This is a genomic window from Paenibacillus endophyticus, from assembly GCF_014192395.1.
GTDB lineage: Bacteria > Bacillota > Bacilli > Paenibacillales > Paenibacillaceae > Pristimantibacillus > Pristimantibacillus endophyticus.
In genome coordinates this window covers 288,358-346,028 of sequence record NZ_JACHXW010000002.1, presented here as the reverse complement: position 1 = coordinate 346,028, position 57,671 = coordinate 288,358, and the positions used below count along the sequence as shown (strand labels likewise).

General features: G+C 51.2%; 44 protein-coding genes, 2 pseudogenes and 2 riboswitches (2 of these 48 only partly in view). Of the genes and pseudogenes, 42 read left to right on the top strand and 4 right to left on the bottom strand.

Translation table 11 applies throughout. From position 1 onward, the window contains the following. The 10 genes from hflC to FHS16_RS32210 form a co-directional block, all read left to right on the top strand. Positions 1-603, top strand: partial view of a protease modulator HflC gene (hflC, locus tag FHS16_RS04195; RefSeq protein ID WP_183559175.1) — the 3' portion only. It extends 264 nt beyond the left edge of the window; the window shows 603 of its 867 coding nt (coding positions 265-867); its start codon lies off the left edge, out of view; it ends in the stop codon at positions 601-603. A 170-nt stretch (positions 604-773) separates the two neighbouring features. After that, positions 774-3,848, top strand: coding sequence for a discoidin domain-containing protein (locus FHS16_RS04190; RefSeq protein ID WP_221226253.1), 3,075 nt, complete (start codon positions 774-776; stop codon positions 3,846-3,848). A 128-nt stretch (positions 3,849-3,976) separates the two neighbouring features. Then, a complete protein-coding gene (locus tag FHS16_RS04185; protein WP_183559173.1) occupies positions 3,977-5,767 on the top strand; it encodes a sensor histidine kinase in 1,791 nt (596 codons plus the stop codon). Further along, complete coding sequence (locus FHS16_RS04180) at positions 5,760-7,358, top strand: response regulator (protein WP_183559171.1); 1,599 nt, start codon at positions 5,760-5,762, stop codon at positions 7,356-7,358. The genes FHS16_RS04185 and FHS16_RS04180 overlap by 8 nt, the downstream gene beginning before the upstream one ends. Before the next feature lie 118 nt (positions 7,359-7,476). Then, complete coding sequence (locus tag FHS16_RS04175) at positions 7,477-8,811, top strand: ABC transporter substrate-binding protein (RefSeq protein WP_183559168.1); 1,335 nt, start codon at positions 7,477-7,479, stop codon at positions 8,809-8,811. Between the two features lie 72 nt (positions 8,812-8,883). Beyond that, positions 8,884-9,765 carry a carbohydrate ABC transporter permease gene (locus FHS16_RS04170; protein ID WP_183559166.1) on the top strand — a complete coding sequence of 294 codons (882 nt, stop codon included), beginning with the start codon at positions 8,884-8,886 and terminating at the stop codon, positions 9,763-9,765. Further along, a complete protein-coding gene (locus tag FHS16_RS04165; RefSeq protein WP_183559164.1) occupies positions 9,762-10,583 on the top strand; it encodes a carbohydrate ABC transporter permease in 822 nt (273 codons plus the stop codon). Before FHS16_RS04170 ends, FHS16_RS04165 begins: the two co-directional genes overlap by 4 nt. Before the next feature lie 26 nt (positions 10,584-10,609). Further along, complete coding sequence (locus FHS16_RS04160) at positions 10,610-12,733, top strand: alpha-galactosidase (RefSeq protein ID WP_376769648.1); 2,124 nt, start codon at positions 10,610-10,612, stop codon at positions 12,731-12,733. Between the two features lie 13 nt (positions 12,734-12,746). Then, positions 12,747-13,670, top strand: coding sequence for an aldose epimerase family protein (locus tag FHS16_RS04155; RefSeq protein WP_183559160.1), 924 nt, complete (start codon positions 12,747-12,749; stop codon positions 13,668-13,670). Then, positions 13,663-13,788, top strand: a complete 126-nt coding sequence (locus FHS16_RS32210) for a hypothetical protein (RefSeq protein ID WP_281378984.1) — start codon at positions 13,663-13,665, stop codon at positions 13,786-13,788. Before FHS16_RS04155 ends, FHS16_RS32210 begins: the two co-directional genes overlap by 8 nt. Positions 13,789-13,852: 64 nt before the next feature. Here the strand turns inward: FHS16_RS32210 and FHS16_RS04150 are convergent, their stop codons facing one another. After that, entirely contained in the window at positions 13,853-14,665 is an 813-nt protein-coding gene (locus FHS16_RS04150; RefSeq protein WP_221226252.1) for a helix-turn-helix domain-containing protein, read from the bottom strand. Between the two features lie 257 nt (positions 14,666-14,922). On the opposite strand from FHS16_RS04150, the gene FHS16_RS04145 reads away from it, so the two are divergent. The 18 genes and pseudogenes from FHS16_RS04145 (at position 14,923) to atzF (ending at position 40,469) form a co-directional block, all read left to right on the top strand. Continuing rightward, a complete protein-coding gene (locus FHS16_RS04145; RefSeq protein ID WP_246431585.1) occupies positions 14,923-18,261 on the top strand; it encodes a tetratricopeptide repeat protein in 3,339 nt (1,112 codons plus the stop codon). A 76-nt stretch (positions 18,262-18,337) separates the two neighbouring features. Continuing rightward, complete coding sequence (locus FHS16_RS04140) at positions 18,338-18,589, top strand: sugar-binding domain-containing protein (RefSeq protein ID WP_183559158.1); 252 nt, start codon at positions 18,338-18,340, stop codon at positions 18,587-18,589. A 179-nt stretch (positions 18,590-18,768) separates the two neighbouring features. After that, positions 18,769-19,029, top strand: a complete 261-nt coding sequence (locus FHS16_RS04135; protein WP_183559156.1) for a hypothetical protein — start codon at positions 18,769-18,771, stop codon at positions 19,027-19,029. Between the two features lie 185 nt (positions 19,030-19,214). Then, positions 19,215-21,530 carry a beta-galactosidase gene (locus FHS16_RS04130; protein WP_183559154.1) on the top strand — a complete coding sequence of 772 codons (2,316 nt, stop codon included), beginning with the start codon at positions 19,215-19,217 and terminating at the stop codon, positions 21,528-21,530. Positions 21,531-21,671: 141 nt separating this feature from the next. Next, positions 21,672-21,761 (top strand): annotated as a pseudogene (locus FHS16_RS31605) (sugar ABC transporter permease); the annotation flags it as partial. A gap of 80 nt (positions 21,762-21,841) precedes the next feature. Further along, positions 21,842-22,006, top strand: a pseudogene (locus FHS16_RS04125) (carbohydrate ABC transporter permease); the annotation flags it as partial. 783 nt (positions 22,007-22,789) lie between these two features. Then, positions 22,790-23,569, top strand: a complete 780-nt coding sequence (locus tag FHS16_RS04115; protein WP_183559149.1) for a YheC/YheD family protein — start codon at positions 22,790-22,792, stop codon at positions 23,567-23,569. A 277-nt stretch (positions 23,570-23,846) separates the two neighbouring features. Next, positions 23,847-24,803 carry an ABC transporter permease gene (locus FHS16_RS04110; RefSeq protein ID WP_183559147.1) on the top strand — a complete coding sequence of 319 codons (957 nt, stop codon included), beginning with the start codon at positions 23,847-23,849 and terminating at the stop codon, positions 24,801-24,803. A gap of 34 nt (positions 24,804-24,837) precedes the next feature. Then, positions 24,838-25,734, top strand: a complete 897-nt coding sequence (locus tag FHS16_RS04105) for a carbohydrate ABC transporter permease (protein WP_183559145.1) — start codon at positions 24,838-24,840, stop codon at positions 25,732-25,734. 84 nt (positions 25,735-25,818) lie between these two features. Beyond that, positions 25,819-27,483 carry an extracellular solute-binding protein gene (locus FHS16_RS04100; RefSeq protein ID WP_183559143.1) on the top strand — a complete coding sequence of 555 codons (1,665 nt, stop codon included), beginning with the start codon at positions 25,819-25,821 and terminating at the stop codon, positions 27,481-27,483. 120 nt (positions 27,484-27,603) lie between these two features. After that, positions 27,604-29,145: a response regulator gene (locus FHS16_RS04095; RefSeq protein ID WP_183559141.1), complete on the top strand. Its 1,542-nt coding sequence runs from the start codon at positions 27,604-27,606 to the stop codon at positions 29,143-29,145. Then, the gene (locus FHS16_RS04090; RefSeq protein ID WP_183559139.1) at positions 29,142-30,920 is read left to right on the top strand and encodes a sensor histidine kinase; all 1,779 of its coding nucleotides are present in this window, start codon (positions 29,142-29,144) and stop codon (positions 30,918-30,920) included. The genes FHS16_RS04095 and FHS16_RS04090 overlap by 4 nt, the downstream gene beginning before the upstream one ends. Positions 30,921-31,068: 148 nt before the next feature. Next, positions 31,069-31,195: riboswitch (guanidine-I (ykkC/yxkD leader) on the top strand. A gap of 271 nt (positions 31,196-31,466) precedes the next feature. Then, a complete protein-coding gene (locus FHS16_RS04085) occupies positions 31,467-32,480 on the top strand; it encodes an ABC transporter substrate-binding protein (RefSeq protein ID WP_183559137.1) in 1,014 nt (337 codons plus the stop codon). A gap of 6 nt (positions 32,481-32,486) precedes the next feature. Further along, positions 32,487-33,287 (top strand): ABC transporter permease, encoded by an 801-nt coding sequence (locus FHS16_RS04080; RefSeq protein WP_183559135.1) that lies wholly within the window; start codon positions 32,487-32,489, stop codon positions 33,285-33,287. A 62-nt stretch (positions 33,288-33,349) separates the two neighbouring features. Continuing rightward, positions 33,350-33,512: riboswitch (guanidine-I (ykkC/yxkD leader) on the top strand. A gap of 57 nt (positions 33,513-33,569) precedes the next feature. After that, the gene (locus tag FHS16_RS04075; RefSeq protein WP_183559133.1) at positions 33,570-34,289 is read left to right on the top strand and encodes an urea amidolyase associated protein UAAP1; all 720 of its coding nucleotides are present in this window, start codon (positions 33,570-33,572) and stop codon (positions 34,287-34,289) included. 33 nt (positions 34,290-34,322) lie between these two features. After that, positions 34,323-34,973: an urea amidolyase associated protein UAAP2 gene (locus FHS16_RS04070; RefSeq protein ID WP_183559131.1), complete on the top strand. Its 651-nt coding sequence runs from the start codon at positions 34,323-34,325 to the stop codon at positions 34,971-34,973. A gap of 55 nt (positions 34,974-35,028) precedes the next feature. After that, entirely contained in the window at positions 35,029-38,664 is a 3,636-nt protein-coding gene (uca, locus tag FHS16_RS04065) for an urea carboxylase (RefSeq protein WP_183559129.1), read from the top strand. Further along, entirely contained in the window at positions 38,661-40,469 is a 1,809-nt protein-coding gene (atzF, locus tag FHS16_RS04060) for an allophanate hydrolase (RefSeq protein WP_183559127.1), read from the top strand. Before uca ends, atzF begins: the two co-directional genes overlap by 4 nt. A 75-nt stretch (positions 40,470-40,544) precedes the next feature. Here the strand turns inward: atzF and FHS16_RS04055 are convergent, their stop codons facing one another. Continuing rightward, on the bottom strand, positions 40,545-41,432 hold the full coding sequence (locus tag FHS16_RS04055) for a LysR family transcriptional regulator (RefSeq protein ID WP_183559125.1): 888 nt from the start codon (positions 41,430-41,432) through the stop codon (positions 40,545-40,547). 110 nt (positions 41,433-41,542) lie between these two features. On the opposite strand from FHS16_RS04055, the gene FHS16_RS04050 reads away from it, so the two are divergent. Continuing rightward, the gene (locus FHS16_RS04050) at positions 41,543-42,823 is read left to right on the top strand and encodes an adenylosuccinate synthase (protein ID WP_183559123.1); all 1,281 of its coding nucleotides are present in this window, start codon (positions 41,543-41,545) and stop codon (positions 42,821-42,823) included. A gap of 35 nt (positions 42,824-42,858) precedes the next feature. Here FHS16_RS04050 and FHS16_RS04045 read toward each other — a convergent pair whose 3' ends face one another. Then, positions 42,859-43,401, bottom strand: a complete 543-nt coding sequence (locus FHS16_RS04045; RefSeq protein WP_183559121.1) for a hypothetical protein — start codon at positions 43,399-43,401, stop codon at positions 42,859-42,861. 79 nt (positions 43,402-43,480) lie between these two features. Here FHS16_RS04045 and rbsK point away from each other — a divergent pair, with 79 nt between their 5' ends. From rbsK to FHS16_RS04015, 6 genes are all read left to right on the top strand, one after another. After that, positions 43,481-44,407 carry a ribokinase gene (rbsK, locus tag FHS16_RS04040; protein WP_183559119.1) on the top strand — a complete coding sequence of 309 codons (927 nt, stop codon included), beginning with the start codon at positions 43,481-43,483 and terminating at the stop codon, positions 44,405-44,407. 76 nt (positions 44,408-44,483) lie between these two features. Next, positions 44,484-45,194 carry an MBL fold metallo-hydrolase gene (locus tag FHS16_RS04035; RefSeq protein WP_183559117.1) on the top strand — a complete coding sequence of 237 codons (711 nt, stop codon included), beginning with the start codon at positions 44,484-44,486 and terminating at the stop codon, positions 45,192-45,194. Positions 45,195-45,216: 22 nt separating this feature from the next. Beyond that, positions 45,217-45,780, top strand: coding sequence for a TetR/AcrR family transcriptional regulator (locus FHS16_RS04030; protein ID WP_183559114.1), 564 nt, complete (start codon positions 45,217-45,219; stop codon positions 45,778-45,780). A 108-nt stretch (positions 45,781-45,888) separates the two neighbouring features. Next, entirely contained in the window at positions 45,889-46,185 is a 297-nt protein-coding gene (locus tag FHS16_RS04025) for a helix-turn-helix domain-containing protein (RefSeq protein WP_183559112.1), read from the top strand. A gap of 109 nt (positions 46,186-46,294) precedes the next feature. Next, complete coding sequence (locus FHS16_RS04020; RefSeq protein WP_183559682.1) at positions 46,295-47,062, top strand: IS3 family transposase; 768 nt, start codon at positions 46,295-46,297, stop codon at positions 47,060-47,062. A 229-nt stretch (positions 47,063-47,291) separates the two neighbouring features. Further along, positions 47,292-47,801, top strand: coding sequence for a DinB family protein (locus FHS16_RS04015; RefSeq protein WP_183559110.1), 510 nt, complete (start codon positions 47,292-47,294; stop codon positions 47,799-47,801). A 300-nt stretch (positions 47,802-48,101) separates the two neighbouring features. Here FHS16_RS04015 and FHS16_RS04010 read toward each other — a convergent pair whose 3' ends face one another. Then, entirely contained in the window at positions 48,102-48,992 is an 891-nt protein-coding gene (locus tag FHS16_RS04010; protein ID WP_183559108.1) for an ROK family protein, read from the bottom strand. Positions 48,993-49,200: 208 nt separating this feature from the next. Here FHS16_RS04010 and FHS16_RS04005 point away from each other — a divergent pair, with 208 nt between their 5' ends. The 7 genes from FHS16_RS04005 to FHS16_RS03975 form a co-directional block, all read left to right on the top strand. Beyond that, the gene (locus FHS16_RS04005) at positions 49,201-50,487 is read left to right on the top strand and encodes an MFS transporter (RefSeq protein WP_312890768.1); all 1,287 of its coding nucleotides are present in this window, start codon (positions 49,201-49,203) and stop codon (positions 50,485-50,487) included. A 109-nt stretch (positions 50,488-50,596) separates the two neighbouring features. Continuing rightward, positions 50,597-51,247 carry a hypothetical protein gene (locus tag FHS16_RS04000; protein ID WP_183559106.1) on the top strand — a complete coding sequence of 217 codons (651 nt, stop codon included), beginning with the start codon at positions 50,597-50,599 and terminating at the stop codon, positions 51,245-51,247. A gap of 215 nt (positions 51,248-51,462) precedes the next feature. Next, positions 51,463-52,749, top strand: a complete 1,287-nt coding sequence (locus FHS16_RS03995) for an ABC transporter substrate-binding protein (protein ID WP_183559104.1) — start codon at positions 51,463-51,465, stop codon at positions 52,747-52,749. Between the two features lie 113 nt (positions 52,750-52,862). After that, on the top strand, positions 52,863-53,759 hold the full coding sequence (locus FHS16_RS03990) for a carbohydrate ABC transporter permease (protein ID WP_246431584.1): 897 nt from the start codon (positions 52,863-52,865) through the stop codon (positions 53,757-53,759). Next, positions 53,760-54,593 (top strand): carbohydrate ABC transporter permease, encoded by an 834-nt coding sequence (locus tag FHS16_RS03985; RefSeq protein ID WP_183559100.1) that lies wholly within the window; start codon positions 53,760-53,762, stop codon positions 54,591-54,593. 185 nt (positions 54,594-54,778) lie between these two features. Beyond that, the gene (locus FHS16_RS03980; RefSeq protein WP_246431583.1) at positions 54,779-56,452 is read left to right on the top strand and encodes a family 43 glycosylhydrolase; all 1,674 of its coding nucleotides are present in this window, start codon (positions 54,779-54,781) and stop codon (positions 56,450-56,452) included. 36 nt (positions 56,453-56,488) lie between these two features. After that, positions 56,489-57,671: the 5' portion of an ABC transporter substrate-binding protein gene (locus FHS16_RS03975; RefSeq protein WP_183559097.1), read on the top strand. It continues 122 nt past the right edge of the window; 1,183 of the gene's 1,305 nt are visible here — the first part of the coding sequence; it begins with the start codon at positions 56,489-56,491; the stop codon falls past the right edge of the window.

Here is a 57,671-nt window from a genome sequence, read left to right as displayed (position 1 = left end):
TATACCGTTTGGCGCATTACGAACGCATCGCAGTTTTTGAGAACGGTGCAATCGGTAAGCGGAGGCATTCAGCGAATCGACGAGGCCGTGTACAACTCGGTTAGACGGAAGCTGTCCGAGGTCAATTACGACAACATCATCAGTGAGAACACGGCGCGGGGCAACATCAATGACGAGATCACCAAAGATGTCGTGACGGCGTTGACCAGAGACAACTACGGCATCGAAGTCATTGACGTTCGCATCAAGCGTACGGACTTGCCGGAGGAGAACAAGCAGAGCGTATACAACCGCATGATCTCCGACCGCCAGTCCATTGCGGCAAGATACTTGTCCGAGGGTGATGAGGAGTCGCGCAAAATTACGTCCAAAGCGGACCGTACTGCGACTGAGCTGCTTGCACAGGCGCAGGCAGACGCCAAAAAAATCGTCGCGGAAGGCGAGCGCGAAGCTGCCGTCATCTATAACAAAGCATACGGCAGCGATCCGCAGTTCTACAATTTCTACCGGACGCTTGAGAGCTACACGACCACGCTTAAGAATGAGCCGGTCATTATGATTCCGATCGATTCTCCTTATGCCAAAATTTTATTAGGCCAATAACAAGCAATCCCCTTCGCCTTGGCGGAGGGGATTTGTTTTTGCGGCTATTACAAAATTTTAAACGGTGGATGCACAAAATATTGCATTGTTGGAAGCGCTCCCTAAAGGCAAGATAGAGGTAAGGACATATCGATTGTCCGTCTATCCATCCATGGGGAGGGAAATTAGGAATGAAGCAAGGAATAAGAAGAAGCTTGCAGGTCATGCTTGTGTTTATGCTGCTGGCGGCGGGAAGTATACCGTTCGGTGCGGCGGTCTCCGCAGCGGCGGTCGTCATTTCTCAGGCAGGCAGTGTTGTAACCGCTACCAACGGGGAGCTTGTCATTACGTACGATCTGTCGGATGGGCGAGGGGATTTCAAATCCGGCAGTACGGTCATCATGTCAGACTTCTATTCGAACTATGGGGTTGTAGGCAGCACAAGCCGCATCAGCTCTTATGATGCTGGAACCCGCTCAGCCAGCTGGGCGGCTATCGGCGCCGACGGATACGGCACTGGCGGCAAGCAGCTGACGATTACGAATACGCTCGTATCCGGCTCGACCATTATTCTGACGATCAAGATGTACGAGAACCGGTCATTCGTGCTTGCCGGCATGACGGTGAACAAATCTGTCAGCCAAGCGATAAACTTTATGGAGCCGATTGCATCCGCCAATTTGGATATTGGAGCGGGATCGGATAAACGCATTTATACGACGCCTTATACGAACAATTACGATTTCGGAGTGGCTCCTGTCAATGATTTCGGCAGCAGCCAGAACGGGAATGACCGGCCTTACGGAGCCGGAGAAACCTGGGGCGCATTTAACGGTACAAGCTACTGGGTCGCTTCCATGTTCGACAATACGAACAAGCACGGTTTTATTGCGGGCGCCGCGACGACCTTCAAGTGGAAAAGCATGCAATATTTGCGGCAGGCAAGCACGGCTAACGGCAGCTTAACCGGCTTCTCCGTTTATAATGCAGGAGGCCAGCAGAGCGGCACCTCGGTAGCCAGCGATCAATTTTTCTTGGGGTATTTCTCTGATTATCAAGCAGGGCTTGAGCAATTCGGCGAAATGTATGCCGTTGCCGAGCCGAAGCTGGACTGGACCGACGATGTGCCAATCGGTTTCAACACATGGTACGCGTACTACACCTATCCGACAGCTGACGCGATGCTGCCGATGACCGATTATTTCGAAGACCATCTGAAATCGCTTGGCTACAACTACATGAACCTGGATTGCTGCTACCAAGGGGTGGAAGGCGCAACCGATTTGCAAAACCTGGAGGATTTCGTGGACTATGTGCACGGGAAGGGAATGAAGGCAGGCACGTACTCGGCTCCGTTCGCGATCTTCGACGACTTGGCTGATACGGTGCCGGGCACCTCCTACACATTCGGCAATATTGCGCTGAAGGATGCGAGCGGCAGCCCGATCAAATCGTATATCAATACGTACATCGTGGATGCGACGCATCCAGGTGGGCGGGCTTACATCCAGTGGATCATGGACAATTACCATGTATCGCCGGGATTTGATTACGTAAAGCTTGATTTCATCGACCTCGGCATGTATGACGGGAAGTTTTACGACACGACGAAAAACGGCATGCAAGCCTATCGGATCGGCATGGAAATCATGCGCGATACGCTGCTGGCTGCTCCTCAGGACATCTATATCAATGAATCGATCGCTCCGCTGCTGCCAGGCGGGTACGCACATGGCAGAAGAACTGGCGTCGATACGACAATTGGGCTTGAGTCCTATCCGGGCATTGAGCGGCAGGCATTCAATGCGGCAGCCTCCTGGTGGACGAACGGAACGCTGTATGCCTACAACGACGTGGATATGATTTTCCCGGAAAGCGTCATTGACGGGTTCAATAAAGTGACGCTCAACGAAGGCACGCTGCTCTCCACGGCGATCGCGCTCGGAGGCGGGCATTGGCTGGTCGGTGACAATGTGCCGTTTATTTCAGATGACAGGATGGCTATTCTGCAAAACGAGGGCATTCTGGATTTGGTCAAAAAAGGAAACGCGGCTAAGCCGGTTAGAATGACTAATTTCTATCATAAGCTGGAGCATTCGCCGAGCGCGATCTACTTAACGGACACGAACGGAGACCGTATCGTCGGATTATCGAACTGGGATATGAACAACGCATCTTCCGTTACGGTGTCATTCAGCGATCTCGGGTTAAGTTCAAGCACGGCGTTTACCTTGACCGAAATCTACAGCCAGACGAAGCTTGGAACGTACACGGGCAGCTTCGCTAGGACATTGAAGCCTGGCGAATCGATCATTGTCCGGATATCGGCGAATGCCTCATCGCTTCCAACTGCGCCGACGAATCTAGCGCTCGGAAAAACAGCGACGGCATCGTCCACTTGGACTGCCGGAGCAGGTTATGAAGCATCCAAAGCGATCGATGGCAGCCTAAGCACGAGATGGAGCGCCGAGAACGGAACTTCCGGCAATCAGTGGCTGGAGGTTAATCTGGGGCCTGCCACAAACGTGAACCGTGTCGTCGTCAGCGAATACGGCTCCGGAAACCAGAGCTTCCAGATCGATACGTATGCGCTGCAATATTGGAATGGCTCGAGCTATGTGAATCTCAGTCAGAACTTTACGGTCGGCGACCGCAGAATATTCAACTTTCCGACTGTCTCCACATCAAAGCTCAGATTATACGTGAAGACCGCAAGGTTCATTCCGTCCATTCAGGAAATCGAGATTTATAACGTTGCTGGCAATACGGGCAGCCGAATCGATCAGGACAACAGCGGATCAGCGTATTCGACGTATTCGGATATCCGCGCTTCGATTCAGCGGATGCAGACCTTCAGCCTTACGCAGTCGAGCTTACCGAGGATGGATGTGTATTTGTACGAGAACTATGTGAACAAACTGCCGGAGGATAACTTGTATCTCGACATCGTGTTATTGGATGCAAGCAGCAACCCGGTGCAGACGCTGTTCAGCGCCGCTCTGCATCCGAGCAATATACCCGGGGCCGCTACGCCGTATGCCGTTTATCCGCGGTTGACGGGGCTGGATACGACGAAGAAATACGGGCTCGTGCTGCGTTCACCGGAAACGCTCGACGACAGCTCAACAAGCAATAAGTACGGTTTTGCGTATAACGATACGAATCCGTACGCTGGCGGATTCGCCAGACTTTCCACGAATGGCGGTTCGACTTGGTCAACCGAAAGCAGCGGTAACCGTGATTTAATCTTTACCATTTATAAATAAAGCAAGAGGTGGACGGTCCTAGCAGCGAAATCGGCTGCAGGACGTCCGCTTTTTCTTGTTTGGATAAAGGTATTCGGGCAGCGGGTGTCGTAGAGAGAAGTGTGAATTGACTTTATGGAGGTAGGCTTATGCTCAGGTTCCTGCTTAATCGCAGCATCAAGACAAAGATCGTATGGAGCACCGTAATCATATCTCTCATCCCGCTGCTTATTCTCTCATATTTGTTCTATGATACCAATGCGCGTTCCCTGGAGCGGACGATGTACCGCAGCTCTGACCAGAATGCGGACTATATGTCTGATTATCTGGACAAATACTTTCAGAATTTATCGGCCTCCGCCCTGCAGGTTTATGGCTTCCAGCGAATTATGAACCTGATGGAGCACGGCATTGATTACAATAGCGAAGAATTTTTATTTCTGAAGGACTCGTTGAGCAATTACTACCGGCTGGTCGAGAGCAGGAATGAGAACATCATTAAGGTGATGATTTACGGCAAAGACAATAAGCTTGCCGACAATTGGTCGCGGGCGGCCAGCTACGACAATATACGCCTTGGGGAGAATACGCCGTATTTCGATGAACTGCTGGATCTGCAGTACCAGCACTCCTTGATGTTCAATTATACGGATGCTGCGCTGCAGCAGCGGTTGTTTGTCTACGGAGTGACGATCTACGATCCGTTCTACCGAACGAAAACAGGAACGCTGATTTTCTTTATCCAAAGCAAAGAAATCGATAAAATCATCAAAACCTATAATTACGAGCCGAATGAAATTATTTTGCAGAATAGGCACGGCGAGCCGTTCTATCAAACCTCGGACCATTATATCTCAGCCATCGATCCTTATGAGCCGCCGACTTTGCCCGTAGGGAAAGAGAAGCATAATCTGCGTTTCTCCGAGAACAGGAGCTTGCTCATCAACACATCTTTTATAAATAACGGAAATATAAGATTATCGATCGTGTACCCGAATACGGAGCTTGAGCACAGCCGGAAACAGCTCATGAACATTACGGTCAGTGCGTTCGTGCTTGTGCTGCTGTTTATTTTCCTGCTGTCGCTTCTTTCGCAGCAATTCATTACGAAGCCGCTGTTTCTGCTTGGGAAAGCGATGAAGGCGGTCAGGAACGGCAATTTTCAAATTACGGTCAAACAGCCGACGCTTTGGCGCGACGACATATCGGAGCTGACGCGCAGCTTCAATTTCATGACGGACAAGATCCGAACGATGATCGAAACCGAATATGAGATGCAGCTGCGGAATAAGGAAGCGCATATTATGGCGCTGCAAATGCAGATTAATCCCCATTTCCTCTACAATACGCTTCAGACGATTGGCGGCAAAGCCGTGCTGATGGGCGATTACGAGATTCATGAAATGTGCCGTGCGTTAGGCGATCTGTTTCGCTACAGCTTCTACGAAGGAAATATGGAATCGACGCTGCGGATGGAGCTCGTGCATGCAAACAATTATTTGTATATCCAGCAGCTTCGCTTTGAGAATGCGATCGAGCTGGAGATTGACGTCCAGGAAGAGCTGATGGATATGACCATCATCCGATTCGTGCTGCAGCCGATTATCGAGAATGTCATTGTGCACGGCCTTGTGAAGGACGATCAGAAAGAGCTCCTCATACGTATCGGCGCTGTCCGCAAGGCAGGCAGCTTCGTTCTAACGGTGCAGGATAACGGCCCTGGCATGGAACCTAGCAAATTAGAGTCTTTACGATCGGACCTTAAATATAAATCGAAGGAACTGTTCGACGGCGTGTCCATTGGACTGAAAAACGTGCATGAGAGGCTGAAGCTCGTTTACGGCTCTGCTTACGGGTTAGAAATCAATAGCCGATTCGGATTGGGTACCGAAATTGCGATCATCATACCGGATAGAAAGAAGGAAATCTCAGATGTATAAGGTGATGGTAGTGGACGATGAGCCATGGGGCAGGAAAGCGATCAGCAAAATGATAAACGAGCTTGCCCCGCGGCTTGAAGTCATTGCGGAAGCGAGGCATGGGGAGGAGGCGCTGGCGCTTATCGGCATCAGCAGGCCGCATATCGTTGTGACGGACATGAATATGCCGGTAATGAACGGTCAGGAATTTCTGGCCAGGCTGCACCGAGAATATAACGAAATCAAAGTGATCGTGATTAGCGGGTATTCGGAGTTCGAGTATTTAAAAGCGGCGCTTACTTACCGTGCCTGCGAATACGTATTGAAGCCCGTTTCGGCGGCGGACCTGCTGGAAGCAATGACGAAAGCGATCGAGGCCATTCAAAACGAGTCCAGCCTACTGGAGCAGAAAAAGCATGCCGAGGATGTGCAGAGCCTGAAGCGGGAAGCATTCCTTCAGCATATAGCGAGCGGCCGCATCCATAATGTAGCCGACATTTATGAGCAAGCGGAGAGGCTGGGAATTCCGTGCGCGCAGGACCGTTTCTGCGTCGCGCTCGTTTCGCTGCGGCAATATCGGCCAATCGCGGATATAAAATTCCATGGCAACGCAGACCTGTTGATGTTCAGCGTGGAGAACGTTTGGCATGAGCTTCTAAACGCGGATTCGCCGCTGGTGTTCAAGACGGATAACCGGGAGCGGATCGTGCTTGCTTTCCCGGAGTCAGTCTATGACCATGCTCATATCAAGAGCTTGCTCGATCGGTTTCAGGAAGCGATGAAGAGGATGTACGCGGCCGACGTGCTCGTAGGGCTAAGCAAGGCAGGCGCTAAGCTGGAGCAGCTTCCTGCCGCTTTCGAATCGGCGCATGGCGCATTGCTCGCAAATGGATTCCATGCTGCGGGACTATGCATCTCCGAGCGAGAAGCGATCCGGACCGACGCAGCTGCCGCAGGGTTGCTGAATACCTTCGAAGCGAAGGCGTTCAAACAGGCGCTGGCTTCACGCAGCGGCAAGGACATGAAACGTTTCGTGGAGAGCTTGGCGAACAAAATCAGGCAGCTGCCGGCTATCACGATACGCGAAGTGCAGCGGGAGCTTTCGCATCTAGCTGAGCTGCTAAGCATGTCTTCAGGCGCAGCATGGGCACGCCCAGCTATGTTTGAGCCGAAGGCGATCGCCCATATTTTGGATTGCAAAGAGCTGGAGAGCTGGTTTGCCGGCATGGCCTTGTTTATCGACAACTTATCGCTCAGCCAAGAGAAATCGGAAACGGATCAGACTATTCGCGATATTGCCGCATTTCTCGATGAGCATTATTTTGAGGATTTGAGCTTGGTCGACGTGGCTACGAGGTTTCATATCGATCCGAGCTATTTAAGCAAGCTGTTCAAATCGGTTACAGGCGAAAATTTCATTGAGTATATGAGCCGGAAAAGAATCGAGAAGGCATGCGAGCTGCTGAGCGGCTCTGACCGTAAGATCGTTGAAATCGCGGAGCTGACCGGGTACGAGAACCAGCGTTATTTCAGCCAGGTTTTCAAAAAAATGAAAGGCCAGACGCCGTCCGAGTATAGGGAAGCGAGCTTGGATAAAGAAAGCCCAGTCTAAAAAATTGAACATCAGGTGCACAATTTTTTAAATTACGGTTTGGGCTGCCGGGTTCTATGATAGACGTAGAGCGAAGCATATTCGTTCGCCACTCCATATTTCGCAAAGGGGAATTAGAATGAACAAAAGAGTATACGTAAGCATTTGCCTTGCCATGCTGATGCTGCTTCTGGCTGCTTGCGGCGGCAATAACGGCGCACCTGCAGCTACGGAAGAGGCGGGCAATAAAGGGGCGGAGGAGAGCGAAGCGACGCAGGCTCCCGTGGAAGAGAAGCCCGTGACCATTTCCTTCATGCACTTTAAGAGCGACGTGACCGACGGGGTAGCCAAGATTGTCGAGCAGTTCGAGAACGAGAATCCGAACATCAAGGTCGAGGTTCAACCGGTCAAATACGACGATTATTATACGCTGATCAAAACGAAGCTGGCAGGCGGAGACATTATCGACGTGTTCACGCTGAACTCCGGCGGCCAAGCGAAGCTGTTCTCAGACGGCGGGTATATCATGGACCTGACCGGACAGCCGTTTCTATCGAGCTTCGATGAAAGCGTGCTGAAAGGGCAAGCGACGGACGGCAAAAATTTCGTAATGCCCATAAATGGCGGACCGATTGCCGTATTTTACAACAAAAAAATATTTAAAGATTTAGGGCTCGAAATTCCAAAAACATACGATGCCTTGCTGGAAGCGGCTAACCAAATCAAGGCTGCCGGGAAAACGCCGTTCGCGCTCGGCTGGAAGGACGGCTGGACGCTTGGCATGTGGGCAACTCGCGATCTTCCGAGCTTAACGGCGCTTGAAGAGGGCCAAACGGACTTCTTCCAAAAGCTAGAGGTTGGCGAAGCGAAATTCGCGGATAATCCTGCGGTCAAGGTAACCATTGAGCGCGCGAAGAAGCTGTTCGAGCTAGGGAATAAGGATCAGCTTGGCGTGGATTACAACGGCGCGGTGGATCTTTTTTCCAAAGGCGAAGTCGGCATGATGTACATGGGTACGTGGCCGCTCCTTGATATCGAGAAAAAAAATCCGGATTTCTATAATAACGATCTTGGGTATTTCCCTTATCCATTCAGCAACGATCCGGCATTAAACAAGCTTGAATTCAATCCGGATGCATCGCTAGCCGTAGCAAGCAATACGCCGCACAAGGAAGCCGCATTGAAATTCATGGCGTTCATGGCAAGCAAGCAAGGCGGAGACGCTTGGGTTAACAATATCAAATCGCTCAGCTACGTAAAGGGCTCTACGACAAGCATCGCGCCGGCGATGGATGAATTGCAGCCATACTTCGATCAAGGCTTGACGTATGACTCGCAAATTTACTTCGCGAACACGACGCTTGACTGGTCAACGCAATTCAGCCAGCAGCTGCAAAAGTATTTCTTCGGCAAAACGACGCCGGACAAAATCATTGCGGAGATGGATGATTGGATCGCCAAAAACCATAAATAACTTTACGGAAGCAAAAACACGGCTTAGCGGGAGCTTTATTCCGCTCTGCCGTATTTTTGGAGAGGAGCAGCTATGAGCGTTTTCAAACGGACAGTAAAAAATGAATTTTGGTACGTGCTGTTTCTAATGCCTGGTTTTTGTTTATTTGCGCTCGCGCTGCTGGTACCGCTCGGCATGGGAATCAGATACTCCTTCACCGATTGGGACGGCGTTTCCCAGTCGCTTCGGTATATCGGGTGGGGCAATTACAAAAATGCGCTGACGGATGACGATTTGTGGATGGCTTTAATCAATACGTTTAAATACGCGATTATCCTAACGGTGGTCGTGAACGTTTTATCCTTATTATTTGCTTTGCTGCTGGATTCCTATTTGAAATTCAGAAATGTATTTCGTACCGTATTCTTTTTGCCAAGTGTCATTTCTATCGTGCTTTCGGGCTTTATATGGAGCTACAACTACAGCACGGGCCTTCCCAAATTGTTCAGCTTCTTCGGCTTTGACAATGTGACAAGTCCGCTCGGCAACCCCAGCTATGCGCTGTTTGGCGTCATCGTCATTGCGGTCTGGCAGGGTATCGGCGCGCCTATGATTATATATATCGCGGGACTGCAGGGCATTCCGCAGGAAATTGTCGAGAGCGCAAAAATAGACGGAGCGGGAACGTCAAAAACGCTGTGGCATATCGTGCTTCCGCTGCTTGCGCCGTCCTTCACCATTAATATGGTGCTTACGCTGACGGGTGCTCTAAAGGTGTTCGATCTGGTGTTTGTAACGACGCATGGCGGTCCGGCCTTCGCTACTGAGGTTATGTCCACTTATATTTACAGCAGCTCTTTTGCTTCCTATAAGGGGGGCTACGGCATGGCGCTATCCATGATCTTTTTCGTCGTCCTTGTCGTCGTGACGCTCATTCAGCTCTCCGTGTTTAGAAGAAGGGAGGTGGAAGTATGAGAAAGGTCAGGCATATTTCCGTTTTTATTCTCGTTTCGGCTTTGGCAATCGTCTTTCTCTTTCCCTTTTACGTGGCAGTGTTGATGGCGTTCAAATCGCCACAAGAAACGTATGACGCTTTTTATGCGCTTCCGGCAAAGCTCGACTTGGCCAACTTCGCGCACGCGTGGGATACATCCCATTATCCGACCGCATTTATGAACAGCTTGATTATTACCGTCGTGGCCATTGGGTTAATCGTGACCATTTCGGCAATGGCCGGCTATTCGATCGCGAGGCGGAACAAAAAGTTTTATCAGATGTTTTTCGTTCTGTTCCTCGCGGGCATGATGGTTCCTTTTCAAATTACGATGCTGCCGATCTATAAGCTTGGCAAAACGCTCCATATGATCGATACGCACTGGGGAATTATTCTCATTTACGGCGGTGCAGGCATCCAGATGGGGGTGCTGTTCTATACCGGCTTCATTCGGGCGATCTCGAGAGAAATCGAGGAGGCGGCTACGATCGACGGCTGCTCGACACCGGGCATATTCTTCCGCATTATTCTGCCGCTGCTGAAGCCGGTAACGGCAACGGTGCTTGTTTTGAATGCGCTCTATATATGGAATGACTTTTTGCTGCCGCTCTTGTTTTTGCAGGATGCGTCTTACCGGACGATTCCGCTGCAGCAGTATTTTTTCTTCGGGCAGTACAGCAGCGATCTGAACCTAGCGTTTGCATACGCCGTTATGGGGATGGTCCCCATTATCGTTTTTTTCTTGTTCATGCAAAAATACATCATCAAAGGCATTGCCGCTGGCGCCGTCAAAGGCTAGCTTACAGCAGCGCATAAACAGAAGGAGTGTTTACTTTGCCCATTACTTATTTGGAAGCATCGAAAATCTTCGAAATTCGCACAAACCGCTCCTCCTATATTTTCGGCATCAATGAGAAAGGAAACCCCCAAAGCTTGCACTGGGGGGAGCCGGTAGCAGCATCGGAGACCGCCGATCTGCTGAAAGGCTGGGGGCACAGCTCCTTTGATGCGAGCATCGAGCGGGATATGGAGGAGTACGGCGGCTGGGGCGGAAGCCATTACTCCGAGCCTTGCCTCAAGGTTAGGTTCGCAGACGGCGTTCGCGATGTGAAGCTTGTGTATGAAAGCTATGCGATCATTCATGACAATGAGCTGGTTATTGTCTTGGCAGATATGCATTATGCGCTTAAGGTCGAGCTTCGCTACAAGGCCATTCCTGAATATGACGTAATCGAGCGAAGCGTGTGCATTCGCAATGAGGAGGCATCGGCAGTCGTTGTCGAGCAGGCGCTTGCCGCAGCTTGGTCCATGCCAGCTATGCCGGCTTACAGGCTGACGCATGTCAGCGGCCGCTGGGCTGGGGAATTCCAGCTGCGAAGCGATCCATTGACCGAAGGAAAGAAGGTGCTGGAATCCCGCAGAGGGTTTACCGGAGCGAGCGCCAATCCTTGGTTTGCCATCGATAGCGGGAAAGCGGATGAAAGCTCCGGCAGCGTATGGTTCGGGGCGCTTGCTTGGAGCGGCAATTGGAAAATGGTCGTTGAGAAGTCCAGCTTCGGACGCGCCCGGGTGAGTGGCGGGATTAACGACTTTGACGGCGCCTTCACGCTTGCTCCAGGGGCTGCTTACAGATCGCCGGTGTTCGTGGGCGGGTTCGCCTCAGTCGGATTCGGCGACATGAGCAGAAAGCTGCATCGTTACCAAAATGAATGTGTTCTGCCAGGCTCCCGTATTCGAAAGGTTTTGTATAATTCTTGGGAAGCGACGGAATTCGCCGTATCCGTTCAGGGCCAAAAGGAGCTTGCGAAGCGGGCAGCCGCTATAGGCGTGGAGCGATTTGTCGTTGATGACGGCTGGTTCGGCGGTCGGAACAGCGACAGGGCGGGGCTGGGCGATTGGCAGGTGAATCCGGAGAAGTTCCCGAATGGCCTGCAGGAGCTTATCGATGAAGTGAAGGACCTTGGCATGGAATTCGGGATTTGGGTCGAGCCCGAGTCCGTCAATCCTGACAGCGAGCTGTACCGCAAGCACCCGGACTGGGCGTATCAATTCCCGACACGCGAGGGCACGCTGCTGCGCAATCAGCTGCTGCTTAACCTCGGCAAGCCGGAAGTCAAGGCATTCGTGCTCGGCTTCATGAAGGAGCTGCTCGGCACGTATGATATTTCGTTCATCAAATGGGATATGAATCGAACCGTCACGGAGCCGGGCGCGCTGCCGCTGCATGAGCAGCTTGGCGAATCGGTTTGGAACAGGCATGTCGAGAACTTGTACGAGATTTGGGTAGAGCTGAGAAGGAGCTTTCCTCATGTGGAATTCGAGACATGCGCGGGCGGCGGAGCACGCATTGATCTGGGCATTCTCCGTTATGCGGACCAAGCATGGATTAGCGATAATACGGATGCCCGCGATCGCTTGTCGATCCAAGAGGGATTCACGTTTGTTTACAGCCCTTCGGTTATGATGTGCTGGGTCACGGAATCCCCGCATGGCTTGAACGGGAGAAGGCTGCCGCTGTCCTTCCGGTTTCACAGCGCCATGATGGGCGGTCTCGGCATTGGCGCGAACATTAGCTGCTGGACGGAAGAGGAGGCGGCGGAAGCCAGCCGGTATATCGCATTATATAAGCAGATCAGATCAACGGTAACAGAAGGCAGCTTGTACCGTCTGGCTTCATTTGCGGACGGAAATACAGCTGCTTACCAATACGTGAGCAGGGATGGGCAGGAGGCGGTCGTTTTCGCGTTCCAGCAGGCGCAATATTTCGGCTATCAGGAAACGAGACTGAAGCTGCAAGGCTTGGTGCCAGGCCGATCATACGAGGTGTTGTCCGAGAATGGGAGCGGTGTCGTGCGACACGGTTCCAATCTGATGCAAATCGGCATCCCCCTTGGGTTGTCCGGGGATTATGCGAGCAGCATGGTTAGACTGAAGCTGCTCGAGGAGTAAGGAGCAAACGTTCATGAAAACGAATGGGACAACGATTGTTGATGCGTCGTACAAAGGTTTCCCTTCTATTGTGATGGAGAATGGATTCGTGCGACTGGAGCTTGTGCCTGAATTAGGCGCTAAGCTTGTTTCCATGGTTTATAAGCCAACCGGCAAAGAATGGCTGCTAGATTCGGGAAGCAGGCCGCTTCTTCCTCCTGTCTATGGTTCATCTTTCGCTAATGGGGATATGAGCGGCTGGGATGAGTGCTTCCCGACGATAAACAGCTGCGTTACCGAGAGCGGCGCGACGCTTCCCGATCACGGCGAAGCATGGTCGCTCCCATGGTCTTATCGGCGAAGCGGGACCTCTGTTCTATGCACGGTAAAGGGAGTGATGCTGCCGTTTCTGTTTAGCCGCGAGGTTACGTTCATGGAGAACGGAACGATCAGGCTTTCCTATGAGGTTCGCAACGAAGGGGAGAGGCCGCAACCTTTTTTATGGGCTGCGCATCCCCAGTTCGCCATAGAAGAGCCGACGGAGATCGTCCTTCCTTCCGGAATGCAGCAATTGCTATGCGTTTATGGAGGCATGCGGCATGATACGGGCCAAAGCTATGCATTCACTGGCGAAAGCCTCCTTCGTCCGGACATAACCGGTGACGGCAGGAAATTTTATTATCCGGGCCAAGCACCTGAAGGGTGGGCGGCTTTGCATGGGCAAGCTAGCGGCAATTATTTGCGGCTGCGCTGGCCTCTCGAGCAGGTGCCTTATTTCGGCGTATGGATCGATGAAGGAATGTTTAATGACCGATCCGTTTGTGCGCTGGAGCCGGGGATTGGCTACTATGACGCGTTAGATGCAGCCGTTCAGAATGGGACTGCCCGGACGCTCATGCCGGCGGAGGCCTATTCATGGCATCTGGATATTGAGCTGGGGATCGGAGACCTTGACTGAGCAAGGCTCTATATATGCTCCAGCTGAGCTTATAAGCGGATGGGCATGGGGAATTCATGCCGCAAGGGAACGCGACAAGAGCGCAGGCGGCAGTTATGCTGGAGAGAATGTTTATTAAATAGCGATACGAACAGGACGCTCCCGCGCGGGAGCGTCCTGTTTGCTTTTGATCAAGCCAGTCCTCAACCCTTCAGCTTGCTGCGATAGTCGGAGGGGGAGGCGCCGATAATTTTTTTGAATAAGCGGGAGAAGTAATACGGATCGCTGAGGCCAAGCGATACGCTGATTTCCTTGATGCTGTTGTTGGTCAAATCAAGCAGCTGGCAAGCTCTTTGCATTTTGAGCCGCAAATAATAGTCAATGGGGGCGTAGCCGGTTGACTGCTTGAACAGATGATTAAGATGCTGCTTGGAAATGGATGTATGCGAGATGAGCTCATCGATGGTCATGTTCTTCTCAAGCCGCTCCTGCATGTACAGGATCGCTTGCTCGATGTAAGCCTGGGTCTTCGCTTCCTGCTTCCTGCGCGGTATAAGCCCGATGAAGCTGAGCAAGTAACGCATTGTATGCGACACATGGATGAGATGCGAGGCAGAATAAGCCTTGGACGAGAGCAAATCGTAGCATTGATTGAATAGCTCCCTGATTTTGTCGGAATCGGATAAGGAAACATGAATCGGACCGGCTTCGAGCCCGCTGCTCTGAATAAGTGAAGCGATCTGCTCCCCTTTGAGATGAAACCAGTATATGCTCCATGGATCGCTCTCATCAGCCCCATATTCATGAGGCGTGTCCGGCGGGATAACGGCAACGGTCTGCTCCGACAATGCGAGGGGACTTTGGCCGTCAAGCCTGATCCAGCCCTTCCCGCCTACGCAAAAAATTAAAATATAGGAGTCGCTGCCCTGCGGCCGCTCGCGATAATGGCTTCTAGCGCGGCGATAGTAACCGATATCGGTTATATACGTATCGCCGATCAGCGGATGAGCGATCATTTCGTTCAGCTGGTAGGGAGGCAATACGATAATTTTTTCGTCATGGAAGCCTTCTGCTTTCCGAGGAATAGGAATTCGACCTCCTTTGTTTGGCCTAAGCGTATTTTACATTCCCGCTAGTTTGAATACAAGCAGGATAAATCAACAAAAATCAGAGTATCATCCATCATGAACAGCGGATAATCAATGGTAAGGATGTTGCCGCTCCAGTAAGGTATAGCTATAGCATATTGAACTGACCATGAGGAGTGAGTAGATTGAATAAGAACGAGCAACGAGCGCGCGTGTGGGAGGAAGTCGTACACATTCCAACCTACGGCGTAGGCAAACCCGATAAAAATCCGATGTTTTTGGAAAAACGCGTCTATCAAGGAAGCTCGGGCCGCGTTTATCCGCATCCGGTTATCGATAAGATTGAAGATGAGAAGCAGACCAAGCCATACCAGATGGTCATCCTCGAGAATGAGTATTTGCACATTGCCATTATGCCGGAGCTTGGCGGACGTATTTACCGGGCGATAGACAAAACGAATCAATATGATTTTGTTTATTACAACCAGGTGATTAAGCCGGCGCTCGTTGGGCTGGCCGGTCCTTGGATCTCCGGCGGTATCGAGTTCAACTGGCCGCAGCACCACCGTCCGAATACGTTCGGCCCCGTAGAATACCGGATGGAGGAAAAGGCGGACGGCAGCGCAACCGTATGGGTGAGTGAGATCGACCGCATGTACGGAACGAAGGTAACGGCAGGCTTTACGCTGCATCCCGGCAAGGCTTACTTGGAAATTCATGCACAGCTCTACAATCGTACGCCGGAGCCGCAAACCTTCCTTTGGTGGGCGAACCCTGCCGTTGCGGTAAACGACCACACACAGTCGGTATTTCCTCCAGACGTTACGGCCGTATTCGACCATGGCAAGCGCGACGTATCGAAGTTTCCGATTGCGACAGGCACTTATTACAAAATGGATTACTCGGATGGCGTAGATATTTCGAGGTATAAAAACATCCCGGTTCCTACCTCGTACATGGCTTACAAATCGGATTATAATTTCGTTGGCGGTTATGATCATTCCGTGCAAGCGGGCCTGCTGCACGTAGCGAACCACCATATCTCTCCAGGCAAGAAGCAATGGACTTGGGGCAACGGCGAATTCGGCCAAGCTTGGGATCGCAGCCTAACGGATGAGGATGGCCCGTACATCGAGTTGATGACCGGCGTATATACGGATAATCAACCGGATTTCACGTGGCTGCAGCCTTATGAGGAAAAGTCATTCAAACAATATTTCATGCCCTATAAAAATATCGGCGTCGTCAAAAACGCTACGATCGACGCGGCGGTCAACGTCGAGGTTGATCCGCATGCGGGAACTGCGACGATTTACGCTTATGCGACCTCTCATTGCGCGGGAGCTGCCATCGAGCTGAAGAGCAGCCGCAGAAATTATGTGCTGGAGACAGCGGACCTGTCGCCGAGCTTAACCTTCACTTCAATCGTTCCTTTGCACCCGGACGACCAAGAGCATGATTTGCAGCTTACGGTGAAGGATGCCTCTGGGCGGCTGCTTGTCAGCTATCAGCCGAAAAAGCCTGGCATTGAAGAAATACCTGATGCCGCGAAGCCGCTGCCAGAGCCGCAGGAGCTCAAAACAAATGAAGAGCTGTATCTAGCGGGCCTTCATCTCGAGCAGTACCGCCATGCGACGTTTGAACCGGAGGCGTATTACTTGGAAGGGCTGAAGCGGGATGAATCCGATGCGCGGATCAATGTTGCTTATGGCACGCTGCTGCTTCGCAGAGGCATGTTCAAGCAGAGCGAAGCCTATTTCCGCAAGGCTATCGGTCGCCTGACTTGGCGCAATCCGAATCCTTACGACAGCGAAGCTTATTACCAGCTTGGCGTATCGCTAAAGCATCAAGGGCGATTGGAGGAAGCTTTTGCCGCATTGTACAAATCGGTATGGTCATCAGCATGGCAGGATAGCGGCTATTTTACATTGGCGCAAATCGCTTCGGAGAGAGGCTCATTTGACGAAGCGCTTGAGCTTACGGAGCGTTCCTTGATCCGCAATTCCCGCAACTACAAAGCAAGGGATTTGAAAACAGCGATGCTTCGCAGGCTGGGCAGGCTGGTAGAAGCCATTGCCTATGCTTCGGAGACGATTAAGCTTGATATTGCCGACTTCGGTGCCTACAACGAGCTGTATTTGGGTTACAAGGAAGCGGGGAACGAGGCAGGAGCGAGTAACGTTCTGAAGGACTTGCTGGCGCTGCTGCGTGGAGACGTCCATAACCATATTGCGCTTGCATCGGATTATGCGGGAGCCGGCCTATATGCCGAAGCCATCGACGTATTGCACCATATCGCGCCGAATGCGCAATCGGATGTTTATCCTCTGGTTCACTATACGCTCGCTTATTGCTATGCCAAACAAAGCAACCAAGAAGCGGCAGCCCTTTATTTGACGGCTGGAAACCGAGCAAACCCGGATTATTGCTTTCCGAACAGCCTATTCGATCTCCTCGTGCTACAGTATGCTGTCGAAGCGCGTCCGGATGACGCCAAAGCCCTTTATTTCCTGGGCAATTTCTACTACGACAAGAAACGCCATTTGGAAGCCGTAGCGCTCTGGGAAAGCTCGATAGCAAGCGACGCATCCTTCTCCGTTGCGCACCGGAACGTAGCGCTTGCTTACTTCAACAAGCTGAATGATGCAGCTAAAGCAAGAAAATCACTGGAAGCTGCGTTTAAGTGCGACCAATCCGACGCGCGCGTGTTCTATGAACTAGACCAACTGTACAAGAAGATAGACCTTGGGGCAGAACAAAGATTAGCGCTGCTGCAGCAGCATCTGCCGCTCGTGCAGGCTAGGGATGATTTGTATTTGGAATACGTCACGCTGCACAATTTACTGGAGAAGCACGAAGCCGCGATCGAACTGCTCGCCTCACGCAGATTCCACCCTTGGGAGGGCGGCGAAGGCAAGACGCTTGGGCAATACGTGCTTGCGCTTGTTGAGCTGGCTAAGGAAAAGCTTGCAGCCGGCCATTACGTCGAAGCCGCAGAGCTGCTTAAGCAGGCACTCGAAAACCCTGACAATCTTGGCGAAGCGAAGCTGGCCGGCGCGCAGGAGAACAACGTATATTATTACCTTGGCTGCGCGTACGAGGGACTTGGACAATCGGCAGAAGCAGAAGCGGCGTTCAAGACGGCGTCGGAGGGGCTTGAGGAACCGGCAAGCGCCATGTATTACAATGACCAGCCGCCGGAAATGATTTTCTACCAAGGCTTGGCATGGTTGAAGCTGGCGAATGAAAAAGAGGCAAAGCGCCGTTTCAATAAGCTGATCGATTTTGCCGAGAAGCATTTGTTCGATGATGTCAAAATTGATTATTTTGCGGTGTCGCTGCCTGATTTCCTCGTATTTGACGAGAATCTGAACAATCGGAATGTGATCCATTGCCGGTTTATGATGGGGCTTGGCCATCTGGGGCTAGGTCGAATTCAGGAAGCGGCCGAGCAATTCGAGCTTGCTATGGCTATGGATCGCAGCCATCAGGGAGCGGCCATTCATAAACGTATGAGCGTGTAAATATTAATCGGCGTCTGGCGGAAATATCCGCCGGATGCCGTATGTTCATTTTAAGCGAAAAGGAATGAGTCAGGAAATGTCTACGACACGGATAACGACAGCATTGACGGAGCAATGGAGATTTCAAGCGGACCCTGCTGGGCTCGGTACGGAAGAAAACTGGTATGAGAGCGGATTGCCGGATGCGCGAGCGGTACGGATTCCGCATACATGGAATGTCGAGCAAGGCTTGGAGGAGTACCATGGGCTTGCTTGGTATAGTTATGAACTTCAGATAGCGTCGGATTCGCATTTTGCAGGAGAAGACCGAGGAGTACCGCAAGCATGAGGGGATCGCGGCGCTTATTTTTTTCAGCTTCAACGATTACCGTACGCAAATGGGAGAAGACGGCACAGGCAGATTGCGGCAAAGGGTGCATGGCACGACGGATTTGTATGGAGAGCCTAAGCCGTCCTATCAGGCGCTTCGCGAGTTAGGTGCGCCTATTACAGTGAAGCGGGGTTTATATGGATCGCAATCGCTCGTTGAACGTTGTCTGGACGGTCCGAGACGACATACCGAATCACGCGATCAGCGGTTATACGCTAAGGCTGGACCATGCGAACGGAAGCAGCGTGTATTCGATTCCTTCGCTGTCCCCAGGCGAGGAATGGCGCTTCGTATTACCAGCCAATGAGACATCGGGAGACGGGGTTGATTTCGATATCCGTCGGCCTACCGGATTTTCCGTGCTCGATGGCAGGCTGAGCATTGCGGAAGCCGAATAGCAGCCTGATCCATTGTGGTTGAATAAGCAACCAATATGTTGTGAATATGCCCTGTAACGGCAACCGTCAGTTTGTTACGATAACACGGACGAACGAATACGCAGGGCAATCAAATGCAATCCACCTATTCTCAGAATGGACCGAGTTGCTATAAATCAACTGTTATTACAGGAGGAATCATATTAATGACCACTTACTCGCTTAAGCTAGACGGACCGAATAAAGAGATTAAGCCAGGCAAGCTGGCTGGCAACAAAGGCTCGAACCCAAAAGGCGAAAGCTTTGGATTTACCAATTTCTATATGCTGCGCAATGATCAGCCCATTATTCCGGTCGTTGGCGAATTCCACTTCTCGAGATTCTCTTATTTGCACTGGGAGGAAGAGCTGCTGAAGATGAAGGCGGGCGGCGTGAATGTTATCGCTACCTATATCTTCTGGAACTATCACGAGGAAGAGGAGGGCATTTTTAATTGGAGCGAGAATCGCAATCTGCGTCATTTCGTAGATCTCTGCGCGAAGCATGAGCTGCCGCTTGTGCTGCGCATCGGACCTTTCTGCCACGGTGAAGTAAGAAATGGCGGCATTCCAGACTGGGTATTCGACAAACCGCTTGAAATTCGCTCGAATGATGAATTGTACCTTTTCTATGCCAAGCGTCTTTACCGTCAAATTGCGAAGCAAGTCAAAGGCAGCCTGTTCGCCGAAGGCGGACCGGTCATTGCCGTCCAGCTGGAGAATGAGTATATGCACTGCGGTGCTCCGCTCGATTCATGGGCCTATAAGGCCGGCGTTTTCATGAGCTCCGGGAAAGGCGGCAACTCGCATTTGGCCGAGCTGCGCCGAATCGCGGAGGAGGCTGGCATTACGCCGATGTTCTTCACAGCTACAGCATGGGGCGGGGCAGCCGTGCCGGAGACCGATACGCTGCCGATGCTTGCAGGCTATGCGTATACGCCTTGGATTCCGAATCAGCCGCCGAGCGGCGAGTACATTTACCGCGATTTGCATGTGAAGCCGTCCGAGGAAGTCAACTACGATACGCTTGATTATCCCGTCGCTTATTGCGAGATGGCGGGCGGCATGCAGGTCAGCTATACTGCCCGTCCGAATGTAAGCGCAGAGAGCGTGGAAGCGATGACGCTGGTCAAGCTGGCCAGCGGCAGCAATCTGTTAGGCTATTATATGTACCACGGCGGCTCCAATCCGGTAGGGAAGCATGGCTTTCTTAACGAATACGGTCTTCCGAAAATCACTTACGACTACCAATCACCGCTAGGTGAATTCGGGCGAGTCGGCAAATCCTATGACCGTATCCGCTCGTTGTCTTTGTTTATGGATGCATTCGGCTCGGTATTGGCGCCGATGGGTACGGTGCTGCCGGAAGGACAGTCGGCTATCCACCCGGAAGACACGGAGTCGCTGCGCTGGTGCGTTCGGCAGAAGGACGGATCGGGCTTCTTGTTCTTGAACAACTTCCAAGATCATCTGGAGCTTCCTGACCGTGAAGGCGTACGGATCGAGCTGGATACGGCGCAGGGTAAAGTCGCTTTCCCGCACGCGGGACATCTCACATTAAAGCGGGATGTGAGCGCGGTGCTGCCTTTCAACATCGAATTGGAAGGGGCGCTCATCGTGAGCGCAACCGTTCAACCGCTTACGAAGCTGAACATGGATGGGCAGCCTGTGCTTGTCTTTTATGCGCATCCGTCGCTTGCGGCCGAGCTTGTATTCAGTCGTACGAGCGTTGCATCCGTTGAGCTGGACGCGTCGCAGGCTGTTGAGGAAGCTAATGCGATCGTCGTTACGCCGCAAGTCGGCAAAGAGCATGCGTTCACAGTGGTGCTGACGAATGGCCAAAAGGTGAGCGTACTCGTTCTAACTAGAGAAGAGACGCTTCAAACCTATAAATTCCGGCTATGGGGCGAGGACAGGCTTGTGATCAGCGACAGCCGCCTTTACGCAAAGGACGAGCGTCTCGTTGCGACTTCTGAAGGAAAAGCAAGCTGGAGCGTATCCATTGCGCCTGCTCTGCCGGAGAAGGCTTTGCTGGCAAGCATGGGGGCAGTTCAAGCGAAGCGGGAAGGGTTATTTCAAACGTACTTGATTGAGGTACCGGCTTACGAGCCTGCGCTAACGGTGAGTAAGCCGCTGGAGAGAAGCGCCCTTGTCGAGCTTGATACCAACTGGCCAAACCATGTTTCGGATGTCTTCCTGAAAGTGGCATACGATGGCGACGTAGCGGCTGCTTACCTAGATAACCAGCTGCTTACGGACCATATTCATTACGGGGAAGCTTGGCCGATCGGACTGAAGCAATTCAAGGATGACCTGGAGCATAAGCAGCTGCATCTGTCGATTACGCCCCTACGCAAAGGAACGGTGCACACCTTCGTGAACCAAGCGCTCGTTGAGCGGTTCGAAGGCGTGGAAATTGCGGTATTCCATGCGATTGAGCCGATCCCGTATTATACCGTAGCCTTATATCAAGCTTTTAACTAATCATAGAAAACCGGAATTTCGGGCGTCATGCCGAGACTCCGGTTTTTTTTGAAATATAGGAAAGGATATCATTTCGCCAACTTTCTCTATATTTCTACTATGTTTTGATTTTGCAGGTTGATATATTCGTAGCGTAGCATCACGGTCATTGTATCTGATGTATGGAAGGAGTTCTGCTTCGGGAAGGTCGAATTCCTAGCGGCGCTCGCTAACATTAATCCTTCGCTTTATGTTACATGCCGCACGGCCTCCTTTTTTATAAAAATTGTGTAATTCGCCAGCTTATAGGCAAGGCGGTACGAAATGAGTGCGATATGAGCTCGATGAGCATCAACCCGGCTGATCTGGCGCTGATCTCGCAAAAAACAGTAAAATCAGCGCAAATTTTCATCGGCGCACTCCCGATCCTAATCGTCTACCCGTTCCTCCAAAAGTTTTTCGTCAAAGGCCTCGTTATGGGCTCGGTTAAGGAATAGCGAACTGCACATAAACTGCACATAAACTGCTAATAAACAGCTAATAAACTGCACATTTAAATATTCTTCCGATCGTCTTTGCTCAGGGATTCCTTTGAATCAACGAAGAAAGGTTGGAATCCCTTCACAAAAACGACCGCTGACGCTTCTCCAGAATCATTTAAATGCTCCGTTACCACAATTTGCTGAAGAAATCAGCGATAGACCAAAATTCAAAAAAGCGGTGCAGGATAACCCTCTGCAACGCTTTTTCTATGGAATATTCTTCTTATTTTCGATTATGAGAGCTGTTTCTTCAGTGAGCGTACCCCTTTTGAGTCAGCCTCTTCCTGCTTTTTTTAGTGCATGAAAGCGTGTCCCTTCAGGGACGAAAGCGATCCTACACAAACGTACCATCCAAAGCTACACAGTCAATCTAACGCTAGGCTCTTCCAACGCATGAAAGCGTGTCCCTTCAGGGACGAAAGCGATCCTACACAAACGTACCATCCAAAGCTACACAGTCAAACGAACGCTAGGCTCTTCCAACGCATGAAAGCGTGTCCCTTCAGGGACGAAAGCGATCCTACACAAACGTATCATCCAAATCGCCTCTGCCTAGCCAACGTTAGTCAATTGCGGGTGTCCAGAGGGCGCAGCGCCTCGGGGCCCTCCCTTGGAAGGGAGGGTTTGGGGGGGTTCGAAAAGCCTTGCAAGGTTGGTTTTACTATATTTGCAGTCTATAAACATACGTACAATTGCTATAGATCCTCCGTTCATAAAGTAAATGGAGGTGAATGGAAGATGTACAAAAAAAGCTATGCTAGTCGCAATATAAGAGGGAAGCTGCTAGTTTGCAAATATTTATCGGCTAATCGCAGTCTGTTGCCTTATGTTCCGAAAACGGTCCGGTTTAGTCGTAATAACCTGCAAATGATGCTGGAACGCTTTGATATGGTGTATGTCAAACCCGATGTGGGCTCGCTGGGAATTGGCATATTCAAGCTGAAACGGGTTGAATCCGGCTTTGAGCTGTATGAGCTCGTCCGCAAAAAACAAGTTCGCCGCACTTATGAATCGATAGATGGGCTGCATAAGCGGCTGTTGAGGGAGGGAGGACGAAAGCTCATTATCCAGAAGGGCATTTATTTGGACCAGGTGAATGAATGCCCCTATGATATCCGGGCGATGGTTCAGCGCAAGCCGGGAGGAAGCTGGGTCTGTACGGGCTTTATGGTCAAAGTCGGCGGCCGCAGCAAAATCGTTACGAATTATTATCAGGGCGGGAAAATTTATTCCATGAATAGGCTCGGCCTAGAGCAAGGATTGTCTCCAGAGGAGACAGCAGGCCGCATTACCCGCTTAACGGATGCTGCGCTGCGAATTGCTCGGGCATTGAGCAAAAAACGTGCAGGCATGCATGAGCTCGGCATCGATTTCGCTTACGACAAGGAGCAGCAGCTTTGGGTGCTTGAGGTTAATTCGAATCACCCGCAGTTCCATCCTCTTAAGCAGCTGGACCGGGCAGCCTATGATAAAATGAAGCGTTTTGCGGCAAGCTATGGCAGACGCGACGCCAAATAGACATTTGGGAGCAGTCCGGAAAAATCGGGATCTGCTTCTTTTTTTACAATATAAGACTTTATATGTTTCACGCGATAAAGTAAGCATCTATTTCTACGAGAAACGGATACCATCCTCTTGCAGAGGACGGCGAAGCCGTTTCTTCTTGTACTTAAAAATGATGACGCTTTCCTTGATGATTGAAAAGTATCATTTTTAGTTGTTCAGATAGCTATTAGTCGTTTTGGGATCGAGATAGAATACAAGAAGAACAACAAGAGCAAGGGGGATTGAGTAAGTGGCGCAGCTATCCGTAAATAAAGAGCTCGTTAAAAAACCTAAAACTAAACATGCGTTTCTGCGATTTTTGAAGCAAATGGACATCCAGCTAATGGTGCTTCCGGCATTGCTTCTGATCATTGTTTTCAGCTACATTCCGATGTACGGCGTCTTAATGGCATTCCAGGATTACAGCATTTTCAAAGGATTTTTTGCAAGCGAGTGGGTTGGCCTCAAGCACTTCGACATGTTTTTCAGCTCTCCGGAGTTTTTTGAGGTCATGCGCAACACGGTTGTTATCAGCATGCTGAAATTTTGCATCGGCTTCCCGGCACCGATCGTGCTGGCCTTGATGTTGAATGAAGTGAAGAATATGATGTTCAAGCGGCTTGTGCAAACCGTAAGCTACCTGCCCCACTTTATGTCATGGGTCATCGTAGCAGGACTTATCATGTCGATGCTATCGACGGATAACGGCAGCGTGAACATTTTGCTGGAAAAAATGAATTTCATCGAGGAGCCGATCAACTTCCTGTCGCTTCCGGAATTGTTCTGGTCCATCCTCGTATCGACTGGGGTATGGAAAGAAATCGGCTTTGGCTCCATCGTTTATCTGGCTGCAATCGCAAGTATCGATCCGAGCATGTACGAAGCGGCTTCCATGGACGGGGCAAGCAAGTTCAAGCAAATTTTCTTGATTACGCTGCCATCCATTATGCCAGTCGTGCTGATCTTCATGATTCTGGCTATCGGCAATCTGTTGAATGCGGGTTTCGAGGATATTCTCCTGTTGGCGGTTAACCCGGTGCTCAGGGACGTATCGGATGTAATTGATACCTACGTTTACCGAGTCGGAATTCAAAGCTCCAGATATTCTTACGCAACGGCGGTCGGCCTATTCAAAGCAGTAATCAGCGTCGGACTACTGACGATGGCGAACTACCTGGCGCGCAGAGCCGGCAGCAGCTTGTGGTAAACGATACAATTAGCCCGGAAAGGCGGAGGATGCAGTGATCAGGCTTAGCTTCGGAGACCGCATCATGACGGTAACCATCTATATTATTCTCACACTATTGGCTTTTCTAACCTTCTATCCCTTCTGGAATGCGCTGGTCATTTCCTTTAACGCCGGCATAGATACAGCGATGGGAGGCGTAACCTTCTGGCCGCGGTCATGGACGCTGGAGAATTACGGCATCGTATTCAAGGACGAGCGTTTGGTTGGCGCATTCCTCATCTCTATCGCCAGAACGGTTGTGGGTACGGCAGCATCCATTCTAGTGACAGCCATATTCGCATACGGCATCTCGAAAAAAGAGCTCATGGGCCGCAAATTTTATATGATTCTGTGTATCATTACGATGTATTTCAGCGGAGGGTTAATTCCTTCCTTCCTCTTGATACGGGAGCTTCACCTGATGAACACATTCTGGGTATTCATAATCCCGTCATTGGTCAGCGTGTGGAATATGATCATATTCCGTACCTTCTTTCAAGGCTTGCCCGCAGGTCTGGAGGAGTCAGCCAAAATCGATGGAAGCGGCAACTGGGGCATATTTTTCCGAATTGTTGTTCCGCTCTCCGGTCCCGTTATTGCGACACTATCGCTGTTCACCGCTGTTTTTCATTGGAATGACTGGTTCGGTCCAAGCATTTACATCACCAATGAAAAGCTGCTGCCTATACAAACGATGCTGAAACAGATTCTGAATTCGAACATCGTCTCCGATCAGATGTCACAGCTCGATTCTGCTGCGCAAGGCCAATTAGCCAAGATGCGGACAGTTACGAGCAAGTCATTATCAATGGCGACAATGATGGTGGCCACCATTCCAATTATCATGGTCTATCCATTCGTGCAGAAGTATTTCGTCAAGGGTGTGCTCGTTGGGTCATTGAAAGAGTAGCGGGTACTAAATGTAGTGTGTAGCGTGGTTTAGAGCGTAAGCTTTGAACATATAAAAAAGAGCTTGAAAGGGGATTTTAAACAGATGAAAGCGAAAAGTAAACTGCTCGTCCCTATCGTCTCCGCATTTATGGCTGTTTCCATGCTTGCTGGCTGCAGCAGCAATGGCGGCACAAAGAATAACGGAGAAACGGCAAACAATACGGCGGATGCGAATAACAGCAACAAACCGGCATCGGTTTATGAACTTGGCAAGGAGCAGCTTGATTTTACGCTATACGGCCACTACGACTGGTACACGATGCCAGCTTGGGGCGGAGATATTACCAGCACATGGATCAGAGATACGAAAAAGGTTAACGTGAAACCGATCCACTCCGGCGGAGCGGCGCCTCAGAAGCTGAATACGATGATCGCAACCGGCGACCTGCCTGATGCCATCTGGCTGGAGCGCGTGGATGTAGAGAAGCTTCGCAGCGCGGATATGCTTGTACCATTCGACGACTATTTGGACAAATACCCTAACCTGAAGAAGTGGCTGGGCGAGGAAGGCATCAATATGCTTCGCTCCGAGGACGGCAAGCTGTACCAGTTCCCGAACTGGTATACGAAACAACCTAACGGCAACGCTGGTTATGTCGTAAATAAAAAGATCTATGCAGAGCTAGGTTCGCCGAAGCTTGAAACGACGGATGATCTATACAGCTACCTGAAGCTTGTAAAAGAAAACTATCCGAATGTTGTACCATATGAGCCGCATTTGGCAAAGGACGGACAAGGTCTTGACGTACTGTACTCCGCATTCAAAGAAAACGATCAGAAGTTCCCGGGCATGCGTGCCGTGCCTAACGGCGACAAGCTGACTTCGATCTTCCTTGATCCGCAATACCGTGAGTATGTGCAGTATACATCGAAGCTGTTCCGCGAGAAATTGATCACGCAGGATGCAATGACGCAAACGATCGATCAAATTACGGAAAAAGTAATGACAGGCCGCGTTGCGGTATTCGCAGCGGCAAGCCCGACTGAAATTGCCATGCAAGCGCATGCCGAGCTCGTGAAAAACGATCCGGAAGCTGGTTATTTCATGATTTGGCCGATTCATAAAGAAGGCATGGACAAAGACAAGGTTTTCCCTGGCACTTATGGTATGCTTGGTTGGAACGTAACGGTTATTACGAAAAAAGCGAAAAATCCAGAAGCGATCTTCGCATTCTATGATTGGCTGACTGGTGCAGAAGGCCAAAGCGCATTGATGTGGGGACCTCCAGGCATCTATTGGGATGGCGTAGAAGCGGATGGCGAGACGCCGATATTTACGGAGAAATACACGTCCGACGCAGGCGAGCTGGCTAAGCTTCAAGCCATTACGACGAACCTGAACTGGGTGGGCAACACGGTATTCCTTGATACGACCAAAGCGAAATTCGAAGCAACGCTTCCGGTAGAGCAGCAAAACTGGTCGACTCGTTACCAACGCGAGATTACTTGGAAAACGCAATCCAACGCTACGGAATTTATTAATATCGATCCGCAGCCGGATACAGAGGAAGGCATCATCCGTCAACGTATCGAGGATATGTATCTTGAGGTTAGAGCGAAAGCGTTGTTCGCGAAAAATGATGCGGAAGTGCTGGCTATACTCGATCAAGCGGAGAAGGACGCACAAGCTGCCGGCTACGACAAGCTGCTGGCGTTCAAGACAGAGAAATGGCAAGCTAATCTTGCAAAAATGAAAGCACAAGAATAAATAAGCCATGAAAAACGACGGGTATGCTAAGAGTTTTAGCGTACCTGTGTTTTTCGTTTTTCCAGGTTTATTTTTAGCTGCCTCACATTTCGTGCTTTTCAAATTGGAGCTGATAGGATCATGTATAAAGTATTGCTTGCCGACGATGAGAGGCTGGACTTGGAAGGGATGCGCACCTTCATTCCGTGGCAGGATCTTGGCATGGAAGTTGTAGCAGGCGTAATGAACGGCTTTGATGCGTGCAAGGTGCTCGATACGGAGAAGGTCGATATTATCGTAACGGATGTTCGAATGCCGAACATGACAGGCCTTGAGCTGGCGAGACGCGCGCTTGAGCGGTCAAAGGACATCAAAATTATTTTTGTAAGCGGCTATCAGGATTTCAGCTACGTGAAGCAGGCGCTGTCGTTGAACGCGGTCAACTATGTGCTGAAGCCAATGGATGACCAAGAGCTGATTGATTCCCTGCTTAAGGTGCGCGGCGATCTGGACGAGGAGCGTCAACGGCAGGATGCCTACTGGCAGATGGTACCGATTGTGAAAAATGAATATTTGCTGCAGCTGCTGGAAGGGACGAGCAGTCAAAAGACGATTGAGGTGCTCAGCCAAGAATACGAAATGGACCGGTTCCACTTTCCCGGCATAGCCGCGGTCCTTGAAATCGACGACCGCTCTTGGAAGCCGAACGAAGAGAATCAGACCGAGACCGATGAGATGCAGCAGGTTGTCGCATTGTGCAGGGAACTTGGCGTACGGCAGATTTGTAAAATAAACAAGACGCGAATCGCCCTGCTTATTGAGCATTCAGAGGGTGAATCCATACCGGAACAGGTTGTTCACCAGGTGAAGAGGAAATTAGCGTTCTCCATTACGGCTGGCGTCGGAGATTCATGCGGTACGATTGGCGAGCTGTCGCAGTCCTATAAGCAGGCGGTAGAAGCGCTTGATCTGAAAATGTTCTACGGGAAAGGCAGAGTGATCGGCCACGGTGAGGTCAGGCCTTCTGAGAAAGAGGATGTCAAGCATCTGGATGCGAAGCTGGAAGCGTTGTTTGGCGCCATGTCCAGCTATGAGCTGGTCCGGATTCATGACGAGCTTGACGAGCTGTTCCAGGTTGCCAAAAGCTTGAAATCAAAGTTGACGCTGCGCAATTATGCCCTCTACATCGTGATGAAGCTTGACAATTACTTGCAAAGAACGAACGAAAACGTATATCAGCTGCTTGGCCTTGAGCTGAACAATTATGATATTATGATGCAGTTCGAAACGATCAACGACATTCATCTCTGGCTGCGGCGCCGCGTCTATGAAATTTCAGAGACGCTGCAAATGAACAAGCAGAAAAAGAATTGGAAGCTGATCAAGCAAATCATCGATTTCATGAAAGAACGTACGCATGATAATATTACGCTGCGTGATTTGGCGGAGCAGTTCTCCTTGTCGCCGAACTATCTCGGTTTGATTTTCAAAGAAGAAACGGGCAAAAACTTTAGCGAATACTTCATTCAGCTGCGAATGGAGAAGGCGTGCGAACTGCTTAAATCGACAAATCTAAAGATTTACGAAATCGCTGACCGGGTTGGCTACCGCCACCTGCCGTATTTCAGCAGACAATTCAAGGAAATGTACGGCATGACGCCGTTGGAGTATAGAAGAACATGACGAATGCGAAGCAGGAGCATCGCTACATGCCGTTTGGAATCAAGCTGATGCTTACCTACAGCTTATTTATCATCATACCGGTCATGCTGGTCGGATACGCGGCCAATATTATATTTACGAGCTCGATCCAAGAGCGTACGCGCGAGATCAATCACGGAACATTGGAGCAAATGAAGGATAATATTACCTATAAGTTGGAGGATATGTCTCGTATCTCGGACATGCTGTATTTTGACAGCAATCTAGCATCGTATTTAAGGCATTATGAGGAAGGCTGGGTCAGCTATGAGGCAACGACGAAGCAGCTCCTTCCCAAAATCCAGACGACGATTGAAGCGGCAAACAACAAAATGCGCCTTGCGGTTTATTTGCACAACGACACGCTGCCCGAAATCTACCACAATTATAAAAATACGGATCCGCTTAACGCCGAAGGTCCTTTATTTGATTTGTACCATATAACGAGAATTAAGGATAAAGTTTGGTACATGAACTACCCGAAGGAGAAGTACGGACAAACGCTGCAATGGAAGCAGATCGAAGCGGATTCCAAATTCGGTCATATTTCGCTGCTGAGGCGGCTTGTGAATATGAATGATCCGATCACGCTGGAGGAGATTGGCTTCGTCCGCATCAGCTTGCGTCTGACGGATCTGCTGGAGAGCGTCGATTCCGAAAAAATCGGCAAAGGCACAAAAATTTTCGCGATCGACGAAAACCGCAAGATCATGTTTTCCTCCGGCGATACGGCTTATCGGCTTGGCGAGACGTTAAGCGAAGAGAAAATTTCTAACTACTGGGCCATTGACGAACAGCTTCCCGAGCTGAACTGGCATTTGCTTGCACTTGTTCCGACGGACATTATGGAAAAGGCTACAAATGAAGTAAGGCTGTGGACCATACTCATTTGCTTAGCCTGCTATGTGGTATTCTCTTTCGCGGGCTTGTTCATCTCTCGGTTCTATTCGCGAAAGGTATCCAAAATCATTCGCGTGCTGGATGCCTTTCAGGAAGGTAATTTCCAGAAAAAGATTATGTTCAAGGGCAAGGATGAATTCACCCGGATTTCCATCGCATTGAATGAGATGGGCCAGAACATCGACGAGCTTATTCAAGAAGTGTATATGACGAATATCAAGAAAAAGGAAGCGGAGCTGGAGTCGCTGCAAGCGCAAATCAATCCGCATTTCCTTTACAATACGCTATCTTCGATTAGCCGGCTGGCGAAATTCGGCGAGGTCGATAAGCTGCAGCGGATGGTGCTGGATCTGGCTAAGTTCTACCGCTTGTCGCTTAACGAGGGCAGAACGGTCATTCCGATTAAAAACGAATTGGAGCAGGTCGGGGCATATATTAACATTCAGAAAACGAAGTTTGGCGACGGAATGGAAGCCTATTTTGACATTGACCCGGATATATTGCGATTTACGACCGTGAAGCTCATACTTCAGCCTTTTATAGAAAATGCATTGGAGCATGCCTGGTATGGGGACCGCATTAACATCCGAATCGTCGGCAAGCTGAAGGACGGTCTGATTACATTTCAGATCATTGATGACGGAGTCGGCATTCATCCCGAAATATTGCGCCAGCTGTCAGATCCGGTGGAGAGCCTGAATGTCGGCTACGGCATCCGCAACGTTGACGGAAGGATACGTCTGCACTTTGGCGCGGATTACGGCGTCAAGATCGTCAGCAAGCGCGGAATGGGCACGTCGGTTTGCATAACAATTCCAGCAAATAAAAAGCAAGGTGAAAAGGAACGTCCTCATTAATGTGAGGGCGTTTTTGCTTGTTCTTTAAATCTTATGTAATAAAACCTAACATAAGTATTGACACATCCGTACGTTACCACCTATAATTCGTTTAAACGTTAGGTTTTATGACAAGTGAATATCGGTTCTCGAGCAAGATGAATGAGAACGACAAGCAGTCTAGGGTTCCGTTAACGCCGAAAAGTCGTTAAGTCTGGTCCGAGAGACGGCGTATAGATGAAGGGGCTTTACGTGTCCCCATCTATATAACACGGAAGGATAAAAGCCTGGGAGATCACTCTCCCAGGCTTTTATTTTTTTAAAATATAGGAAAGTATATCATTTTGCCAACTTTCTCTATATTTCTACGCGAAACGTAAGCTTAGCCGCCAGAGGACGGATTCAGCCGTTTACGCTTGAATATATAAGAATTTATATGTTTTCACATATAAGTGTGCTTGTATATCTCCGCGAAACGACTGCTTTTGCCAATGAGGACGGCGACAGCCGTTTACCTTGGGCGGAGAACGGATGCTTATAAAAAAACAGATGACTGGAGTGGGGAAAATGAAAAAAACGCTTAGATCAACAGCGGCACTTATACTTATCGTAGCTATGGGATTGGTAGCAGCATGCTCCGGAAATGCAAAGGATTCGGCAGGTGGAGCGGCAGGCGATCCGATTACGATCGCGCTTAGTCCTTGGCCGGGCTGGTATATGTGGTACTTGGTGGAGGAGAAGGGCTTTTTTGAAAAGCATGGCGTTGATGTGAAGCTTGAATTTTTCCCTGTATATAGCGACTCATTGCAGGCGATCGCGGCGGGCAAGGTTGATGCGAACAGCCAGACGCTCAGCGATTCGCTCGCGCCGCTGTCGAAGGGAATCGGACTAAAGGCCGTGCTCGTGAATGATAATTCGTTCGGAGGCGATGCCATTGTGAGCAAACCGGACATCAACTCCATAAAGGATTTGAAAGGGAAGACAGTTGCGACGGAGCTCGGGACGGTGGATCATTTCCTGCTGCTGACCGCGCTTGCCGAGAATGGCATGGACGAGAAGGATATCAAATATGTGAATATGACCGTGAATGACGCAGGCCCCGCATTTATTTCCGGAAATACGGATGCGTCGGTGCTTTGGGAGCCATTCCAGACGACGGCAGTCAAAGAGGGCAAAGGCAAGGTGCTTTATTCATCCAAGGAAACGCCTGGACTGATTCCTGATCTGCTCGTGTTCCGTGAATCCGTCGTGGAGAAGCGTCCTGAGGATGTGCAAAAAATCGTCGACGCTTGGTTTGATGCACTGGATTGGTATGAAGCGAACAAAGATGAAGCGATTAAGCTGCTCGCCGAGAAAGCGGAGTCTACGCCGGAGGACTTTAAGCTAGGCCTCGACAGTATCAAGCTGTTCGGGGTGGACGACAACATCAAAGCGTTCGAGAAACGCGACGAGTACACTTCGTTGAGCTATACGGGCATGAAAACGGCAGATTTCCTTTACAATTTGGATATGGTCGACAAGCTGGACAGCGTAGATGAGCTGTTCGATCCTCAATTCGTAAATAACAAAGCTGGGAAGTGATAGACGATGAGAACGCCATTGCGACGTAAACCGCACACCTTTCAAATTTTCAAAGACATCGGCCCCAGGCCGTTTGCCGTAACGGCGGGTTTCTCTTTCATCCTGCTGCTTGCAATATGGTCGCTGCTCAGCTACACGGAGACGGTAAGCCCCATCTTTCTTCCTAAGCCTCACGCGGTGCTCGTGCAGCTCATTCTGAATCTGGGCAGTCCGGAGTATTGGGGGCATATCGGAATCAGCGTATTCCGTGTAACGGCAGGTTTCCTGCTTGCCTGCGTCATAGCCATACCGATAGGCGTGTTCGCCGGAACATTCAAGTATGGCGAAGCTTTCGTAGAGCCGCCGATGGAGTTCATACGCTACATGCCTGCAGTTGCCTTCATTCCGCTCATTATGGTTTGGGCGGGAATCGGCGAATGGGCGAAGGTGCTGCTTATCTTTATCGGCTGCTTCTTCCAGCTCGTACTGATGGTTTCCGATATTACGAGGCGCGTATCGCATGATTTGCTGCATGCTTCCTTCACTCTTGGCGCGACAAGATGGAAGGCAATCGAAACGGTTATTATACCGGCTATCCAGCCGCAGTTAATGAACACGTTAAGGCTCATATTGGGCTGGGCCTGGACTTATCTCGTCGTTGCGGAGCTCGTTGCGGTCAGCAGCGGACTGGGCTACCAGATTATGAAGGCTCAGCGCTTCCTGAACACGGATGAAATATTCGTAGGCATCATTGTCATTGGGCTGCTTGGCCTAATCAGCGACCGAATATTTGCCTTCTTGAATCGCAGGCTTTTCCCTTGGGCATAACGCTAGCGAGTATGCGAAAGGCATGACAACTGAATATAGGCTCTCAAGATTATCGTTGAGAGCAAATAGCTGTCTAGGGTTCCGCTTCAGGTGGCCGACGGGAAATAAGGCGAAACGTCCTTGCCGTCTGTCATTCGCTGGTCTGGTCCGAGAGACGGCATACAGCTTGCTTATTTCAGTCATGAATAAAGCTGTAGCACACGGAAGGACAAAAGCCTGGGAGATTATTCTCTTAGGCTATCTTTTTATCTAAAATAGGTGATTTCCAAGGAGGAAACAGTGATGAGCAGCATTTGGAGCACGACAATTCGGCCAGGAGGCAAATGGTCTGGAACGATTAGCAGAGGCAGATTGGTCCGGTTCACCGCTCTCGAAGCAGGAGCTAATCTGGCCATGCTTTTATATCACGCAGGAGACTTGACGGAGCGCTACAACATGCCGGATACGTTAAAAGCTCAGCATACCTCGCATCTCACGAGGGGGAACGTGCTTATGAGCGATAACGGTAGGTCATTGGCGAGCATCGTCGAAGACCAGCTGGGCTGGCATGATCCGATATGCGGCTATACGAGCCGGGCGGCCACGGATTCGAAATATGGAAAAACGACGTACCAGGAGCTGCGGAATGATTGGCTGCACAGCGGTCAAGAGAACTTGGCGGTCGAGCTGGTTCGAAACGGATTAGGCGTGAGGGATTTAATGCCAGTCGTCAATTTGTTCTCCAAGGTGTATTGCGATGAGCGGGGCAGCATGCACTATAGTTTGGGCCACTGCCCGGCAGGAGCTTCCGTTACGCTTAGAACCGATATGGATGTGCTTATCGTTTTGTCTAATACGCCTAACCCGCTAGATCCAAGAACCGATTATCCGTCCGTACCCGTGCAAGTGGAAGTGCTGAAGGCGGAAGCCGTTCAGGATGACGATTATTGCTTGAACTACCGTCCGGAGAACCGGCGCGCCTATGAGAATACGCAGCAATATTATTTGCTGCAAGGGATTTAGAGCTTAAATACGAGCAATTAGGAGGAATGGAGCATGACAGTATTTAATCGGGTGGAGAGCCCGCGCTTGGCGGAAGATGCTATATATGACGAAGTGATCGCTGCCGGAGATGGCTGGATGTATGACCTGGAGCCGGGGCAAGTGCTGCGAATCGTCGATTTGGACGGGAACCAAGCGGCAGACACCTTGTTCTACGATGCGGAGCAGCCCGAGGACCATTACAGCGCGGTCGCGACGATTGCCGGGCAAGGGAACATTTATCTCACGACTGGCTCGGTGCTGCTGGCCGAATCCGGCAAGGAATTGCTGAAGATCGTTGCCGATACCTGCGGCCGCCATGACACAGTCGGAGGCTCTTGCTCCGCCCAAAGCAATACGGTCCGCTACTCGCATGATAAGCTCCACATGCACAATTGCCGTGACACGTTTATGCTCCAGCTGGCCAAGCGGAACGAGAGCTATTCGAAACGGGACCTTGCACCGAATATTAATTTTTTCATGAACGTGCCTGTTACGGCCGAAGGCGGCCTCCAATTTGCGGATGGCGTGTCATCGCCAGGTGCTTATGTAGAGCTTCAATCCCTTTGCAGGACGACGGCGCTGCTCAGCAATTGCCCGCAGCTCAACAATCCATGCAACGCTTACAACCCGACTCCGGTGCGGGTGCTTGTCTGGAATCAATAGCGGCAATATAGCCAAATAGATAGATTATAGATTGATAGGGCGAGGAGAGGTTACGATGTTTACGAAAATATTGATTGCGAATCGCGGCGCTATTGCCGTTCGAATAGAGCGCACCTTGCGCAAGCTTGGCATAGCTTCGGTGGCTGTGTACACCGGCGCCGATCAGGATAGCTTACATGTTGACTATGCGGATGAAGCGGTATTCATTGGTGATGGCCCTGCGAAAGAGAGCTACTTGAATACGGAGCTTATTCTAAAGACCGCGCTTGAGACCGGTGCGCAGGCGATTCACCCAGGGTACGGCTTCCTAAGCGAGAACGCGGATTTCGCCCGTGCTTGCCGGGAGCATGGCATCGTATTTATTGGACCGTCGCCGGAGCAAATGGAAATGTTCGGCCTGAAGCACTCGGCAAGGGAATTGGCGGAGCGTGCAGGGGTGCCGCTGCTGCCGGGTACGGCGCTGCTGACGGAGCTGGAGGAAGCAATCGAACAGGCAGCGCGAATCGGTTATCCGGTTATTCTGAAGAGTACGGCTGGAGGCGGCGGCATCGGCATGAGGGTATGCGCGGATGAAGAAGCGCTGCGCGCGGCATTTGACGGTGTGAAGCATTTGGCGGAAACCAATTTCAAGAACGGCGGCATGTTTTTGGAGAAGTATATCGCAAGGGCACGCCATGTCGAGGTGCAAATATTCGGCAACGCCCTCGGCGAGGTCGTCACGCTGGGCGAGCGCGATTGTTCCATTCAGCGCCGCAACCAGAAGGTCATTGAGGAGAGCCCGGCCCCGAATTTGTCGGATGAGGTTCGCAGCGCGATGTTTGGAGCCGCGAAGCGGTTGGCTGCAGAAGCCGGCTATCGCAGCGCAGGCACGGTTGAATACTTGTACGATCCGGATTCTTGCGCGTTTTATTTCCTCGAGGTCAACACTAGGCTGCAAGTCGAGCATGGCGTGACCGAAGAGGTGCTGGGCATTGATTTGGTCGAATGGATGGTTCGCGAAGCGGCGAATGAGCTGGTTGATTTGCAGTCACTCGTTAGAACGCCTGTGGGCCATAGCATTCAGGCTCGCATTTATGCGGAGGATTGCCTGCAGGGCTTCCGGCCAAGCGCCGGACAGCTGGATCAAGCCGTATTCTCAGCGGGCGCCCGCAATGAATCTTGGGTGAGGGATGGGCTTACCGTTACGACGCTTTATGATCCGATGCTGGCGAAGGTCATCGTGCATGGCGCGAATCGCGCTGATGCGATTCGGAAGCTGATTCAAGCGCTTGGCGAGACTCGAATGTACGGGATCACGACGAATTTGCAATATGTGCGGGCACTGCTTATGGATCAAGAAGTTATTGACGGCCACGTATACACGCAGCTACTGAACGGCTTCGAGCCGGCAGAGCAGGCTATCGAGGTAATCGACGGCGGTGTCCAGACGACGGTTCAGGATTGGCCGGGACGTGTCGGCCACTGGGACGTAGGCGTTCCGCCATGCGGACCGATGGACCCGTACTCGTTCCGAATCGGCAATAAGCTGCTTGGGAACGGGGACCACGCAGCAGGCCTCGAGCTGACGCTGCGCGGCGGCTCGTACAAATTCCGCAGCGCAGTATGGTTCTGCATTACGGGCGCTGACATGGAGGCGGAGCTGGACGGCGTGCGAACGGAGCTTTACAAGCCTGTGTTCGCAGAACGCGGACAGGTGCTCAGCTTCGGCGAGACGCAGCTCGGCTTGCGCACATACTTGCTCGTAGCCGGCGGCTTCGACATGCCGCGCATACTTGGCAGCTCGTCGACCTTCACGCTTGGCGGGTTCGGCGGGCATGGCGGCCGAGCGCTGCGGTCGGGAGACGTGCTCGGCATAAATGAAGGAGCGGCACCTTCGGCTAAGCTGGAGCTTGCGGTGGATGAACGGCCGCAGCTGACGCGTGATTGGACGATTGGCGTTATTCCTGGTCCGCATTGCACAGGTGAGTTTTTGAAGCCTGAGTATTTGAAGCAGCTGTCCGAAACGGTGTTTGAGGTGCATTTCAACAGCTCGCGCACCGGCGTTCGCTTGATTGGTCCGGCACCGCTATGGACCCGTGAGGATGGCGGAGAAGCAGGGCTTCATCCCTCCAACATTCACGATAACGCTTATGCGATCGGTACGCTTGACCTTACCGGTGATATGCCGATCCTATTAGGTCCTGACGGACCTAGTCTCGGCGGATTTGTCTGTCCGGTAACGACCGCTTCGGCGCAGTTCTGGAAGATCGGGCAGCTGCATGCCGGGGATAAGGTTCGATTCCAATTACTGACGCTTGAAGAAGCGGATGGGCTTAGAGATGCGCAGGAGCAGCGGCTCGATTCGATTGGCGCAGGCGTGCGAGAGAGTTTGCCAGCCTCAGAGCTTCCTGTTGAAGCCTCCGAGCTGACGCCAGATTACCCGCTTCTTGTTCATAAGACAGAGGGCTGCCGTTTTCCGATCACCATTCGCTGCAGCGGCGACGAAAATCTGCTCGTTGAATACGGCGAGCTAGAGCTGGACCTGCTTCTGCGTTTTCAAGCGCATGCGCTTATGCAGGCGATCGAGCAGTCGGGAAAAATCCCGGTTTTGGATTTGACGCCGGGTATTCGCTCCTTGCAGGTGCATATCGACCGCTCCAAAATAACGGTGGGCGAGGCATGCGGCATTATTTTGGAGCTCGATAGCGCGCTTCCGCCACTGGAGTCGATACAGGTGCCCTCGCGTATCGTACGCCTCCCGCTTTCGTGGGATGACCCAGCGACACAGCTTGCGATTGACCGTTACCAGCAGACCGTTCGCCCGGACGCGCCTTGGTGTCCGAGCAATATTGAGTTTATTAGAAGGGTTAACGGCTTGGATAGTCTGGATGATGTGCAAAGAATCGTATACGAAGCGAATTATTTGGTGCTTGGGCTTGGCGATGTTTATCTGGGCGCACCAGTAGCAACCCCTGTCGACCCGCGGCATCGGCTCGTGACGACGAAATATAATCCGGCACGGACATGGACGCCGGAGAATGCAGTCGGTATCGGCGGAGCTTACATGTGCGTATATGGCATGGAGGGACCGGGCGGCTACCAGTTTGTCGGCCGGACGATTCAAATGTGGAACCGGCTGCGCAGCACGGAGAGCTTTAAGCCTGGGAAGCCGTGGCTGCTGCGGTTCTTTGACCAAATTCAATTTTATCCGGTGGAAGCGGATGAGCTGCTGAAGCTGCGCGAGGATTTTCTTCGCGGCCGCTATGAAGCTGATATTACGGAGACGACGTTCGATCTCGGCCAATATTTGAAGTTTTTGGACGAAATCGAGGAGAGCGCTTCGGCATTCAAGGAAAAACAGCAGGCGGCATTCCAAGCGGAGCGGGAGAGCTGGAAGGAGCTTGGTCTTGCCGAGTATGTTGCGGAGCAGGAGCCGGCGCGCACGGGCGAGGAGGAAGAGTTGCAGGATGGGGCCGCGGCGGTTCGCTGCACGATGCCGGGAAGCGTATGGAAGGTGCTTGTACAGCCAGGCCAGCAAGTGAAGAAAGGCGATTCGCTAATTATCGTCGAGAGTATGAAGATGGAATTCTCGCAGCAGGCTTCATGTGACGGTATGGTTTGTTCTGTGCATGTAGAGCCTGGCGAGCAGGTTCATACCGGACAGCTAATAGCCGGGATTATGCAGCTTAAGGAAGCGGAGGCGGCAGTATGAGCGAGATGAATTTCCCTGAGAAATTGACGGTAGAGTGGCTGCGTCTGGGATACAGCAGCGGGACAATGTCACCGGCTGATGTAATGGCTGAGGTGGTCCGTCGTGCAGAAGCGGATGCGGGAATGAATATATGGATTACGCCGCCATCCTTGGAGCTGGCGCAGCCTTATCTGGATCGGCTTATGCTGCTGGATAAGAATAATTCTCCGCTTTGGGGGATTCCTTTCGCCATCAAAGATAATATCGATATGGCTGGCGTACCCACTACGGCTGGCTGCCCGGAGTTCGCCTATACGCCTAAAGAGCATGCGACGGTAGTCGAACGGTTGGTTGCGGCGGGTGCGATTCCGATTGGCAAAACCAATCTGGACCAGTTTGCCACGGGACTAGTCGGTACCCGAAGTCCTTATGGCGAAACCCATAACGCGCTGAGGCCGGAGCTGATCAGCGGCGGCTCCAGCTCCGGCTCGGCAGTCGCAGTGGCTCGCGGTCATGCGGTGTTTTCGCTCGGCACGGATACGGCCGGATCCGGCCGTGTACCTGCCGCGCTGAATGGACTCGTCGGCTACAAGCCGAGTCTCGGCGCGTGGCCGGTCAAAGGTGTCGTACCTGCCTGCGCAAGCCTTGATTGCGTAACGGTGTTCGCTCACCATTTGGAGGAATCCCTGCTTGTGGATACGGTTGCGAGAGGGATCGACGAGCATGATCCTTGGTCACGGGAGATAACGAGGCTGAAAGCAGAACGGCCTGTCAAGCTATGCTTGCCAAAGGAGGCAGCGGCATTCTACGGACCATTCGCAGCGGAATATGAGGCAGCTTGGCTTGCGACGGTAAAGCGTCTGGAGCAGCTCGGCATTCCGATTGCGTATGTGGACGGGGAGCTGTTCACGGCTGCGGCAGAGCTGCTTTACGGAGGTCCCTTCGTAGCGGAGCGGTGGGCAGATTTAAGCGGATTTATCGAAGCAAATCCAGGAGTCGCATTTCCGGTGACGGAGCAAGTGCTGCGTTCCGGCGCTGCAGAAGAATATGACGCGGCATCCGTGTTTACCGCGCTGCATAAGCTGCAGTCCTATAAGCTGGAAGCGAGAAAGCTGCTGCAGGATGCCGTGCTCGTCATGCCGACCTGCGGCGGGACTTGGACGCGCGAGCAATTGAGCCTTAACAAGGTCGGTGCGAACAGCGACATGGGCCGTTATACGAATCATTGCAATTTGCTAGATCTTTGCGCGGTAGCTTTGCCGTCGGGCGATGCGGGCGAGAAGCTGCCATTTGGCATTACGCTGTTTGCGCTTGCCGAGAATGAGCATGTAATCGAAGGTGCCGCGCATTCGATTCAAAGCGGCAGTGCGGAGCTGGCACTCTCCGCAGCGAATGAAAACAAACCTGTACAGAAAGCAGAGACAGCTGAAGCCGCTCGTTCAGAGTCGATGATTGTGGTCGCGGTTTGTGGTTTGCATATGCGCGGCTATCCGCTTGAGAAGCAGATGGAAGGCTTGCATGCCCGCTTTGTCCGTGAAGCAAGCTCTGCTCCGCGCTATAAGCTTGTGAAGCTGCCGACAACGCCGGCGAAGCCGGGCATGATCAAGCAGCAGGAGGGAGGAGCAAGCATCGAGCTCGAGCTGTGGGAAATGTCGGCCGCAGCCTTTGGTGAATTTGTTTCCTTCATTCCGTCACCGCTGGGCATCGGAAAGGTTGAGCTGCTTGACGGGACTGAAGTATCCGGCTTCGTTTGCGAGGCGTATGCAGCTGTCGATGCAGAGGATATTACCGCGTATGGCGGCTGGCGCCACGTTCCGCTAGGATAAGCGGAACGAATTGAAGATGGACTCTCTAGCCTTGTTAACCGGGCTTGGGAGTCTTTTTTATTGAAAAAATAGGGTCTACGTAAGTAGGGGGAGCAGTTCAAGAAACCGTTTCGCAGCCGCGGATTGCGGCACGCCCCGCAAAGTAGCGATGCCGATGCTTCGTGCCGGGATGACCGGATTCAGCGGAATCTCGACAAGCGCTCCTGAGGCCAGCTCCTCCTGTATATATTCTCGAACAAGGAAGGCGAGGCCGAATCCGCTGCGCGCGAATTGGGCGAGCAGATCGAAGCTCCCAAGCTCAAGCTCGGGAGCCAGTGACACGCCGTATGATTTCGCATACCCGTCGAGATAGCGGCGGGTTCCGGCGCTTTTTTCCAGCAGCAGCAGCGGATAATCGGAAAGCTCTCCCAGCTGCAGCACAGATGCGCCAAGCTCTGAGTAAGCAGGGCCGCAGGCGAGAATATCTTGCAGGGGCGCACTGACCCGAAGTTCAAGCTGATTGTCGGATGCAGGCATATGCACAACGCCGAAATCGATTTTGCCTTCTTTCAGCAGCATAATCGTCTCAGGTGTCGTTCGATTCGTTACGCGGATACGGATGCCGGGGTAGTCTGTGTGGAACCGCTCCAAGCAGGGCAGCAAATAATGCTTGCACAGCGTATCGCTGGCACCGATACTGATCTCTCCGCTTTGCAAATTTTGCATTTCAGCAAGCATTTTTTCCCCTGTCTCCATAAACCGGTATGCTTGCTCGATGTATCGAAAAAGCACCTCGCCTTCTGTGGTGAGCTTAACTCCCTTTGCCATTCGAAAAAACAACGGCCCGCCGAGCTTAGCCTCGAGCTGCTTGATGGTATGCGTGACAGCGGGCTGCGTAATAAAAAGCTGCTCTGCGGCGCGGGACAGGCTGCCTGTTTTGGCTGTCCAGTAAAAAACCCGATACCACTCCATATTAACGATCATAGATATTATCCCACCTAATGATTTGTATTAGTTATATCAATTATTCTAATGACGTTATGTTTATTATAATAAACGGCGTAGGGTGATAACAAGATCGGGAGGCGATAGCTTTGACGGTTACAGCAATCGTAGGGGCAAACTGGGGAGATGAAGGAAAAGGCAAAATGACGGATGCGCTCGCAGGCGCTTCTTCATTCGTCGTTAGGTATCAAGGGGGCAGCAATGCGGGGCATACCATTATAAACGATTACGGCAAATTTGCGCTTCATATGCTGCCTTCGGGTGTGTTTTATCCCAATATAACAAATGTGATTGGCCCAGGCACCGCATTGGATGTCGATGTATTGCTTCGCGAGAGGGACGAGCTGCTTGCAAGAGGCGTGCCAGAACCGCGAATCCGGGTATCGGATCGTGCGCAAATCGTGCTTCCCGTCCATCGTTTGTTTGACGAATTAGAGGAGGATCGGCTTGGCGGGGCCAGCTTCGGTTCAACGAAAAGAGGGATAGCGCCTTTTTATGCGGACAAATACGCGAAGCTCGGCATACAGGTTGCGGATCTTTATGACGAGGAGCGTCTCTTGCAGAGACTTGAGCAATCGCTGGCAGCCAAAAACGTGCTCCTCGCCGAGCTGTACAACCGGGAGCCCATCCAAGCACGCGAGCTGCTTGCGCACCTTAAAGTCCAAGCGGAGAAGCTGCTGCCGTTTGTTTGCGACACAAGCAGCCTGCTGCATGGCGCGTACCGAAAAGGGGAATCGATTCTATTGGAAGGCCAGCTCGGTGCGCTTCGCGATCCAGACCATGGCATTTATCCCTATTCCACTTCTTCTTCGACATTAGCGGGATATGCACCGGTTGGAGCAGGGCTGCCGCCGTATGCGATTACCCGAATTATTGCGGTAGTCAAAGCGTATTCCAGCTGCGTAGGTGCAGGGCCTTTCGTAAGCGAGTTGCATGGTGCTGGAGCGGATCAGCTGAGGCGCCTAGGGGGAGACGCCGGGGAATATGGCGCATTGACGGGAAGGCCGCGCAGAATGGGATGGTTCGATGCTGTAGCGACGCGCTATGGCTGCATGCTGCAAGGCGCGACGGAGGCGGCGCTCACAAACCTCGACGTGCTCGGCTATTTAGACGAAATACCGGTATGTACCAGTTATGAGCTAGATGGTGAGATTATAGAGGATTCGTTTCCCGTTACAGCCAAGCTGAATAGAGCGAAGCCAATCCTGCAGCGTCTTCCAGGCTGGCGTAGCGACATTTCGCAAATACGTCGTTTCGATGAGCTGCCCGAGGAGGCGCAGCAATATGTTCGTTTCGTAGAAGCTTCCATCGGAGTAAAGGTAAGTAGTGTATCCGTGGGTCCGAACCGCGAGCAGCTTATTATGCGCTGAGCAGGTCGTAATAGAAAAAAACAGCGTCCTGACAATCAGGAAGCTGCTTTTTCTTTGCGCGGCCAAAACGTATAGCTGAAGCTGATGGCAAAATCGATACCTAGCACCAGAAGCCATAGCCGCAGCGTTTCCTGCAAGGTTTCCGTTCGGGCCTCACTATCGACCATCCAAATCATGCCGTACAGAATAGCGGCGCCAATTACAAAGGCCAGCAGATGACGGAGCCAGCCAATCCTTTCGTGGCGAGCATGCGCTTTGCCTGATTTTGGCTTGCCGACAGGCTCGGGCCCATTAGCGAATCGGTGCGCGAACCGTTCATCCGCCCAGCTGATCATGCGATGTCCGAAGGCAATCGATACACCGATATATACGGCCGCCAAGCTGTGGGCAAAGGTTGCTTCCGCACCGCCGCGCAAATCATAAACAGTGGCAATGACCAGAGCCAGGTCAATAAGCGGGGTACTGTATAGCAGCCCCTTTCCAAGCTTCTGAAGTCGGAAAATGTACCGGCACATTAAGCCGGCAAGCACGAAAACCCAAAAGCCGATCTCGCAGCCAATGATAAAGGCAGTAATCATGTTATTCTTGTCTCCTTCTGTTAAAATAGTGTAGCAGGATTCCATTATTTAGCACATAAAAAAGGGGATGAATTCGTGTATGGGCAAGTTGCTTGTAGTAGGCAGCATTAACATGGATATTGTCAGCACTGTCAGTCAATTTCCGCTCCCGGGGGAGACGATAGCCAGTGTAAGAACGGACTTCTTCCCGGGCGGCAAGGGGGCGAACCAGGCCGTCGCGGCTGCAAGAGCCGGTGCGGATTGCGGCATGATCGGCGCAGTTGGCGATGATTCTTTTGCAGCAGCATTGCTCGCGGCGCTCCAGCAGGATGGTATTGCCACTGAACAAATATTACGCAAGCCGGGCAGTTCCGGTTTCGCCATTATAACCGTTAATGAAGAAGGTGAAAACCATATTGTGCTAACGGCTGGGGCTAATGGCCAGCTTACGGCGGAGGATGCGGCGGCAGGCGCCGGGAACGGGGCTGACGTATTCGCAGTTCTTCTGCAAAACGAGATTCCGTGGGACACGAATTTCGCCGTTATGAGCAGCGCGCACAGCAGCGGTGCCCGGGTATTCTACAACCCGGCGCCCGCGCGCGCCTTCCCTGACCATGTTTTTCCGCTGTTGCATACTTTGATTATGAATGAAACAGAGGCGGCAGTCATTACAGGCTTGGCAGTCAACGACGAGCATTCAGCAAAAGCGTCAGCCGAGTGGGCACTGGATAAAGGGGTAGAGGAAGTCATCATCACGTTAGGAGCCAAGGGCTGCTTCTATTTGAATAAACAAGGACAAGCAGCCGCCGTGTCAGCGTTCAAGGTAAAGCCTGTCGACACGACTGCAGCAGGCGATACCTTCTTTGGCGCATATGCGGCTGCCAGCGCAGACGGCTTATCGGCTGAGGATGCATTAACCTTCGCGGCAGCAGCTGCAGCGTTAGCCGTTACGAAGCAAGGCGCGCAAGCTTCGATACCGAATAAAGCGGACATCGAGGCATTTCTTCAGAGGCAGAGGGAGAAATAAAAAGGCTTGCATAAACTAATGTCATTAGTTTATTATAAAACTAATAACATTAGTTTATTTGAGGGGGACATATAGCATGAGAATGACGCGCGAGAAAACGGTGGTCCAGCTAACGTACTTACCGAAGGTTTTTCCTGTGAATTGTTATTTGGTGGAGGAAGAAACGAGTTTGACGTTAATCGATGCTGCACTTCCCGGCAACGTAAAGGCCATTATGAAAGCAGCGCTTAAGCTGGGCAAACCCATAACGCGCATCGTTCTAACCCATGCCCATGATGACCATATCGGTGCTCTCGACGGACTAAAGGCTTTGCTTCCGAAGGCTGAGGTGTTTATTTCCCGAAGGGACGCAAAGCTGCTTAAAGGGGATCGTTCGCTGGAGACGGGCGAGCCAACCGGGCCTATCAAAGGCGGGGTACCGACAAAGGTGCTCACTAAGCCTGATGTATTGCTGGAGGATGGCGACCGCATAGGCTCGCTCCTTGCAGTGGCTGCACCGGGCCATACGCCTGGTTCCATGGCGTTTATGGATACGAGAAACCGGATTCTCATTGTCGGCGATGCGTTTCAAACCCGTGCGGGCGTGGCGGTATCCGGACAAATAAAGCTGTTGTTCCCATTTCCCGCATTGGCGACCTGGGATAAGCGTTCAAGCCTCGAATCAGCACGCCGATTAAAAGATTTAAATCCTTCCTTGCTCGCTGCAGGACATGGCGACATGCTTGCCCAGCCGCTGGGAAGGATGGAGAAGGCTATTGCCGAGGCAGAGCGTTCATTAGCCAAATAGAATCAGCAGGAGGAGATCTGCGATGTCACCAAGAAGAGGGCTCGATTTGCCGACAATAGTGGAAACGGCTGCCGCCATTGCCAACGAGCATGGCATGCAGGAGGTTACGCTTGCTTCGCTTGCGCAAAGGCTCGGCATACGTTCTCCTTCTTTGTATAATCATGTGAACGGACTGCCGGGATTGCGGGTTCAGCTTGCTATTTGGGGGCTGAAGAAGCTCACTGCCGCCATCGATGAGTCGTTGAAGGAGCAGACAGGCGATGAAGCCATTCATGCCATCGCATCTGCTTATATCCGTTTCGCAAGAGCGGAGCCGGGGTTATATGAGCTGACGCTGCGATCGCCTGATGCGGATGACGAGGAATATATGGCTGTCGCACAGAAGCTTGTTGATATGCTTGTGAATCAGCTTAGCTATTATGAGCTGGACCGAGACATGGCGATTCACATCGTAAGAGGGTTTCGCAGCTTCCTGCACGGCTTCGCTTCGATTGAGCAGAAAGGCGGCTTCGGCATGCCGCAGGCCATCGACGAAAGCTTGCGCGTCGCCATTCAGACTTATTTGAACGGTCTTCGCCAGCTTTAGAGGCCAAAATGAAAATAGCCACAGTCCCTTCGTTGAAGTGCCCCCTTTATAGTAGACATTGGAAAAACCCATATGGGGAACCGATGATACTTTAGGGGGTATTTTTTTATGGGGAAGAAAGAACAACCAAATAAATCGTATGCAAAGGAAATAAGGCAGGAAGCCGTACGGTTACATGAGGATGAGAAGTGGACGTATAGGCAAATTACTGAGAAGTATGGGATACAAGATAAAGATAGGGTTCGTAAATGGGTCTATAAGTTTAGAAAACAAGGTGAATATGGATTATTGGATAATAGAGGCCGAAGGGTAGAATATGTCGATCAGGACCTATACACCCAGCAGCTTAAACGGGAGAATGCGGTGTTAAAAAAGTGCTTAGAAATCTGGAAACGGGAGGTGTAAAGGGCAAGTATGCCATTATCGAGGAGATGTCCGGAATGTATTCGGTGACTCTTCTTTGTGATTACTTGATGTATGGCGGAGTGCTTACTATCGCTACCTTAAGCGTAAAATGGATGATCCAGACGGCGAAATCAAGAAGTGGATTAAAGATATTTACCTCCAGCGAGATCGAAAGTATGGCTACAGGAGAATTCGATGTGAACTGGAGCGTCAATATGGAGATACAGTGAACCACAAGAAAGTGTTACGTCTCATGCAGGAAATGGGTATTCGATCTATCATTCGTGCCAAACGTCCTTACTTCAACACGTATCAGGCCGCGCAGTCAGACGGCAGAATTGCTCCAAATCTGCTGAATCGTGAATTCATGGCAACAAAACCAAATCAGAAGTGGGTTACGGACATCACACAGTACCGTATAGGCGATCAGCGCCTATATCTTTCTGCTATAATGGATTTGTATGGGAAAGACATCGTAGCCTTTCATATGAGCACTACTAGAAATGACAATGAGCTGGTATTAGACACCTTTAGCAAGGCTTTTGAAGAACACAAAGACGCTGCAGGTAAGATAGTCGATCTAATCGTCCATAGCGATCAGGGCTCCCAATATACGTCTCATGTTTACCACGATCTACTGCCTACGGTAGGAGTCCAAATCAGCATGTCACGTCGGGGCAATTGTATAGACAACGCCGCAATGGAGAGTTTTTTCTCTCATCTGAAAACGGAAGCACTCTATCCATATGATATTAGTTCAATTAGTGAGGCTCAACAACGAATTGAGGAGTTCATTCGATTTTACAATAATGATCGGATTCAAATTAAATTAAACAAACAGACACCAATTGAGTATCGACTAAAATTTACAGCATGATCGTTAGACAAAATTCAAATGTTAGACTGCAATTCATTAAGCTAACTGGCAGTTTAGCGTGGCGGCCAACCAACTAAGTGGTTGCTTACTCTCAATTGTTGGAAGGAAAGTTCTATTCTTTCGCGAATTCATTAGATATGCCGAAGTTACGAATTTCGTAAAAAAATCGCGGTAGAGCATTGGAAAGAGCATTTTAGTTTTCTATATCTTCATAGAAAGGTGATTACGCATGAACCAAAGACCGTCAGAAGAAGAATACGCCGGGGACGCCGGCGAGTATATCCGGTTGGTGCCGGAAGGCAACATCATCGACATTCTGCTCGCCCAGGAAAAGCAAATGACCGAGCTGCTGGCATCGTTGACCGAAAGCCAGAGCGCCTATCGGTATGCGGAAGGAAAATGGACGCTGAAAGAAGTCGTGGGCCACATCGCAGACAGTGAACGCGTCATGACCTACCGCCTGCTCCGATTTGCAAGAGGGGATCAGACGCCTCTGCCCGGTTTCGACCAGGAATTGTTCATTCCTCCTTTCGGAAGCTGGACAACCGCGCAATTGGCCGAAGACTACCGGGCCGTACGGCAATCGACGATCACACTGCTGCGCGGGTTACCGACGGAGGCGTGGTCCCGCAAGGGCACAGCCAACAACGTAAGCATTACGGCGCGCGCTCTCGTTTACGGCATCGCAGGACACGAGCTTCATCACATGGGGGTCATCCGAAATCGTTACTTGAATTAGTCGTCCTTACTTTATGGCACCCTTCCCGCCCCGTTCATAGACTGATATGAAGAGAGGACAAGACGGGTTGAAAAAAACAGCAGCGATTGGTTGCTGACTGGAGTTTTGTCTAAAAATGAATAGCAAATAATAATCTCAAACAAGAAAAAGTCATTCAGCTAACGGGTAACGATAGTTCAATCAATGAAGGGCAGACCAGAATTTGGTCTGCCGCTTTGTCATTTAACAGTTCATTTCATAGGGCTTTTTTCATTGTCTACAATATTGGGGCTTGACCACGTTCAGGGCTGTGGCTATTGTTTAATAGGCTTGTTGAACGAGTGCGGCAGCACCGATCAGGCCTGCATCCTGTTGCAGGAGCGCGGGAACGATTGCCGCTTCTCTGCCGGACGGATTGAGCGCGTTTTGTGATACGTAATCCCTTACAGCCGAGAAAAGCGGATCGCCAACCTGGGAAACGCCTCCGCCGATGACGATTTTGTTGGGGTCGAGTATGTTGATGAGCGATACGCAGCCCATTCCGATTGACGTGAATACGCGATTCACAAGCTCGGACATTTGCGGATCGCCTTGTGCCGCCAGATCAAAGGCTTCCTTGGAGGTAACCTCGCGGCCCAGCAATTCGGTCGCTTGGCGGGCGACGGCCGTTCCGGATGCAACATTCTCCCAGGGGGTGCCGGCTTGGTCAACGAGCATAAAGCCAGCATCGCCAGCATTGCCTGTTGAGCCTGTAAGGAGCTTGCCGTGCATGAAGATGCCTGCGCCGATTCCGGTGCTTATCGTTATGAATATGAAATGCTCCGAATCTTTTGCTGCGCCGATCCACTTCTCCGCAAGCGTCGCCGCGGTTGCATCGTTCTCCATTTTAATAGGAAAAGGAAGATGCTTCTTAAGCTCCTCCACGACCGGAAAACCCCACCAGCTTTTGAGATTCGGAGGACAGGTAAGCTCGCCCTTTTGCGTATTGAGAGGCCCGGGAGCGCCTACCCCAATGCCTTTTATGCCTTCAAGCGATAATTGTTGCTGCTCCGCAAGCTGCTTTAGCGCATCTGCTACTCTGCCCAGCATCTCTGATGGAGAAACGGTTAAATCCGTTTTTAATGAACCTTTGGCGAGTACTTCGCCTTGCTCGTCTACGAACCCGAATGCTATTTTTGTACCGCCGATATCAATTCCAATTGCAATACCCACGAAATGCCCTCCTATGATTGAAGAAAATACAGTGCTAGCCTGAGAAAAAGTCTACCACACTCCACGCGGATTAGGAAGAACGCTAGGTTGGCAGGCCCTATTATCCATGCTTATTTTACCCTGTACAAATGTAGGGGAGTGTAGTAATATCCAATCAAATGAAAGGCTAGAGAGAGGATCCTTTGCTTAAGCAAAGGGTCCTCTAAGCGTGACTAACCAATATGCGAAGAAGGTTGCCGAAAAAATGAAGTCAGAGTCCAAAGCAAGCCCGCGTTTCATGAAGTTTGGAATGCCGATGACCCGCAATGTTTGGCGGAACGCCCGGATCGATCTTGGTGCCTCCTGTTTATTCAGCTTGTTCAATGTCGTTATGAATCAATTCTATATCGCATTTGCGATTCAGCAGGGGGCGAGCCGATTTGAGATTGGCCTGCTAGCCGCGGCTCCTGCCATCGGCTTGTTGTTCTCGCCCTTCTGGGCAACCTTGATCGAGAGAGCGAACAATCCGAAGCCGTTTGTCATGATTCCGAATGCGGTGGGGAGAACGCTGCTGCTCCTGCCTGCGATATTTGCGTATCCATCCGTTTACGTCGTTGCGGCGTTGTTGTTCCAATTGCTGATGGGCATACAATCCCCTGCGTACGCTGCGCTCATCTCACAGATGTATCCCTCCGACCTGCGGGGAAGATTGATGGGATACGTGCGCGTGGCAATGGGCGGCATCATGATTCCGCTTGCGCTGCTCGTAGGCAGCTGGTCGGATGCATTCGGCCCCTCGGGACCGCTTATTGCGGCATCTGTTATTGGACTATTATCGATCGGGTTATTCAATAAAATCAAATTACCGGTACAAGAGCGGAAGCAAACGCCGATCGTGCTTCAAAAAACGAGCCGCTTTCCGCTGAAGGAGCAATGGAAGCTCGTTAAGGAGAACCGAACGCTAGGCGTGTTCCTCGCGGCTACGACATTTGCAGGCTTTGGGAATATGCTCGCCAATCCGCTGTACCAGATCATTCAGGTGAAGGTATTGGAGCTCTCCAATATAGAGATCGGCTTTGCCCGCGTAGCCTATTATACGGCTTTGCTGCTTACCTTTCTCATTGCGGGCTGGATGATTGACCGGATACATATTAAGTATACGCTGCTCTGCGGCATTGCGGCCTATGCGATCGTTCCGATGTTGTATGGGCTTTGGGGCACGTACGCGGCGGTCATTACCGGCAACGCGATTCAAGGCATCGGCGAAGCGATATGGGATATTGGCATTCTTGCCTTCGTATTCCGGCTTGCTCCGGGCCGAGAGGCGATGGTATTCGGACTGCATTTGATGCTATTCGGTGTCAGGGGCAGCATAGGGCCAATTCTGAGCGGTACGCTCTCGAGCAGCGTTTCGTTAACGGTGCTCCTGGTTATCGCGTCAATTTGCGGCTGGATCGGGACGCTTTTGTTCGTATCGGGTAACTGGAAAAGAAATCCGCTTCTGAGAAGAGGTTAATTGATATTCAGTCTTCATTCAGTTCTTGTTCATCTCTCGTTCATAATCGAATGCTAGAATTCGTTATGGACATAAGGAATGTCGACCACATTCATAGGAGATGAACGATATGAACAAATGGAAAGTGATGCTGAGCGCCGTCGTGATTGCATCGGCATTGGCAGGCTGCGGCGTGCAGGAGGAACAGGCAGGAGCGGAGGTACAAGCAGACGCTCAAGCAGACGTGCAGCAGAATGGTGCTGGCGCCGGCGATGGAACGCAGCAGCAAGGCGGGGGTAGGCAAGGAATGGGCCAAATGGGCGCACAGGCTGATTTGATGGGTAAAATCAAGTCGGTAGACGGACAAACCATCACCCTCTACAAGTCCGCAATGGGTCAAGGGGGTCCGCCGCAGGGAGAAGGAACCGAAGGCGCTCCTCCTGAAGGCGAAGGCCAGCAGCCTCCTGCGGCCGGTGAAATGCCGGCAGACGGCGAGCGTCCGGAAGGCGGCGGCCGAATGGGCGGCATGGGAGCGATGTTCTCCGACGAGACCGTTGTGATTACGGTGACGGATACGACGAAGATTACGAGCGTCACCTTCGAAAACGAGCAAATGGTAGAGACGGAAGTGGCGCTTGCGGACCTCAAAGCAGATGATATTTTATCCGTGATGCTGAAGGATGACACGCAGGAGGCGGAATCGATTACGATTCGTACCAGTGGATTCGGCGGAGGAGGAAGACAGCCGCAGCAGGAGGAGCAGACAGCGACGGCAGTCTAGGACAGTTAATGAGCGGGATATGAAAACGGCTAATCGGGATATTTCCTGATTAGCCGTTTTTTGTTGCGTTAGTAGCGGGAAGAAGCTGCTGCGGTATCCAAAAATATGTCCATATCATCTATAAATGCGGCATATGTTTGCCTTTTCGATCCGTTTATGATGAAAACACGGAAGACGCTGCGTCTATCCAACAACATCATTAGGGGGATAAAAAAATGAGTAAAGCTCGCAATAAGTTTTCCATGCTGCTTCTAACGGTTACGGGCGCGGCGCTAATCGCTGCAGGCTGCAGCGGCGGCACCAGCGACGGAGAGAAAACGCCGGATGAAGGCAAAAGCTCCGGAAGCGGCAAAAAAACGGAAATTTTGTTTTGGTCGCCATTTTCCGGTTCTGACGGCCCGTTCATGAAGAAGATCGTAGATAAATATAACGGCTCACAGGATCAGTACAAATTGAATTTCGTCATTCAGCCTAACGGCGAATATTACAAACAGTTGGATGTAGCGCTTAGCACGGGCAAGGAAAGCCCCGACCTAATGATTATGCACGTTGACCAAGTGCCGACATACGCGAGCAAGGACCAGCTTCAACCGATTGACGACCTTGCTGCCGGGGCTGGCATCAACAAAGCGGATTTCGCTGAGGCGGCAACCGATTATTCGACGCTCGACGGCAAATGGTATTCCATACCGCTCGATATTCATCCTCTTGTGATGTACTACAACAAGGATTTGTTCGAGAAGGCCGGCATTGCTGCGGCACCGACAAACCGTACGGAGTTTGACGATGCGGTCCAGAAGCTGACCGATAAAGGCAATGGCGTTTACGGATATGCGGTTCCGACATTATGGCCTCAGCAATTCATATTCCCGACGCTTGTCTGGCAGAACGGCGGCGAGCTTTGGAACGGAACGGATGTCGCATACAACTCGCCTGAAGCGGTTGAGATGGTACAGTGGCTGCGCGGGATGGTAGACAGCGGCGTATCTCCGGCAAACGTGCAGCAGGACGGTGAAAATACGCTATTCCTACAAGGCAAAAATGCGATTCAGTTTAACGGGCCGTGGATGAAATCCCAGTTCGAGGAGGCTGGCTTGAACTTTGGCGTAGCGCCAGTACCGCAAATCGGCAAAGCGAAGCAGGCTGTGTTCGCAGGCTCGCACGGCTTTGTCGTTCCGAAAAGCGTAACGGACGAGAAAATGACGGCAGGCATAGGCGACTTTTTGAAATACGTATCGACGAATTCGATGGATTGGGCGGAATCGGGCCAAGCGCTTGCCTCCAAGCCAATGCTTGAGAGTGATGCTTTCAAAGCCCTTGAATTCCAAAGCAGCGTGGCCTCTGCATTCCCTTACGTTCAATTCGCACCGAATGTTTTGAATTGGGGCACGGTATCCGAACCGATCTGGGGCGAGCTTAACAATGCGCTGTTAGGCAAAAAGGATGCTCAGAAAGCGCTCGACGATGCAGTCGCCAAATCGCAGCAGGCGCTAAAGAAATAATTGCGCCTTAGGAGATGCAGCGCGGAGGCTGGGGATCGCAGAGTCCGTTCCCAGCCTCTAAGGCTGCGTGTGCAGGAGATAGAAAATTCGCAGAAGCGTTAGGGGGACTCCGGTTGAAAACGACATTAACGTCACGTTTCACTTCCTTTTTGTTCATATTGCCTTATCTGGCCGCATTCAGCATCTTTCTCTTATTCCCCATTTTGTATGGCGTCTACATCAGTCTGCATAATTTCGAGCTGTTGTCCAAGGATTACGAATTTGTAGGGCTCGCTAACTATATCAACATTTTTACGCCGGGCACTTATATTAATGATATTTTCTTTAGAGGCTTATGGGTGACCGCTCAATTCGTGTTATTTTCCGTACCGCTGCTCATCATTGTCGGCTTGGCGCTGGCGATGCTCGTTAATGCGCTTCCTGCTCGTATTCGCGGCTTGTTCCGTACCTTTTATTTCCTGCCATATGCGCTGTCCGCTTCTGTAATGGCGGTCATTTGGCTGATGATGTTTGACACGAACGCTGGCTTTCTGAACAGCATGCTCGCCAAGCTCGGCATAACGGGCATACCTTGGCTGACGGATACGCCTTGGGCCTGGATTTCTCTTATTCTTACTACCCTTTGGTGGACGATTGGCTTTAATATGATTATTTTCATCAATGCGCTCAATGAAGTTCCGGAGGATTATTATGAGGCCGCTTCGATCGATGGAGCGAACGCCTGGCATAAATTCACGAAAATTACGCTGCCGTCGATTCGTCCCGTTATGCTGTTTATTATGATTACGTCGACGATTGCTTCCTTTAATATCTACGCACAGCCTTTCCTGCTCACTCGCGGCGGACCTGGAGACACGACGAAGGTTCTGCTCATTAACGTGCTTGATCAGGCTTTCCTCCGCAAGGAAGTCGGCTCAGCCTCCGCGATGGCTATCGTGATGGCGCTGATCATTATTATTATTTCAATCGTTCAGTTCAAGCTGACGAGCGGCCGGAAAGGAGAGGCTTAGATGGTGAATACGAGAAAGCTAGGGGTCACGCTGCTGGCCGTTATCATTGCGGTATTTTTCCTGCTGCCGCTCGTGTGGATGATTTCGACTTCCTTTAAGAACGACTTTGAGGCGTTGTCCGGCAAAATGAATTTTTTCCCGCTTAAGCCAACGGTCGACAACTTCGTGCAAGGCATCAACGGCGAGCTTATGAACGTACCTATTATCCGCTGGATCATCAATTCCTTGTCGGTTGGCGTAATCGGTACGGTTATCGTGCTCATAATCGATTCGATGGCGGCTTACGCGTTAGCTAGATTGCAGGACCTGCCGCTTCGCAGAATCATGCTGTCCCTGTTTATCGCATCGCTCATGATTCCTGGCGTATTGACCTTTCTTCCCATGTATATGGAGTTCAATGCGCTTAATTTGATCAATACGTATCCTGCGCTTATTCTGCCTGCGACGGCAGGCGCGTTCGGCGTGTTCCTGCTCTATCAATTTTTCTCCTCCTTTCCGAGAGAGATAGAAGAAGCGGCGCGCATTGACGGCGCGAATAAATGGCAAATTTATGCCCGCATCCTGCTGCCATCAGCGGTATCCATTATGGTGACGCTGGCGATCTTCACCTTCATGGGCATCTACAATGATTTCGTTTGGCCGCTATATGCGACGACTTCTCCGGAGATGCGAACGATTACGGCCGGCATTGCCATGATGGCAACAGGCAGCTACACGCAAAGCTACGGCAAGCTGATGGCAATGACAACAATTGCGACGCTGCCGGTCGTCATCGTATTCATCCTTGGCCAGCGTTCCTTCGTGAAGGCAATAACGCAATCAGCTGTGAAATAATAAGGTGCATGAGAAATTATTTAATAGAGTTGACGTACATGCTGCAAAAAAGAGACCTCACAGGTCTCTTTCTGCACATCAGCTCATATAGGCGGAGGGATAGCATGATAAGGAATAGGTGGCGAATGCCATTTGCTGTTATGATTACTGCAGCTGTAAGCCTATTTATATTGGGGGTATTAATCATGAATCAATCGCGACATGACACTTCGTCAGACGGCGCTTATAATGGTCATGGCGGAACTTTCAAAAATACACTGGCTGAGATGGATACGCCGGACCCGAGCATTTTGTATAAAGACGGTTATTATTATATGACCTTTACGCATAACGGAGCGGATATTATGGTGATGAAATCACTTACCCTTGATTTTCATCAAGCAGAGCGTAAGGTGGTATGGTATCCGCCAATTGACACGATGCATTCAGCCAATCTTTGGGCGCCAGAGATTCAATATATACAAGGCAAATACTATATTTATTACGCAGCCGATAACGGGGACAACGCGAATCACCGCATGTATGCTTTGGAAGCGGAAACGGATGATCCGATGGGCACCTATGCTTTTAAGGGACAAGTAACAGATTCGACGAACAAATGGGCTATTGACGGCCTTGCGCTGGAGCACGGAGGCGGGCTTTATTTCGTCTGGTCAGGCTGGGAGGGCGATCTGAATATTCAGCAGAATACGTATATTGCGCCGATGAGCAATCCTTATACGATCAGCGGCCCCCGCGTCCTGCTCAGCGAGCCGGATTTGGATTGGGAGAAAGCGGGAGGCCCTCCGTTTATTAATGAAGGGCAAGCGATTTTGAAAAAAAACGATAGGTTGTTTATCGCCTATTCCGGAGCAGGGAGCTGGACGCCTTTCTACAGCATAGGCTTGCTGGCTCTTGAACCGGGCGGAGATCCGTTAGATGCCGCCAGCTGGCAGAAGACGAAGGAACCGCTGATGCAGATGGATGGCGAAGCAGGGGTCTACGGCCCGGGGCATAATACATTTGCCCAATCGCAGGACGGGAGGGAGGATTGGATTATTTACCATGCTACATCTGGGCAGTCCGATGGTTGGAACAACCGCAAGGCTCGGGCGCAGCGTATCGAATGGGGAACGGACGGGATTCCTTCATTCGGTGCTCCGCTGGCGCTTCAGACCGCAATTGAGGTGCCCTCAGGCAACGGTGTCATTCAAGCAAAGCATGCGCGCACTGAAGGAACAGACAAACTTACTTTTGATGGAATTCACTCTGCCTCTACGGCAGTCATGCCATTGCTCATTCATTATACGAATGAAAGCGAGCAAGATTTGCGCATTCAGATTGGCGCAGCTGGAGAAACGGGTTCGGAGCTGGCACTGCCGCCTACACAGCCAAGCGAAACAGGATATGTCTACACGGAGCTTATGCTGACTGAAGGATTGAACCATGTCGATATTAGCGGAAGAGGAGCAGTTAGCGCTGTGTCAGCGATCGAGGTTCCGCGTTTCGAAGCGGAATACGCTCAGCTCTCGCCAGAGAGCGAAATGGCGGAAAGCTCGCTGAGCTCTGGTGGACGCTCGGTTCTCGTTTTGCCTGGAGTGAAGGAAGCGGTGAGATTCGAGAATATAAGGGTACCCGTGAAAGGTTCCTATACCATACGCCTGAGGTTGAAAAACAAAACAGAAAGCGGGCAGCAGATTGAGCTGTCTGTTAATGGTGAACGTGGCGAGAGTCTGACGGTCCAAGCAGCCGGTCGTGATGAATTCGTCGAAGTAGAAGCAACCGTTAGGCTAGGCGATTCACCAAACTTGCTCATCCTTGGGAAATCGACGGATCGGCTGGAAATCGATTGTTTGGATCTTGTCCGCCATAATCCTTAAACGAAGGAAAAGCTTAACGACATCGGAGGCTAAGCCATGTTTATTCATAGAAGAGGAACGTCATGTCTGATTTATATGATTATGGCTCTCCTTCTCGCGGCTTTGTCCGGCTGCGCCTCCCAGGATGAGGAGGATCATCCGCAAGGCGAAGCACGGGCAGCCGCAGTGAAACTTGAATTCTGGACACCGTTCAGCGGCGGGGACAATCAATTCATGACGGAGATGGTCAACCAGTTCAATAAGGAGAACCCATCGATTGAGGTTGTTCAGATGAACACGCGGCTGGATGATTATTATTCCAGGCTGAGGACGGCCATTATGTCTGGGAGCGCGCCGGATTTGGCCATTTTGCATCAGACGAGCTTGCCTCAATTTGTTCAGAACGGCTACATCGAAAAGCTGACGGAGCCTGCTCGCCAGGCTGGGCTGGATTGGAAGGGCTTCAATGCCAATATACTCGAATCGATCGTATATGACGGCAACCCGTACGCAGTGCCGCTGGATACGCACGCGTTGGTCATGTATTACAATAAGAGCTACCTGCGGCAAGCAGGCCTGCTGGATGGAAACGATATGCCGATGATGAGCAGCGGCGCGGATGGCTTTCATGCCTTTTTGAAGCAGTTGAAAGCGAGTATCCCTCCGGACGCGGCTCCCCTAGCCCAGCCAAGCACGCGGATCGATTCCGTCTGGCTGTGGTGGTCGCTTTATAATCAGCTAGAGGGCGGAGGCGCGTTCTACAATGAAGAGCTTACCGAAACCGTGTTCAACAATCCTAAAGCGCTGAAAGCGTTGGATTATACGAACCAGCTGTATAAGCAAGAGCTTATTCCGCCTAATATTAACGATTCATTCAAGCTGTTCTATGATGGCAAGGCAGCGGTGCTGATTACGGGAATGTGGGGAACAGGTGCTTTCGAGAAAGCGCCGGGACTGGATTTCGGCGTTATTCCGATGCCGGTATTGTACGATCATGCAGCGGTATGGGGGGATTCGCATACGATAGCGATTCCTACGAAGCTTGGCATGACCGATGCGAAGAAGGCGGCGGCATTGATTTTTGCCAAATGGTGCGTAGAGCATGGGGAGATGTGGGCGGAAGCCGGGCATGTGCCAAGCATGACAAAGGTTGTGGCGAGTGAGCCGTTCAACAGCTTGAAGTACCGCAGCGCTTATGCGGCAACAGCCAATTATGTTGCGTATTGGCCGCGCCATGTCA

Bases quoted from the DNA above. Each gene is read 5' to 3' on its own strand.
- FHS16_RS04000 (WP_183559106.1), top strand. From the start codon at position 50,597: ATGAACAAATGGAAAGTGATGCTGAGCGCCGTCGTGATTGCATCGGCA.
- FHS16_RS04130 (WP_183559154.1), top strand. From the start codon at position 19,215: ATGACCACTTACTCGCTTAAGCTAGACGGACCGAATAAAGAGATTAAG.
- FHS16_RS04180 (WP_183559171.1), top strand. From the start codon at position 5,760: ATGTATAAGGTGATGGTAGTGGACGATGAGCCATGGGGCAGGAAAGCG.
- FHS16_RS04075 (WP_183559133.1), top strand. From the start codon at position 33,570: ATGAGCAGCATTTGGAGCACGACAATTCGGCCAGGAGGCAAATGGTCT.
- FHS16_RS04085 (WP_183559137.1), top strand. From the start codon at position 31,467: ATGAAAAAAACGCTTAGATCAACAGCGGCACTTATACTTATCGTAGCT.
- FHS16_RS04035 (WP_183559117.1), top strand. From the start codon at position 44,484: ATGAGAATGACGCGCGAGAAAACGGTGGTCCAGCTAACGTACTTACCG.
- FHS16_RS04070 (WP_183559131.1), top strand. From the start codon at position 34,323: ATGACAGTATTTAATCGGGTGGAGAGCCCGCGCTTGGCGGAAGATGCT.
- FHS16_RS04140 (WP_183559158.1), top strand. From the start codon at position 18,338: ATGTCTACGACACGGATAACGACAGCATTGACGGAGCAATGGAGATTT.
- FHS16_RS04080 (WP_183559135.1), top strand. From the start codon at position 32,487: ATGAGAACGCCATTGCGACGTAAACCGCACACCTTTCAAATTTTCAAA.
- FHS16_RS04095 (WP_183559141.1), top strand. From the start codon at position 27,604: ATGTATAAAGTATTGCTTGCCGACGATGAGAGGCTGGACTTGGAAGGG.
- FHS16_RS04025 (WP_183559112.1), top strand. From the start codon at position 45,889: ATGGGGAAGAAAGAACAACCAAATAAATCGTATGCAAAGGAAATAAGG.
- FHS16_RS04090 (WP_183559139.1), top strand. From the start codon at position 29,142: ATGACGAATGCGAAGCAGGAGCATCGCTACATGCCGTTTGGAATCAAG.
- FHS16_RS04170 (WP_183559166.1), top strand. From the start codon at position 8,884: ATGAGCGTTTTCAAACGGACAGTAAAAAATGAATTTTGGTACGTGCTG.
- FHS16_RS03995 (WP_183559104.1), top strand. From the start codon at position 51,463: ATGAGTAAAGCTCGCAATAAGTTTTCCATGCTGCTTCTAACGGTTACG.
- FHS16_RS04055 (WP_183559125.1), bottom strand. From the start codon at position 41,432: ATGATCGTTAATATGGAGTGGTATCGGGTTTTTTACTGGACAGCCAAA.
- FHS16_RS04155 (WP_183559160.1), top strand. From the start codon at position 12,747: ATGAAAACGAATGGGACAACGATTGTTGATGCGTCGTACAAAGGTTTC.
- FHS16_RS04165 (WP_183559164.1), top strand. From the start codon at position 9,762: ATGAGAAAGGTCAGGCATATTTCCGTTTTTATTCTCGTTTCGGCTTTG.
- FHS16_RS04190 (WP_221226253.1), top strand. From the start codon at position 774: ATGAAGCAAGGAATAAGAAGAAGCTTGCAGGTCATGCTTGTGTTTATG.
- FHS16_RS04150 (WP_221226252.1), bottom strand. From the start codon at position 14,665: ATGATCGCTCATCCGCTGATCGGCGATACGTATATAACCGATATCGGT.
- FHS16_RS04100 (WP_183559143.1), top strand. From the start codon at position 25,819: ATGAAAGCGAAAAGTAAACTGCTCGTCCCTATCGTCTCCGCATTTATG.
- FHS16_RS04185 (WP_183559173.1), top strand. From the start codon at position 3,977: ATGCTCAGGTTCCTGCTTAATCGCAGCATCAAGACAAAGATCGTATGG.
- FHS16_RS04115 (WP_183559149.1), top strand. From the start codon at position 22,790: ATGTACAAAAAAAGCTATGCTAGTCGCAATATAAGAGGGAAGCTGCTA.
- FHS16_RS04175 (WP_183559168.1), top strand. From the start codon at position 7,477: ATGAACAAAAGAGTATACGTAAGCATTTGCCTTGCCATGCTGATGCTG.
- atzF (WP_183559127.1), top strand. From the start codon at position 38,661: ATGAGCGAGATGAATTTCCCTGAGAAATTGACGGTAGAGTGGCTGCGT.
- FHS16_RS04015 (WP_183559110.1), top strand. From the start codon at position 47,292: ATGAACCAAAGACCGTCAGAAGAAGAATACGCCGGGGACGCCGGCGAG.
- FHS16_RS04020 (WP_183559682.1), top strand. From the start codon at position 46,295: ATGGATGATCCAGACGGCGAAATCAAGAAGTGGATTAAAGATATTTAC.
- FHS16_RS04030 (WP_183559114.1), top strand. From the start codon at position 45,217: ATGTCACCAAGAAGAGGGCTCGATTTGCCGACAATAGTGGAAACGGCT.
- FHS16_RS03980 (WP_246431583.1), top strand. From the start codon at position 54,779: ATGAATCAATCGCGACATGACACTTCGTCAGACGGCGCTTATAATGGT.
- FHS16_RS04135 (WP_183559156.1), top strand. From the start codon at position 18,769: ATGGATCGCAATCGCTCGTTGAACGTTGTCTGGACGGTCCGAGACGAC.
- FHS16_RS04045 (WP_183559121.1), bottom strand. From the start codon at position 43,401: ATGATTACTGCCTTTATCATTGGCTGCGAGATCGGCTTTTGGGTTTTC.
- rbsK (WP_183559119.1), top strand. From the start codon at position 43,481: ATGGGCAAGTTGCTTGTAGTAGGCAGCATTAACATGGATATTGTCAGC.
- FHS16_RS03985 (WP_183559100.1), top strand. From the start codon at position 53,760: ATGGTGAATACGAGAAAGCTAGGGGTCACGCTGCTGGCCGTTATCATT.
- uca (WP_183559129.1), top strand. From the start codon at position 35,029: ATGTTTACGAAAATATTGATTGCGAATCGCGGCGCTATTGCCGTTCGA.